49 protein-coding genes (2 of these 49 running past the window's edge) are annotated in these 57,520 nt (G+C 65.1%); 22 read left to right on the top strand and 27 right to left on the bottom strand.

Annotated elements, in window-relative coordinates; all coding sequences use genetic code 11:
- The 11 genes from RAD10_RS21620 to RAD10_RS21570 all read left to right on the top strand — a co-directional run.
- Positions 1-1,373: the 3' portion of a hypothetical protein gene (locus tag RAD10_RS21620; RefSeq protein WP_461619172.1), read on the top strand. It extends 28 nt beyond the left edge of the window; the window shows 1,373 of its 1,401 coding nt (coding positions 29-1,401); the start codon falls outside the window, past its left edge; it ends in the stop codon at positions 1,371-1,373.
- A gap of 100 nt (positions 1,374-1,473) precedes the next feature.
- Positions 1,474-1,743, top strand: coding sequence for a hypothetical protein (locus tag RAD10_RS21615; protein ID WP_461619193.1), 270 nt, complete (start codon positions 1,474-1,476; stop codon positions 1,741-1,743).
- Positions 1,744-1,874: 131 nt separating this feature from the next.
- Positions 1,875-2,984 carry a c-type cytochrome biogenesis protein CcmI gene (ccmI, locus tag RAD10_RS21610; protein WP_461619171.1) on the top strand — a complete coding sequence of 370 codons (1,110 nt, stop codon included), beginning with the start codon at positions 1,875-1,877 and terminating at the stop codon, positions 2,982-2,984.
- A 37-nt stretch (positions 2,985-3,021) separates the two neighbouring features.
- Positions 3,022-3,549 (top strand): cytochrome c maturation protein CcmE, encoded by a 528-nt coding sequence (gene ccmE, locus RAD10_RS21605; protein WP_461619170.1) that lies wholly within the window; start codon positions 3,022-3,024, stop codon positions 3,547-3,549.
- Positions 3,546-5,528, top strand: coding sequence for a heme lyase CcmF/NrfE family subunit (locus RAD10_RS21600; RefSeq protein WP_461619169.1), 1,983 nt, complete (start codon positions 3,546-3,548; stop codon positions 5,526-5,528). Before ccmE ends, RAD10_RS21600 begins: the two co-directional genes overlap by 4 nt.
- A 4-nt stretch (positions 5,529-5,532) precedes the next feature.
- Positions 5,533-6,015 carry a cytochrome c-type biogenesis protein gene (locus tag RAD10_RS21595; RefSeq protein ID WP_461619168.1) on the top strand — a complete coding sequence of 161 codons (483 nt, stop codon included), beginning with the start codon at positions 5,533-5,535 and terminating at the stop codon, positions 6,013-6,015.
- 105 nt (positions 6,016-6,120) lie between these two features.
- The gene (locus RAD10_RS21590) at positions 6,121-7,464 is read left to right on the top strand and encodes a methyl-accepting chemotaxis protein (RefSeq protein ID WP_461619167.1); all 1,344 of its coding nucleotides are present in this window, start codon (positions 6,121-6,123) and stop codon (positions 7,462-7,464) included.
- Between the two features lie 222 nt (positions 7,465-7,686).
- Positions 7,687-9,264: a Do family serine endopeptidase gene (locus RAD10_RS21585; RefSeq protein WP_038970595.1), complete on the top strand. Its 1,578-nt coding sequence runs from the start codon at positions 7,687-7,689 to the stop codon at positions 9,262-9,264.
- Positions 9,265-9,538: 274 nt separating this feature from the next.
- On the top strand, positions 9,539-10,219 hold the full coding sequence (locus tag RAD10_RS21580; RefSeq protein ID WP_461619166.1) for a response regulator transcription factor: 681 nt from the start codon (positions 9,539-9,541) through the stop codon (positions 10,217-10,219).
- Positions 10,203-11,663 carry a sensor histidine kinase gene (locus RAD10_RS21575; protein WP_091953079.1) on the top strand — a complete coding sequence of 487 codons (1,461 nt, stop codon included), beginning with the start codon at positions 10,203-10,205 and terminating at the stop codon, positions 11,661-11,663. The genes RAD10_RS21580 and RAD10_RS21575 overlap by 17 nt, the downstream gene beginning before the upstream one ends.
- Positions 11,660-14,629, top strand: coding sequence for a bifunctional [glutamine synthetase] adenylyltransferase/[glutamine synthetase]-adenylyl-L-tyrosine phosphorylase (locus RAD10_RS21570; RefSeq protein WP_461619165.1), 2,970 nt, complete (start codon positions 11,660-11,662; stop codon positions 14,627-14,629). Before RAD10_RS21575 ends, RAD10_RS21570 begins: the two co-directional genes overlap by 4 nt.
- Here RAD10_RS21570 and RAD10_RS21565 read toward each other — a convergent pair.
- From RAD10_RS21565 to RAD10_RS21545, 5 genes are read right to left on the bottom strand one after another with little or no spacing between them, the layout of a single operon-like run.
- Positions 14,604-14,837, bottom strand: coding sequence for a formate dehydrogenase subunit delta (locus RAD10_RS21565; RefSeq protein ID WP_458182230.1), 234 nt, complete (start codon positions 14,835-14,837; stop codon positions 14,604-14,606). The two genes, RAD10_RS21570 and RAD10_RS21565, sit on opposite strands and share 26 nt — an antisense overlap.
- Positions 14,827-15,654 carry a formate dehydrogenase accessory sulfurtransferase FdhD gene (fdhD, locus tag RAD10_RS21560; RefSeq protein ID WP_461619164.1) on the bottom strand — a complete coding sequence of 276 codons (828 nt, stop codon included), beginning with the start codon at positions 15,652-15,654 and terminating at the stop codon, positions 14,827-14,829. The genes RAD10_RS21565 and fdhD overlap by 11 nt, the downstream gene beginning before the upstream one ends.
- Positions 15,655-15,658: 4 nt before the next feature.
- Complete coding sequence (fdhF, locus tag RAD10_RS21555) at positions 15,659-18,532, bottom strand: formate dehydrogenase subunit alpha (RefSeq protein ID WP_461619163.1); 2,874 nt, start codon at positions 18,530-18,532, stop codon at positions 15,659-15,661.
- Between the two features lie 10 nt (positions 18,533-18,542).
- Positions 18,543-20,099: a formate dehydrogenase beta subunit gene (locus RAD10_RS21550; protein ID WP_461619162.1), complete on the bottom strand. Its 1,557-nt coding sequence runs from the start codon at positions 20,097-20,099 to the stop codon at positions 18,543-18,545.
- Positions 20,096-20,572: a formate dehydrogenase subunit gamma gene (locus RAD10_RS21545; RefSeq protein WP_461619161.1), complete on the bottom strand. Its 477-nt coding sequence runs from the start codon at positions 20,570-20,572 to the stop codon at positions 20,096-20,098. The genes RAD10_RS21550 and RAD10_RS21545 overlap by 4 nt, the downstream gene beginning before the upstream one ends.
- Positions 20,573-20,796: 224 nt before the next feature.
- On the opposite strand from RAD10_RS21545, the gene RAD10_RS21540 reads away from it, so the two are divergent.
- On the top strand, positions 20,797-21,690 hold the full coding sequence (locus tag RAD10_RS21540; protein WP_028143020.1) for a LysR family transcriptional regulator: 894 nt from the start codon (positions 20,797-20,799) through the stop codon (positions 21,688-21,690).
- Positions 21,691-21,693: 3 nt separating this feature from the next.
- Here RAD10_RS21540 and RAD10_RS21535 read toward each other — a convergent pair whose 3' ends face one another.
- The 16 genes from RAD10_RS21535 to RAD10_RS21460 form a co-directional block, all read right to left on the bottom strand.
- Entirely contained in the window at positions 21,694-24,024 is a 2,331-nt protein-coding gene (locus RAD10_RS21535) for a PAS domain-containing sensor histidine kinase (protein ID WP_461619160.1), read from the bottom strand.
- A gap of 226 nt (positions 24,025-24,250) precedes the next feature.
- Positions 24,251-25,624 carry a cation diffusion facilitator family transporter gene (locus RAD10_RS21530; RefSeq protein WP_461619159.1) on the bottom strand — a complete coding sequence of 458 codons (1,374 nt, stop codon included), beginning with the start codon at positions 25,622-25,624 and terminating at the stop codon, positions 24,251-24,253.
- A gap of 208 nt (positions 25,625-25,832) precedes the next feature.
- Complete coding sequence (locus RAD10_RS21525; protein WP_461619158.1) at positions 25,833-26,804, bottom strand: quinone oxidoreductase family protein; 972 nt, start codon at positions 26,802-26,804, stop codon at positions 25,833-25,835.
- A 126-nt stretch (positions 26,805-26,930) separates the two neighbouring features.
- Positions 26,931-27,926: an NAD(P)H-dependent flavin oxidoreductase gene (locus RAD10_RS21520; RefSeq protein WP_461619157.1), complete on the bottom strand. Its 996-nt coding sequence runs from the start codon at positions 27,924-27,926 to the stop codon at positions 26,931-26,933.
- 1,162 nt (positions 27,927-29,088) lie between these two features.
- The gene (locus tag RAD10_RS21515) at positions 29,089-29,739 is read right to left on the bottom strand and encodes a hypothetical protein (protein ID WP_461619156.1); all 651 of its coding nucleotides are present in this window, start codon (positions 29,737-29,739) and stop codon (positions 29,089-29,091) included.
- A gap of 47 nt (positions 29,740-29,786) precedes the next feature.
- Entirely contained in the window at positions 29,787-29,990 is a 204-nt protein-coding gene (locus RAD10_RS21510; RefSeq protein WP_166819520.1) for a hypothetical protein, read from the bottom strand.
- Between the two features lie 186 nt (positions 29,991-30,176).
- Positions 30,177-31,583, bottom strand: a complete 1,407-nt coding sequence (locus RAD10_RS21505; protein WP_461619155.1) for a hypothetical protein — start codon at positions 31,581-31,583, stop codon at positions 30,177-30,179.
- Between the two features lie 561 nt (positions 31,584-32,144).
- Entirely contained in the window at positions 32,145-32,918 is a 774-nt protein-coding gene (locus tag RAD10_RS21500; RefSeq protein ID WP_461619154.1) for a fumarylacetoacetate hydrolase family protein, read from the bottom strand.
- Positions 32,919-32,929: 11 nt separating this feature from the next.
- Complete coding sequence (locus RAD10_RS21495) at positions 32,930-33,949, bottom strand: 2-dehydropantoate 2-reductase (RefSeq protein ID WP_461619153.1); 1,020 nt, start codon at positions 33,947-33,949, stop codon at positions 32,930-32,932.
- Between the two features lie 98 nt (positions 33,950-34,047).
- Positions 34,048-34,476: a CBS domain-containing protein gene (locus tag RAD10_RS21490; RefSeq protein WP_028143029.1), complete on the bottom strand. Its 429-nt coding sequence runs from the start codon at positions 34,474-34,476 to the stop codon at positions 34,048-34,050.
- A gap of 175 nt (positions 34,477-34,651) precedes the next feature.
- Positions 34,652-35,986 carry an oxalate/formate MFS antiporter gene (gene oxlT / locus RAD10_RS21485; protein ID WP_461619152.1) on the bottom strand — a complete coding sequence of 445 codons (1,335 nt, stop codon included), beginning with the start codon at positions 35,984-35,986 and terminating at the stop codon, positions 34,652-34,654.
- 260 nt (positions 35,987-36,246) lie between these two features.
- Positions 36,247-37,536 (bottom strand): oxalate/formate MFS antiporter, encoded by a 1,290-nt coding sequence (gene oxlT, locus RAD10_RS21480; protein ID WP_461619151.1) that lies wholly within the window; start codon positions 37,534-37,536, stop codon positions 36,247-36,249.
- A gap of 399 nt (positions 37,537-37,935) precedes the next feature.
- Positions 37,936-39,435, bottom strand: coding sequence for a tripartite tricarboxylate transporter permease (locus RAD10_RS21475; RefSeq protein WP_028143032.1), 1,500 nt, complete (start codon positions 39,433-39,435; stop codon positions 37,936-37,938).
- A gap of 42 nt (positions 39,436-39,477) precedes the next feature.
- Positions 39,478-39,969 (bottom strand): tripartite tricarboxylate transporter TctB family protein, encoded by a 492-nt coding sequence (locus RAD10_RS21470; protein WP_461619150.1) that lies wholly within the window; start codon positions 39,967-39,969, stop codon positions 39,478-39,480.
- Between the two features lie 92 nt (positions 39,970-40,061).
- Positions 40,062-41,069, bottom strand: a complete 1,008-nt coding sequence (locus RAD10_RS21465; protein ID WP_461619149.1) for a Bug family tripartite tricarboxylate transporter substrate binding protein — start codon at positions 41,067-41,069, stop codon at positions 40,062-40,064.
- 459 nt (positions 41,070-41,528) lie between these two features.
- Positions 41,529-41,666, bottom strand: coding sequence for a hypothetical protein (locus tag RAD10_RS21460; RefSeq protein ID WP_162832240.1), 138 nt, complete (start codon positions 41,664-41,666; stop codon positions 41,529-41,531).
- 396 nt (positions 41,667-42,062) lie between these two features.
- Here RAD10_RS21460 and RAD10_RS21455 point away from each other — a divergent pair, with 396 nt between their 5' ends.
- The gene (locus tag RAD10_RS21455; protein ID WP_461619148.1) at positions 42,063-43,394 is read left to right on the top strand and encodes an Hsp70 family protein; all 1,332 of its coding nucleotides are present in this window, start codon (positions 42,063-42,065) and stop codon (positions 43,392-43,394) included.
- A gap of 231 nt (positions 43,395-43,625) precedes the next feature.
- Here the strand turns inward: RAD10_RS21455 and RAD10_RS21450 are convergent, their stop codons facing one another.
- Positions 43,626-44,069, bottom strand: a complete 444-nt coding sequence (locus RAD10_RS21450) for an SRPBCC family protein (RefSeq protein WP_461619147.1) — start codon at positions 44,067-44,069, stop codon at positions 43,626-43,628.
- Between the two features lie 133 nt (positions 44,070-44,202).
- Positions 44,203-44,892, bottom strand: coding sequence for a hypothetical protein (locus tag RAD10_RS21445; protein ID WP_461619146.1), 690 nt, complete (start codon positions 44,890-44,892; stop codon positions 44,203-44,205).
- Positions 44,893-45,238: 346 nt separating this feature from the next.
- On the opposite strand from RAD10_RS21445, the gene RAD10_RS21440 reads away from it, so the two are divergent.
- The 3 genes from RAD10_RS21440 to RAD10_RS21430 all read left to right on the top strand — a co-directional run bounded on the left by RAD10_RS21440 (position 45,239) and on the right by RAD10_RS21430 (position 46,070).
- On the top strand, positions 45,239-45,448 hold the full coding sequence (locus tag RAD10_RS21440) for a cold-shock protein (protein ID WP_026201564.1): 210 nt from the start codon (positions 45,239-45,241) through the stop codon (positions 45,446-45,448).
- A 98-nt stretch (positions 45,449-45,546) separates the two neighbouring features.
- Positions 45,547-45,789, top strand: coding sequence for a transcriptional regulator (locus RAD10_RS21435; RefSeq protein WP_461619145.1), 243 nt, complete (start codon positions 45,547-45,549; stop codon positions 45,787-45,789).
- Positions 45,790-45,845: 56 nt separating this feature from the next.
- The gene (locus RAD10_RS21430; protein ID WP_018315861.1) at positions 45,846-46,070 is read left to right on the top strand and encodes a hypothetical protein; all 225 of its coding nucleotides are present in this window, start codon (positions 45,846-45,848) and stop codon (positions 46,068-46,070) included.
- A 72-nt stretch (positions 46,071-46,142) separates the two neighbouring features.
- Here the strand turns inward: RAD10_RS21430 and RAD10_RS21425 are convergent, their stop codons facing one another.
- The 4 genes from RAD10_RS21425 to RAD10_RS21410 all read right to left on the bottom strand — a co-directional run bounded on the left by RAD10_RS21425 (position 46,143) and on the right by RAD10_RS21410 (position 50,458).
- Positions 46,143-46,340 (bottom strand): hypothetical protein, encoded by a 198-nt coding sequence (locus RAD10_RS21425; RefSeq protein WP_104463936.1) that lies wholly within the window; start codon positions 46,338-46,340, stop codon positions 46,143-46,145.
- Between the two features lie 279 nt (positions 46,341-46,619).
- Positions 46,620-47,897 carry a formyl-CoA transferase gene (gene frc, locus RAD10_RS21420; RefSeq protein ID WP_461619144.1) on the bottom strand — a complete coding sequence of 426 codons (1,278 nt, stop codon included), beginning with the start codon at positions 47,895-47,897 and terminating at the stop codon, positions 46,620-46,622.
- Positions 47,898-47,962: 65 nt separating this feature from the next.
- Positions 47,963-49,696 (bottom strand): oxalyl-CoA decarboxylase, encoded by a 1,734-nt coding sequence (gene oxc, locus RAD10_RS21415; RefSeq protein WP_461619143.1) that lies wholly within the window; start codon positions 49,694-49,696, stop codon positions 47,963-47,965.
- Between the two features lie 66 nt (positions 49,697-49,762).
- Positions 49,763-50,458 (bottom strand): GntR family transcriptional regulator, encoded by a 696-nt coding sequence (locus tag RAD10_RS21410; RefSeq protein ID WP_161966556.1) that lies wholly within the window; start codon positions 50,456-50,458, stop codon positions 49,763-49,765.
- Positions 50,459-50,809: 351 nt separating this feature from the next.
- Between RAD10_RS21410 and RAD10_RS21405 the strand changes: the two genes are divergently transcribed.
- The 6 genes from RAD10_RS21405 to RAD10_RS21380 all read left to right on the top strand — a co-directional run.
- Positions 50,810-52,939, top strand: coding sequence for an acetate--CoA ligase family protein (locus RAD10_RS21405; protein WP_461619142.1), 2,130 nt, complete (start codon positions 50,810-50,812; stop codon positions 52,937-52,939).
- Between the two features lie 167 nt (positions 52,940-53,106).
- Positions 53,107-53,949 (top strand): IclR family transcriptional regulator, encoded by an 843-nt coding sequence (locus RAD10_RS21400; protein ID WP_165637147.1) that lies wholly within the window; start codon positions 53,107-53,109, stop codon positions 53,947-53,949.
- Between the two features lie 106 nt (positions 53,950-54,055).
- Complete coding sequence (locus tag RAD10_RS21395; RefSeq protein WP_461619141.1) at positions 54,056-55,024, top strand: Bug family tripartite tricarboxylate transporter substrate binding protein; 969 nt, start codon at positions 54,056-54,058, stop codon at positions 55,022-55,024.
- Positions 55,021-55,506, top strand: a complete 486-nt coding sequence (locus RAD10_RS21390; RefSeq protein ID WP_461619140.1) for a tripartite tricarboxylate transporter TctB family protein — start codon at positions 55,021-55,023, stop codon at positions 55,504-55,506. The genes RAD10_RS21395 and RAD10_RS21390 overlap by 4 nt, the downstream gene beginning before the upstream one ends.
- On the top strand, positions 55,506-57,005 hold the full coding sequence (locus RAD10_RS21385; RefSeq protein ID WP_183238291.1) for a tripartite tricarboxylate transporter permease: 1,500 nt from the start codon (positions 55,506-55,508) through the stop codon (positions 57,003-57,005). The genes RAD10_RS21390 and RAD10_RS21385 overlap by 1 nt, the downstream gene beginning before the upstream one ends.
- A gap of 51 nt (positions 57,006-57,056) precedes the next feature.
- Positions 57,057-57,520 carry the 5' portion of an NYN domain-containing protein gene (locus RAD10_RS21380; RefSeq protein WP_018315871.1) on the top strand. 334 nt of this gene lie beyond the right edge of the window, so 464 of the gene's 798 nt are visible here — the first part of the coding sequence; its start codon is at positions 57,057-57,059; the stop codon falls past the right edge of the window.

Here is a 57,520-nt window from a genome sequence, read left to right as displayed (position 1 = left end):
GGGAATATCTCGCGCAGCTCCCGCCGCAGGCGCAGGCGCTGCTGATGCGGGAGTTCGAGCGCGCGCTCGAGCGCGGCCAGGACACGGCTGTCGCGACCCTCGTGCTCGAGCAGTTGCGCAAGATCGTCCGCAAGTCCGAAGCCGACGAAGCCCCGCCGCCGCGCACGGACGATCTGTCGCGACTGTTGTTCCAGGCGCTGGAACCGTTCCTGATCGAGGCCGGCGTCCCGCTGCGGGTCGGCCAGATCCGCCGCACCTCGCTCCAGCCGATCTGGCAATGGCTAGGCCGCGACGGCGCACCGGACAAGGTGAACGAGTTCGAGGCCGCGCTGGCGCGGATGCCCCCCGATAGCGCGGGGCAGGTCGAAGCCCTCGCGCAGAAGCTCCAGGGGGTGGCTGCGGATGCCATTTTCGAGCTGACCGGTCCCGGCGGCGGCGACAAATCGCGCGCGCTGGCCCGGGTCGGCGCGCCCAACGTGATCGAGGACCTCTATTCGATCGGAGCGGTGCTTCAGGTCCGGGAGGCCATAGCCGGCTTGAACGAGAAGCTGCCGCGCACTCTGCGCGCTTTCGGCGATCCCCAGATCGCCTCGGTGACGTCGGCGCTCAACATTCCGGTCCTTCAGACCCCGCAAATGCTGCCCTTCGCGCTGTCGATCGTGGTGCAGCGGATGACCGCGCCGTGGCAGATCATCCGCCTCGCCATCAAGATTGCCGCGTCCGACGACGAGATCCGCGTCGCGGCGACGCCTTACGGTGTTGCCGTCACGATCGCGCTGCACGATCTGTCCTGCGTTGCCGCCACCCTGCGCATGGACATCAAGCGCGGCCATTTCGACAACGTTGCCGGCAACCTCAAGGCGCTGCACGACGGCGTACGCGGCCTGCGCACCGAGCTCGACCTGCGCAACGATTCCGCTTGGGGCAAGCAACTGACCTCGATCCGGGCCGACATCTCCAATGCGCTGCAATCCGAGATCGACAGCGTTCCCGGCCGCGTTCGCCGCATCCTGCGCCAGCGCCCCGAGAAAGACATTCCGCCGGGTGCGCGGATCGACAGCACCGAGGTGGAGGAAACGGCGGCGCTGATCGATTTCGTCGCGACCTGCCGCAATTATGCGAGCGAGCTTGCGATCAACGAGGTGACGCTGCGCACCTATTCCGACCTCCAGCAATATGTCGAACGCTCGACCGAGCAATTGGTGCAGTCGCTGCGCGCCGCCGATCACAAGGTGCGCATCTATCGGCAGCAGCAGGTGCAGGCCGCGATTCGCTTCTGCCAGGTGCTGTTTGGCGATGATTACGCCTCGTTGATGAGCCGGGCCGCGGAGAACGCAGCGACCGGCGAGCGCAAATCGTCGCGCGCAAGCTAACCTAAGCGCATATTTTCGTGATCACAATTTGTGGTTGACGGTGCCAGTGGTGCGCCGTACGGTCCCCGTGCAAGTCCGGGGAACTTCTATTTGTGGGCGCATGAAACCCGTTATCAGCTCCATCGAAATTGAGAACCGCATCATTGTTGCCAAGTATCAAAGACTGATGGTCGGCGCCAAAGTGGTGCTGGTCGAGAAGGCAAGCGGTCGGCAACTGTCGGAGACGATCACGAGGGTTGCATCCCCGGTTCCGGTCGGCGCGCTGCGCATCAGATTGCCGGACGCAGTCAGGCCGGGAACATACTTCCTGAGGGCCTTCAACGGCCACGGTGAGGACGCCGCGCAAAGCACGGACTTCGAGATCGGCTAAGCCGTTGGATTTTCACCGTTTCGAGACCGTGCGCGGTCGCGCCAAATTGACAATTGTCAATTGCCGCATCGTCCGGCCGTGGTGTAAAGCCACCTATGGGCGCGGTTCGTGCGCTGCCGGAAGCTTGCCAGATGACGCTATGGTTCGTGTTCGCGCTGATGACGGTCGCGGCGATTTTCGCCGTGCTCTGGCCGCTTGGCCGCAATGGACGCGCGCAAGACCAGGGCAGCGAGGTCGCGGTTTACAAGGACCAGCTGGCCGAGATCGAGCGTGATCTCGCTGCAGGCTTGATCCCCGCGCCGGACGCCGAGGCTGCGCGCGTCGAGATCAGCCGCAGGCTGCTCGCTGCGGCCGCCAGCGAGCCCGCCATGGCGCCGAAGTCGAATCTCAAATGGCGCCGCGCGGCGGCCGTGCTGGCGCTCGCCGGCCTGCCGCTCGTTGCGATTGGCATTTACATGCCACTCGGCTCGCCCCGGCTTCAGGACTTTCCCCTGGCGCAGCGCGAGCGGGGATCCGGGTCCGGCGTCGCGCAGTCGCTCGAGAATCTCGTCGTGCAGGTCCAGCAGCATCTGGAGAAGAATCCGACCGACGGGCGCGGCTGGAACGTGCTCGCGCCGGTGTTGGAGCGGCTTGGCCGTTTCGACGATGCGGTGCGCGCCTATCGCAACTCGCTCACCTATAATGGCGAGAGCGCGGAGCGCCGGTCCGATCTCGGCGAAGCGATCTCGGCTGCGGCCGGCGGTGTGGTGACCGTCGAGGCCAAGGCGGAGTTCGAGCGTGCGCAGGCCCTGAACGCGGACGATCCCAAGGCGAACTACTTCCTGGGCCTTGCCGCCGAGCAGGACGGCCGCAAGGACGATGCAGCCACGATCTGGCGCGCGCTGCTTGCGAAAGCGCCCGCGGATGCGCCGTGGCGTGCCCTGGTGCAGTCCTCGCTGGTGCGGGTCGGTGGCGGAACGATGCCGGCGCTGTCCGACGAGACGATTGCTGCGTCCAAGGATATGGCCGAAGGCGATCGCAACGCGATGGTGCGCGGCATGGTCGATCGTCTGGCCACCCGGTTGAAGCAGAACGGCGACGACGTCGACGGTTGGCTGCGCCTGGTGCGCGCCTATCTCGTGATGGGCGAGCGGGACAAGGCCATGGGGGCATCGGCCGATGCCCGGCAGGCGGTTGCCAGCGACGCCGAGAGGCTGCGCCAGCTCAACGAAGGCCTCAGGACTCTCGGGTTCGGCGGATGACGATGTCGGAACGAGACGAGCGGAGAACAGATACGCCATGACGCGCAAGCAGCGACGTATGACCATCATCGGCGGCTCGCTCGCCGTGCTCGCGCTCGCGGCCGCGCTGGTGCTTAACGCACTTCGCGACTCCATCGTGTTCTTCTCGACGCCGACCATGGTCGCCGAGAAGCACGTCGAGCCAGGCAAGCGGTTTCGCCTCGGCGGGCTAGTGCAGCCCGGCTCGCTCCAGCGCGGCGACAATCTCGCGGTGACCTTCGAGGTTGCCGACGGCAATGCCAAGCTGCCGGTGGCCTACAAGGGCATCCTGCCCGACCTGTTCCGCGAGGGGCAGGGCGTCGTCGCCGAAGGTGCGCTCGACGCCCATGGCGTGTTCAAGGCCGACACGGTGCTTGCCAAGCACGACGAGACCTATATGCCCAAGGACGTCGCCGATGCCCTGAAGAAGCAGGGGCACTGGAAGGACGATTACGGCGGCAAGCCGTCTGACAGCGGCAAGACGTCCGATGCGGGCAAGCCCGCGGCGACGGCCGCGCAGGGCAATCCGCAGGGAGCAATGCAGTGATCGCAGAATCCGGACATTACGCGCTGGTGCTGGCGCTTGGGCTCGCACTGATCCAGTCAATTGTGCCCCTGATCGGCGCACGCCTGAACGATGTCGCGCTGATGAATGTGGCGCGCTCCACGGCGCTGGCGCAGCTGCTGTTCGTCGGTGCTTCGTTCGTCGCTCTCGTGATGCTGCACGTGAACTCGGACTTCTCGGTCGCCAACGTTTACGAGAACTCCCACTCGATGAAGCCGCTGCTCTACAAGATCACCGGCGTGTGGGGGAACCATGAAGGCTCGATGCTGTTGTGGGTGTCGATCCTCGCGTTGTTCGGCGGGCTCGTTGCAGCGTTCGGCAACAATCTGCCGCTGTCGCTGCGCGCGCACGTGCTTGCCGTGCAGGCCTGGGTCGCCAGCGCCTTCTATCTGTTCATCCTCGTGACGTCGAACCCGTTCCTGCGCATCGCGAGCCCGCCGATCGAAGGACGCGATCTCAATCCGGTGCTCCAGGACATCGGCCTCGCCGTGCATCCGCCGATGCTCTATCTTGGCTATGTCGGCTTCTCGATCTCGTTCTCCTTCGCGATCGCGGCGCTGATGGAGGGCCGGATCGATGCAGCCTGGGCGCGCTGGGTGCGGCCGTGGACGCTGGTCGCCTGGATCTTCCTGACGCTCGGCATCGCTATGGGCTCGTACTGGGCCTATTACGAGCTCGGCTGGGGCGGCTGGTGGTTCTGGGATCCGGTCGAGAACGCCTCGCTGATGCCGTGGCTCTCCGGCACCGCGCTGCTCCATTCCGCCCTGGTGATGGAGAAGCGCAACGCGCTGAAGGTCTGGACCATCCTGTTGTCGATCCTGACCTTCTCGCTGTCGCTGCTCGGCACTTTCCTGGTGCGCTCGGGCGTCATCACCTCGGTGCACGCCTTCGCCACCGATCCCACCCGCGGCGTGTTCATTCTGCTGATCCTCTGCCTGTTCATCGGCGGTAGCCTGTCCCTGTTCGCGGGCCGCGCCACCTCGTTGAAGCAGGGCGGCCTGTTCGCGCCGATCTCGCGCGAGGGGGCGCTGGTGCTGAACAACCTGCTGCTCACGGTTGCTTGCGCGGTCGTGCTGTTCGGCACGCTCTATCCGCTCGCGATGGAAATGCTCGCCGACTTCAAGATGTCGGTCGGTGCGCCCTTCTACAACCTCACCTTCGCGCCGCTATTTACCCTGTTGCTGCTTGCCGTGCCGTTCGGGCCGATGCTGGCGTGGAAGCGCGGCGATCTGCTCGGCGTGACGCAGCGCCTGCTCGCGGCGGGCGTCGCCGGGCTCGTCGCCGTCGCCATCGCCTGGGGCTGGGCGAGCGGGGGCAGCACGCTGGCGCCGCTCGCGATCGGGCTTGGCATCTTCGTCATCGGCGGCGCGGTCACCGACATCGTCGAGCGGACCGGCCTCGTGCGGCTGCCGTTCGCAACGGTGCTGCACCGGGCGCGCGGCATGCCGCGCTCGGCCTGGGGCACGGCGTTCGCGCATGCCGGCCTCGGCGTCGCGCTGATCGGGATCGTCTGCGAAACCACCTGGAACAGCGAATATATCGCGACTATGAAGCAGAACGACGTCGCCCACATCGCCGGCTTCGACGTGAAGCTCGACGGATTGCTGCAGCATCAGGGCCCGAACTACCGCGAGATGATCGCCGAGTTCAACGTCAGCCTCGATGGCAAGCCGCTCAGCGTCATGACGCCCTCCAAGCGCAGCTTCACCACCCGCGGCTCCTCGACCACCGAGGCCGCGCTGCTGACGCGCGGCGCGAGCCAGCTCTATATTTCGCTCGGCGAGGCCAATGCCGAGGGCGCCATCGCCGTGCGTATCTATTACAAGCCGATGGTGCTCATGATCTGGTGGGGGCCGGTGCTGATGGCGTTCGGCGGCGTGCTGTCGCTGTCCGACCGGCGTCTGCGGGTCGGCGCGCCGAAGCCGGCGCGGGCCAAGCAGCGCCTCCAGCCGGCGGAGTGATCCGATGCGCCGGATGATGGCCGCGTTCGCCCTGCTGATGCTGCTCGCCTTGCCTGCGGCCCACGCCGTGCAGCCCGACGAGATCATGCCGGATCCCGCCAAGGAAGCTCGCGCGCGCGAGCTGTCGCGGGAGCTGCGCTGCATGGTCTGTCAGAACCAGTCGATCGATGATTCCGATGCGCCGCTGGCGCGCGACCTGCGGCTTCTGGTGCGCGAGCGCATCGGCGCCGGCGACAGCAACTCGCAGGTGCTCGACTTCCTGGTCGCGCGCTACGGCGAGTTCGTGCTGTTGAAACCACGTTTCGAACGTCAGACCCTGCTGCTGTGGCTGCTCGGGCCGCTGCTTCTGATCGGCGGTGGCCTGGCGCTGTGGCTGCAAATCCGGCGTCGCTCGCGGAGTGGTGCAGACGTACCTGCTCCGCCGCTCACTGCGGACGAACAGGCGCGGCTCGCCGCGTTGATGTCCGATGATGCGAAGTCGTCCTAGCCTACGTAATGATACTTAGGCCGCTTGGCGCAGCTTGTTTCATGCTCTGTTGACCTTTGTCTGGAAGCTTGTCGCAAGATTCGATTCCAGCCTTTGAGTCCCCCGATGTTCGCGAACAGCAATCTGACGATCCGCTTCCTGGTCGGCGCCGTCGTCGCTGCATTATTGTTTCTGCTGGGCATCGGCGGCGGCACCGGCTTCATCGCGGTGCTCTATCTCAACAACGAGATCACCAGCCTGTCGGCGGACTTCGCCGCGCTGAGCGGCCCCGCGCGCGACCATGCCATGCAGATCTACCAGCAGGCGCAGACCGCGTTCTCCTATTTCCTGATGGCCTGCGGCGTGATCGCCGTCGTCGCCGTCGCAATCTGCCTCACCACCTGGTTCGCCGTGCGCAACGGCATCCTCAGTCCGCTGGCCGCGATCGTGCATGCCATGCGCGAGGTCGCCGACCAGAAATTCCAGACATCGGTTCCGGGGCTCGGCCGCACCAACGAGATCGGCCTGCTCGCCGGTGCGCTGGAGGTCTTCAAGACCAACGGGCTCGAGCGGCGCCACCTCACCGAGCAGCAGCTGCGCGAAGCCCAGCACCAGGCCGAGCGATCGAAATTCCTGGACGACCGGATCAAGCGCTTCAACGAACTCGTCGCCAGCGTCGTCGACAGCGTGGCCTCATCGGCCGTGCACCTGAAGAGCAACGCCGAGACGCTGTCGCGGACCGCCAACGACACCAGCACCAAGGCCAATGCGGTCGCGAGCGCGGCGAGCCAGGCCAGCGCCAGCGTGCAGACGGTCGCAGGTTCTGCCGAGGAGATGACGAACTCGATCGGCACGATCAGCCGCCGCGTCACCGACGCGACCCAGCGCGCCGAGGGCGCAGCGTCCCAGGCGGAGAAGAGCCGCGACACCATCCACACGCTATCGGATGCCGCCGACAAGATCGGCGAGGTCGTGCAGCTCGTGCAGGCGATCGCATCGCAGACCAATCTGCTGGCGCTGAACGCCACCATCGAGGCGGCGCGGGCAGGGGAGGCCGGCAAGGGGTTTGCGGTGGTTGCCTCCGAGGTGAAGAATCTGGCGCATCAGACCAGCAAGGCGACGGAGGAGATCACCTCTCATGTCGCCAGCATTCAGGGCATCACCGCGGAGACGCGCGGCGCGATCGACGGCATTTCCAAGACGCTGTCGGAGATCTCGTCCATCATGTCCGGCATCGAGGTCGATACCGCCCAGCAGCGTAACGCCACGCAGGAGATCACGCGCAGCGCCCAGAACGCCGCGCACGGAACCCTCGACGTCTCCAACCATATCGTCCAGATCACCTCGACCTCCGCGCAGACCGGCCGCATGGCCGCCGAGGCGCGGGATTCCGCGGTCGACCTGTCGCAGCAGGCCGCGACCCTGAAGCGCGAGGTCGACGAGTTCATCGTCAGCGTCAGGGCAAGCTGAGCGCGCCAGAACGCGCTTGCGACGCCGGTCACGGGAACTCGGTTAAGTTCCTGTGAGGCCACAATTTTCGGTGTGCGCTAAACTGCCGCATCGGACCCGCCCCTTCATTACAAAAGTTTAACCCCGCCGCCAGCGCACGGTAAGGCGGGAGCCCCCATCTTCAGGACCGTAAGGTGCCGCCATCGGGCACCAAATGGATTTCAAGGCCCTGGAGATCTCCGCATGACCGACCGTCCCGACCTCTCGAACCTTCCGTCCTACCGGCAGCCGCGCCGGTCGGTGTTTTCCGCGCGCAAGTTCGCGCTGATGGCCTCGGTCGTCGCCGGTCTCGGCGCGGCCGTCTATGGCTTCAGCCCCTCGACTTCGCCGGCCGACCTGTTCTCGAGCCCGGCGCATGCGCAAGTCAACAACGAGGTCCGCAAGGTCGAACGCCCGGTCGGTTTCGCCGACATCGTCGAGCGTGTGAAGCCGTCGGTGATCTCGGTGAAGGTCAACATCAAGGAGAAGACCGCGAGCAACGACGACGGCGATGATTCCTCCTCGCCATTCCAGCCGGGCTCGCCGATGGAGCGCTTCTTCCGCCGCTTCGGCGGTCCGGATGGTTTCCCGGGCCTGAAGGGCGGGCGTGGCCGCGTCGTGCAGGGCCAGGGCTCCGGCTTCTTCATCTCGGCCGACGGCTTTGCCGTGACCAACAACCACGTGGTCGACGGCGCCGACAAGGTCGAGGTCACCACCGACGACGGCAAGACCTACACCGCCAAGGTGATCGGCACCGACCAGCGCACCGACCTCGCTTTGATCAAGGTCGAGGGCAGCTCGAACTTCCCGTTCGCCAAGCTCGCTGACGCCAAGCCGCGGATCGGCGACTGGGTGCTCGCGGTCGGCAATCCCTTCGGCCTCGGCGGCACCGTGACCGCCGGCATCGTCTCGGCGAGCGGCCGCGACATCGGCAACGGTCCGTATGACGATTTCATCCAGATCGACGCGCCCGTGAACAAGGGCAATTCCGGCGGTCCCGCTTTCGACACCAACGGCGAGGTGATGGGCGTCAACACCGCGATCTACTCGCCCTCCGGCGGCAGCGTCGGCATCGCGTTCTCGATTCCGGCGAGCACCGTCAAGAGCGTGGTCGCCCAGCTCAAGGACAAGGGCTCGGTCAGCCGCGGCTGGATCGGCGTGCAGATTCAGCCGGTCACCTCCGACATCGCCGACAGCCTCGGTATGAAGAAGGCCGAAGGCGCGCTGGTGGCGGAACCGCAAGCGAACGGTCCGGCTGCGAAGGCTGGCATCGAGTCCGGTGACGTGATCACCGCGGTCAACGGCGAGTCCGTCAAGGACGCCCGCGAGCTTGCCCGCACCATCGGTGGCATGGCGCCCGGCGCGACCGTGAAGCTCAACGTGCTGCACAAGGGGCAGGACAAGGTCGTGAACATGACGCTTGGCCAGCTGCCGAATACGGTCGAGGCCAAGGCCGACAACGACAATGACAGCGGCAAGGGTGCGAGCAAGGGCACCGACGTGCCCAAGCTCGGCATGACCGTTGCCCCCGCCAATTCGGTGGCCGGCGCCGGCAAGGAAGGCGTCGTGGTCACCGAGGTCGATCCGAAGAGCGCCGCGGCCGAGCGCGGCTTCAAGGAAGGCGACGTGATTCTCGAAGTCGGCGGCAAGAGCGTGGCCACCGCCGGCGAAGTCCGCGACGCCATCAACATGGCGCGGACCGACAACAAGAACAGCGTCCTGATGCGCGTGAAGAGCGGCGGCCAGTCGCGCTTCGTCGCGGTGCCCCTCGCCAAGGGTTAAGACTTCAGGAGGCCTACGAGATGAAGGGTGTCGCCGGCATCAGTCGCCCCCGCCGACGGCGCCCTTCGGGGAAGCAGCGCAACGTTCGCTTCCCCTCTCTACCTTCCGGTGGAATTACGCCCCCCTCCGTCGGAAGGCCTAGGGCGGTGAGGTCCCCCCAGCTTCACCGCCCGCCTTTTTCTCGATGCCAGAGTCTCCCACTCGGCTTGCATGCGATTGCCGCTCGCGCCATGTTTAGAGAAGGTTGACCTCCTTGACCGCCGCCGAACGCACGATGCGCCTCCTCATCATTGAAGACGACCGCGAATCCGCCGACTATCTCGTGAAGGCGTTTCGCGAAGTCGGACACATTGCCGACCACGCCGCCGACGGCGAGGAAGGCCTCGCCATGGCCGAGAACGGCGATTACGACGTGCTGGTGGTCGACCGCATGCTGCCCAAGCGCGACGGCCTGTCGCTGATCGGTGCACTGCGCGACCAGGACAACACCACGCCGGTGCTGATTCTGTCCGCGCTCGGACAGGTCGACGACCGCATCAAGGGCCTGCGCGCCGGCGGCGACGACTATCTGCCAAAGCCCTATTCCTTCGCCGAGCTGCTGGCCCGGGTCGAGGTGCTGTCGCGCCGCCGCGGGGGACCTGCCGAGGACACGCTCTACCGCGTCGGCGATCTCGAGCTCGACCGGCTCTCCCATCGCGTCGTCCGCGGCAAGGACGAGTTGACGCTGCAGCCGCGCGAATTCCGCCTGCTCGAATATCTGATGAAGCATGCCGGCCAGGTGGTGACGCGCACCATGCTGCTCGAGAACGTCTGGGACTATCATTTCGATCCGCAGACCAACGTGATCGACGTGCACATTTCGCGGCTGCGCTCCAAGATCGACAAGGGCTTTGAGCGGCCGCTGCTGCACACGATCCGCGGCGCCGGGTACATGATCCGTGACGGCATTCGGTAAACTCGTCCGCACCACGGCGTTCCGGCTGACGCTGGTCTATCTGCTGCTGTTCGCGATGTTCGCGGCCTCGCTGCTGGCCTATTTCGCCTGGAATACGCGGCGGCTGATCACCGAGGAAATCACGCAGACGGTCAATGCCGAGACCTCGGAGATCTCCGAAATCTACGGCCGTCGCGGCCTGCGCGGCCTGGTGCTTGCGATCGAATATCGGGCGCTGCGCCCGGGCGCCAACCTCTATCTCGTGACGACGCCGACAGGGCAGGCAATCGCCGGCAATGTCGGCTCGCTGGCGCCGGGCGTGATGGCGACACGCGGCTGGTCGGAGACCGCCTACCGGCGCATCGAGGACGCCGATGACCGCGACCATCGTGCGCTCGTGCGCGTCACCGAACTGGAAAATGGCTTCCGGCTTCTGATCGGCCGCGACCTCGCCGAGCGGCGTCGCCTGTTCGGCATCGTCGCCAAGGCGGCGCAATGGTCGATCCTGATCGTCGTCGTGCTCGGTCTCGGCGGCGGCATCTTCGTCGCGCGCCGCGTGCTGAGGCGCATCGACGCGATGACCGGGACCGCGCAGCGCATCATGACCGGCGATCTCAGCGGGCGTCTACCGGTGGGGCGTAGCGGCGACGAGCTCGACCGCCTCGCGGAAAATCTCAATGCCATGCTGGAGCGGATCGAGGCGCTGATGGCTGGCTTGAAGGAAGTCTCCGACAACATCGCCCACGACCTCAAGACGCCGCTGACGCGCTTGCGCAACCGCGCCGAGGAGGCGCTGGCGAAATCGGGCTGCGAAGCCGATTACCGTGCGGCGCTGGAGCGGACCATCGAGGAATCCGACGGTCTGATTCGCACCTTCAACGCGCTGCTGATGATCGCGCGCGCGGAGTCCGGACAGGCGCGCGGCAACATGGATGATTTCGATGCGGCCGATGTCGCAAACGGCATCCACGAGCTCTACGAGCCACTGGCCGAGGACGACGGCATGACCTTGAAGGTCAAGGCCGAGCCGACACCGGTTCACGCCAATCGCGAGTTGATCAGCCAGGCGCTCGCCAATCTGGTCGAGAATGCGATCAAATACGGCAAGCCGGTCGCGCAGACCGGCGGAACCGTGGTCAGCATGGACGCGAGGCCGATCACGATCGAGGCCAGACGCGACGGCGACAAGGTGCTGCTCAGCGTCACCGATCGCGGTCCCGGCATCCCCGAGGCCGACCGCGCGCATGCTGTCGAACGATTCGTGCGCCTGGAAGCGAGCCGCACGCTGCCGGGCTCCGGCCTCGGTCTCAGCCTCGCTTCTGCGGTTGCGACATTGCACGGCGGTGAGTTGAAATTGGGCGATGCCCAGCCCGGTCTCGTCGCCACGCTGGTGCTGCCCGCGCGCGCCGGGGCCGGCGACAGGGTTGCTCCGCCAATACCGGATGTGCCACAGAAGGTGGCATGAACCACTCCGCGCCGGGAAACGCGGACAAGCATGGTGAGAGGCTGGCCGCGCGCTTTGCGGAGGCTCCCCATATTGCCGCTTCCACAACCGACGAACGACGTCTTGAAAGCTGGCTGTCCGAGCTTGAGCCGGCCCAATCGGCGCGTCTCGACACGCTGCTGGCGCAGCCCTTCGCCCGGAACATCCTGGCCGGGATCGCGGAATTCTCGCCCTATCTGTTCGATCTGGTGCGCGCCGATGCCTTGCGCCTGATCCGGCTCCTCGAATGCGATCCGGATGCGCACCTATCGGCACTCATCGCGGAGGCGAGAGGCGCGGTGCTCGCAGCCCCTGACGAGGCCGAGGTGATGCGACTGCTCCGCCGCATGAAGGCTGAGGCCGCACTCCTGACCGCCTTGTGCGACATTGGCGGGGTCTGGCCGGTCATGCGGGTGACGGCGGCGCTGACCGATGTCGCGGTGTCCTCGGTGCAGGCGGCGCTCCAGTACCTGCTGCGGCAGGAAGCCGCACGTGGCAAGATCTCGCCGCCCAATCCCGAGGCGCCCGAGGAAGGCTGCGGGCTGATCGTGCTCGCCATGGGCAAGATGGGTGCGGGCGAGCTGAACTATTCCAGCGATATCGATCTCATCGTGTTCTTCGATCCCGACGCGACGACGCTGGCAGCGGACATCGAGCCGCAGCCGTTCTTCGTCCGGGTCACGCAGGGGATGGCGCGCATCCTCCAGCAGCGCACCTATGACGGCTACGTCTTCCGCGTCGATCTGCGCCTGAGGCCCGATCCGTCCTCGACGCAGGTCGCGATCTCCAGGGACGCCGCGCTGAATTACTACGAGCGGGAAGGGCGCACCTGGGAGCGCGCGGCGATGATCAAGGCGCGTGCCTGCGCCGGCGATTCCAGCGCGGGCGAGGCATTGCTCGCCGAGATCGCGCCCTTCGTCTGGCGCAAGCATCTCGATTTCGCCGCGCTCGCCGACGTCCACGACATGAAGCGGCAGATGCAGACCTATCGCGGCCAGAGCGAGGTCGCGGTGGAAGGGCACAATGTCAAAGTCGGTCGCGGCGGCATCCGCGAGATCGAGTTCTTCGCGCAGACCCAGCAATTGATTGCCGGCGGCCGTCATCCGGAATTGCGGGTGCGGCCGACGCTGAGAGCGCTCGACATTCTCGCGTCCAGCAACTGGATCACCCCAGCAGCGCGCGACGAGCTGACCGTTGCGTATGAATTCCTGCGCCGGGTCGAGCATCGCCTCCAGATGATCGCCGACGAGCAGACCCACGCGCTGCCCGAGGACAAGGACGCGGTCGAGCGTTTTGCGCGCTTCTTCGGCTATGCGGATCGCGAGGCCTTCGCGGGCGAGCTGCTGCGGCAGCTCAAGATCGTGCAGGGACACTACGAAAAACTGTTCGAGGGCGACGATCCGACCGGCTCGGCCAAGCTGCCCGCGCTCGACTACAGCGCAGGCCCCGACGATCCGCGCCTGCTCCAGCACCTGGCGGCGCTCGGGTTCAAGAAGCCGGCCGCCGTCGCGCAGACGGTGCGCGACTGGATCACCGGCGACTATCGCGTGTTCCGCAATGAGGCGACGCGCAGCGCCTTCGTCGAGTTCGTGCCCGCCCTGATCGACGGTCTCGCCCATGCCGAGGAGCCGGATCGCGCCGTGGTGGCGTTCGATCAATTCCTTGGGGCGCTGCAGCGCGGCGGCCGGCTGATCACGCTGCTCGGCCAGAACCGCGAGCTCGTCGCGCTGGTGGCGCTGGTGCTCGGCGCTGCGCCCCGGCTCGGCGAGATGCTGGCGCGGCAGCCGCAGCTCATGGACGGCCTGATCGATCCGCGCTTCTTCGGCGCCATGCCGGACAGGCAGGAATTGTCGGGACGGCTCGCGACCACGGTGCATGACGCCGGCTCGTACGAAGAGTTCCTCGACCGGCTGCGCCTGTTCGGGCAGGAGAGCCTGTTCCTGATCGGCACGCGCATCCTGTCCGGCACCGTCTCGGCGCAGCATGCCGGCACGGCCTTTGCCGACGTCGCCGAGGGCATCGTCCATACCGTGCACGGTCTCGTCGCCGATCGCTTCGCCGCCCAGCACGGCCGGATCAAGGCGCAGGAGACCGCGATCATCGCGATGGGTCGGCTCGGCAGCCGCGAGATGACGGCGTCGTCCGATCTCGACCTGATCCTGCTCTACGATTTCGACAGCGACAGTCCGGACTCGGACGGAGCGAAGTCGCTTCAGGGGGCGCACTATTTCGCCCGCTTCACCCAGCGCCTGATCAGCGCGTTCACGACGCGCACCAATTACGGCGTGCTCTACGAGATCGACATGCGGCTGCGTCCGTCGGGGCGCGCCGGCCCCGTGGCCTCGAGCCTCGTCTCGTTCGCGGACTACCAGGCCAACGAGGCATGGACCTGGGAGCACATGGCGCTGACGCGCGCGCGTGTGGTGTCGGCTTCGCCCCAATTCCGGGAACGGATCGAGCGCGTCATCCGCGATGTCCTGACCCGCCGCCGGGATCGCGTGATCATCGCCAACGACGTCGCCGACATGCGGCGGGCGATCGCGCAGGAGAAGGGCGAGACCGACTACTGGGATCTCAAATATGCCGCCGGCGGCATGATCGACATCGACTTCATCGCGCAGTATCTCCAGCTCGTGCACGCTCACCACAAGCCCGAGATCCTCGACGTCAGTACGATGCAGGTGCTGGAAAATGCTTGCAGGCTCGGCGTGCTCGCGCAATCCGAGACCGAGATATTACGTGCCGCGGCGCGGCTGTATCACGATCTGACGCAGATCCTGCGGCTTTGCGTCAGCGACCGCTTCAAGCCGGAAACCGCCGGCACGGATCTGCAGCGCGTCATGGCGCGCGCCGGCGATGCGCCGGACTTCTCGTCGCTGGAGGCACGCGTGAAGGAGACGCAGGGCGAGGTACGGCGCGTGTTCAGGGCGCTGCTGGAAGGGGCGTAGCCTGCTTCAGCGAGGTGAGGGCCTCGCGGACGTTCGGCTCCAGGCCCGCGCCGCCGGCATCGAGATGAGCGAAGATCGCGCGCTTCATCCGGGGATCCCAGAACTTCTTGATATGCTCGGCGATCCCCGGCACGGCCTTGTCGTGGCCCTGGCTCTGGAAGAACTTGCCGATCTGGTTGGCCATGTAGATCAGGCGGTCAGGCGACATCGGCAACCTCCGTGGCATGGTGGGCGACGATCCGGCCACCATGCGAAAACACTTCGAACCCGTCCTGGCGGGCAATGGCGATCAGCGTGATGCCGGCGGCTTCCGCGGTGCGGACCGCAAGCGCGGTCGGCGCGGAAACCGCGACCATCACCGGCGCGCCGATCGCGGCGGTCTTCTGCACCATCTCGACCGAGACGCGGCTCGTCAGCAGCACCATGCCGCCGTTTGCATCCGTGCGGCTGCGCGCCAGCGCGCCCGCGAGCTTATCCAGCGCGTTGTGGCGTCCGACATCCTCGCGCAGCGCGACGATGTGGCCGGCAGGGGACCAGAACGCGGCGGCGTGAACGGCACGGGTCTGCAGATTGATCGATTGCAGCGGCGCGATGGCCTGCATCGCCGTCATGATTTCTTCCGGCGTGAAGCTCTGCCCGTGCGGCACGACCGCTGCGGGGCGCACGGCCTCGGCGATGGACTCGATGCCGCAGATGCCGCAGCCGGTGGGGCCCGCGACGTGGCGACGGCGCTCGCTGATGAGTGCGGCATCTTCCGCTGTTAGCCACATCCTGAGCTCGATGCCGTCGTCGAGGCGAACCACGTCGAGTGACTTGATGTCGTCGACCGACTTGATGATGCCTTCGTCGAGACTGAAGCCGACGGCAAAATCTTCCAGGTTCTGCGGCGTGCCCATCATGACGGCATAGGTGCCGCCATTATAGGTCAGCGCCAGCGGCGTCTCCTCCGGGATGAACCGCGTTCCTTCGGACGCGACGCCGTTACGCCAGATTCCGCGATCGATCGCCTGGACAGCTACATGCATGCGGTTACTCCGCCGCCTCGGCCGGCGCGATGCGGCGCGAGTGCCGCGCCTGCTCGTCATAGCTCTTCTGCCAGTCGGATGGGCCGTTCGACGGCGAGATCTGCACCGCCGTGACCTTGTATTCGGGACAGTTGGTCGCCCAGTCCGAATAGTCGGTCGTGATCACGTTGGCCTGCGTGTCCGGGTGATGGAAGGTGGTGTAGACGACGCCGGGCGCGACGCGGTCGGTGATCTCCGCGCGCAGCGTGGTCTCGCCGGCGCGGCTCTGCAACCGCACCCAGTCGCCGTCGCGCACGCCGCGCAGCTCGGCGTCGTGCGGATGGATCTCGAGGCGATCCTCGGCGTGCCAGACCACGTTCTCGGTGCGCCTTGTCTGCGCGCCGACATTGTACTGGCTGAGGATGCGTCCCGTCGTGAGCAGCAGCGGGAAGCGCGGGCCGGTGCGTTCGTCGGTCGCGACATATTCGGTGACGACGAATTTGCCCTTGCCGCGGACGAAGCCGCCGATATGCATCACCGGCGTGCCCTCCGGCGCCTTCTCGTTGCACGGCCACTGCACCGATCCGAGCTCGTCGAGCCTGGCGTAGGAGACGCCGGCGAAGGTCGGCGTCAGCGCCGCGATCTCGTCCATGATCTCGGACGGATGGCTGTAGTTCATCTCGAGGCCCATGGCCTTGGCGAGGGCGATGGTGACCTCCCAGTCCGCCATGCCGTTCTTCGGCGTCATCACCTTGCGCACGCGCTGAATGCGGCGTTCGGCGTTGGTGAAGGTGCCGTCCTTCTCGAGGAAGCTCGAGCCGGGCAGGAAGACGTGGGCGTAGTTCGCGGTCTCGTTGAGGAAGAGGTCGTGGACGATGACGCATTCCATCGCCGACAGAGCCGCCACCACGTGCTTGGTGTTGGGATCGGACTGGAGGATGTCCTCGCCCTGGACGTAGATGCCCATGAACGTGCCTTCGATCGCGGCATCGAACATGTTGGGAATGCGCAGGCCCGGCTCCGGGTTGAGCTTGACGTTCCACAGCGCCTCGAACTGGTCGCGCACGGCGTCGCCCGAGATGTGGCGATAGCCCGGCAGCTCGTGCGGGAACGAGCCCATGTCGCAGGAGCCCTGAACGTTGTTCTGGCCGCGCAGCGGGTTCACGCCGACGCCGGGACGGCCGATATTGCCGGTTGCCATCGCAAGGTTGGCGATCGCGATCACCGTGGTCGAACCCTGGCTGTGCTCGGTGACGCCGAGGCCGTAGTAGATCGCGCCATTGCCGCCGGTGGCGTAGATGCGGGCCGCTTCACGCAGGACCATCGGGTCGACGCCGGTGAGGATCGCGGTCGATTCCGGGCTGTGCTTCGGTTGCGCGACGAAGGCGGCCCATTCCTCGAACTCGGCCCAGTCGCAGCGCTCGCGTACGAAGGCCTCGTTGACGAGACCCTCGGTGACGATGACATGCGCCAGCGCCGTCACGACGGCGACGTTGGTGCCGGGCATCAACGGCAGATGCAGCGCCTTCACGTGCGGCGATTCCACCATCTCGGTGCGGCGCGGATCGATCACGATCAGCTTGGCACCCTGGCGCAGCCGCTTCTTCAGGCGAGAGGCGAAGACGGGATGAGCCGAGGCCGGATTGGCGCCGATGATCAAGGCGACATCGGTATTTTCGACCGAATCGAAGTCCTGTGTGCCGGCCGAGGTACCGAAGGTGACCGAAAGACCATAACCGGTCGGGGAATGGCAGACGCGTGCGCAGGTGTCGACGTTGTTGTTGCCGAACCCGGCACGGATCAGCTTCTGCACCAGATAGGTTTCTTCATTGGTGCAGCGGGACGAGGTGATGCCGCCGATGGAGTCGCGGCCGTACTTCTGCTGGATGCCGCGCATCCTGGCTGCGGCGAACGAGAACGCCTCGTCCCAGGAGACTTCACGCCAGGGGTCCTCGATCCGCTCGCGGATCATGGGGTTGAGAATGCGTTCCTTGTGGTTGGTGTAGCCCCAGGCGAAGCGGCCCTTGACGCAGGAATGGCCGCGATTGGCCTTGCCGTCCTTGTAGGGCACCATGCGCACGACTTCCTCGCCGCGCATCTCGGCCTTGAAGGTGCAGCCGACGCCGCAATAGGCGCAGGTGGTGACGACGGAGTGCTCGGGCTGGCCGATCTCGATCACCGACTTTTCGGTCAGCGTTGCAGTTGGGCAGGCCTGCACACAGGCGCCGCAGGAGACGCATTCCGAGCCGAGGAAGCTCTCGCTCATGCCCGGCGAGACGCGGCTGTCGAAGCCACGGCCGGAGATGGTCAGCGCGAAGGTGCCTTGCACCTCCTCGCAGGCGCGGACGCAGCGCGAGCAGACGATGCATTTGGAAGGGTCGTAGGTGAAATAGGGATTGGACTCGTCCTTCGGCATCCAATTGTCGTTGGAGCAACCGTCCGATTTGGCGAAGACGTGGTTCTCGCCTTCATAGCCGTAGCGCACGTCGCGCAGGCCGACCGCGCCCGCCATGTCCTGCAACTCGCAATCGCCGTTGGCGCCGCAGGTGAGGCAGTCGAGCGGATGATCGGAGATGTAGAGCTCCATCACGCCCTTGCGCAGCTTCTTCAGCCGCTCGCTCTGGGTGTGAACGACGAGGCCGGGCATCACCGGCGTGGTGCAGGACGCCGGTGTGCCGGCGCGGCCCTCGATCTCGACGAGGCAGAGACGGCAGGAGCCGAACGCGTCGATCATGTCGGTGGCGCAGAGCTTTGGGATCTGGTGGCCCGCGTCCATCGCGGCCCGCATGATCGAGGTGCCCTCGGGCACCGTGATCTCATTGCCGTCGATGGTCAGCGTCACCATCGTTTCCGATTTGGAAGCCGGCGTGCCGAAGTCGATTTCTTCGATCAGAGACATTGTCGTTCTCCTATTCCGCGGCCTGAAGCGTGGTCGGCACGGGGGCGAAATCTTCCCGGAAGTGCTTCAATGCGCTGAGCACGGGGTAGGGCGTGAAGCCGCCGAGCGCGCAGAGCGAGCCGAATTTCATGGTGTTGCAGAGGTCTTCGACCAGCGCGAGGTTTTCGCTGACGCGCTCGCCGTTGATGATCTTCTCGATGGTCTCGACGCCGCGAGTCGAGCCGATCCGGCAGGGCGTGCACTTGCCGCAGGATTCGACGGCGCAGAACTCCATCGCGAAGCGCGCTTGCTTGCGCATGTCGACGCTGTCGTCGAACACGACGATGCCGCCGTGGCCGATCAGGCCGTCGCGCGCGGCGAAGGCCTCGTAGTCGAATGGCGTGTCGAACAGGGCACGAGGGAAATAGGCGCCGAGCGGACCGCCGACCTGCACGGCGCGGACCGGCCGGCCCGTGAACGTGCCGCCGCCGATGTCGTCGACGAGCTCGCCGAGCGTCACGCCGAAGGCGGTCTCGAACAGCCCGCCCTGGCGGATGTTGCCGGCAAGCTGGATCGGCATCGTGCCGCGCGAACGGCCCATGCCGTAGTCCGCGTAGGCCTTGGCGCCTTCGGCGAGGATGAAGGGGACGGCGGCGAACGACAGCACGTTGTTGATGACGGTCGGCTTGCCGAACAGGCCGTGATGCGCCGGCAGCGGAGGTTTTGCACGCACGATACCGCGGCGGCCTTCGAGGCTCTCCAGCAGCGAAGTTTCCTCGCCGCAGACGTAAGCACCGGCGCCGACCCGGACTTCGAGGTCGAAGCTGTGGATGGATCCGCCGATCTTGTCGCCGAGATAACCGCCGCGCTTCGCAGCCTGGATCGCAGCGTTCATCGCTTCCACCGCATGCGGATATTCGCTGCGGATGTAGATGTAGCCCTTGGTCGCGCCGACGGTGATGCCGGCGATGGTCATGCCCTCGATCACCAGGAAGGGATCGCCTTCCATGATCATGCGGTCGGCGAAGGTGCCGCTGTCGCCTTCGTCGGCGTTGCAGACGATGAACTTGCGGTCGGCTTTGGCCTGCGTGACCGTCTTCCATTTGATGCCGGTCGGAAAGCCGGCGCCGCCGCGGCCGCGCAAGCCCGAGGCCGTGACTTCGTTGAGGATGGCGTCGGAGCCAAGCGACAGGGCGCGCTCCAGTCCCTTGTAGCCGGCGTGCGCGCGGTAGTCGTCGAGCGAGCGCGGATCGATCACGCCGCAGCGGGCGAAGGTGAGGCGGGTCTGACGCTTGAGCCAGGGGAGCTCGTCGGTCGCCCCCAGCCGCAGCAGATGCGGCGTGTTGCTCGCGAGCGCGTCGAGCAGGGAGGGCACATCGGCTTCAGTAACCGGACCGAAGGCGATCCGGCCCTGTGGCGTCGCCACCTCGACCAGGGGCTCCAGCCAGTACATGCCGCGCGAACCGGTCCTGACGATCTCGACTGTGATGCCGCGCCCGGCTGCTGTCTGCTCCAGCGCCAGAGCGACTTCGTCGGCGCCGACGGCGATCGCACCGGCGTCACGTGAGACGAACAGACGCAAGCTCATCGCTGTGCCTCCACAATCAACGCATCGAGGCGCTTCTGATCGAGCCTGCCGATGAGGCGGCCGTCGAGCATCGCGGACGGTGCGGTCGCGCACAGGCCGAGGCAGTAGATCGGCTCCAGCGTGACGCGATCGTCGGCCGTGGTGCTGCCGAGCGACACGCCGAGCTTTGCTTCGGCGCGCGCCGCCAATGCATCGCCGCCGGCGGCCTGACAGGCCTCCGCGCGGCAAAGCTTCAGCACATGGCGGCCAGCCGGCTTGTGGCGGAAATCATGATAGAACGTGAATACGCCGTGGACTTCGGCGCGCGACAGGTTGAGCGCTTGCGCCACCATGGGAATGGCCGCCTCCGGCACGTAGCCGAACGCCTCCTGAAGCGCATGCAGGATGACCAGCGTCGCGCCCTCCTGGTTGGCGTGTTCGGCGATGATTTCGGCGCCGCGCGACTCGTTCCAAGGCTCAAAAACCGCTGTCATTCTTCGTTCTCAACCAGAGCGTTTCCTTGGTGCAAACTAGTTGGAATCGTTCGAAGATCAATAAAGCTGTCCCGTGCTGCGATTGCGAATTCGGATCGATTTGCAACCGCAATCGATCGATACGAAATGATAATGAAAGTTGGACCGGCTGCCGGTTTTTGCGTGTTGCTGCAGGCCCGGCATGCTAGCTTGCACGCCACGATGGAATTCGAGGGGACGCTCGGTTGATCGACAAGCTTGAACTATTGCTCGCGCTGGCGAAGGAGCGGCATTTCGGGCGCGCGGCGGAGGTCTGCGGCGTGACGCAACCGACGATGTCGACCGGGCTCAAGCAGCTCGAGGAGATCCTCGGCGTGATGCTGGTGCAGCGCGGGTCCCGATTCCAGGGGTTCACTCCCGAAGGCGAGCGGGCGCTCGACTGGGCGCGGCGGATCGTCGGCGATGCCCGCGCGATGCGTGACGAGATCAACGGGCTGAAGCATCAGCTCTCCGGCGAAATCCGCATCGCGGCGATCCCGACCGTGCTCGGCATGGTCGCAGCGCTGACGACGCCGTTTCGCGCCCGGCATCCCGAGGTGCGCTTTCGCATCCAGTCCACCACCTCGTCCGAGGTGCTGGGGCTGCTGGAAAATCTCGAGGTCGATGCGGGGCTGACCTATATCGAGAACGAGCCGATCGGCAAGGTGCGTACCATTCCGCTCTACAATGAGAGCTACCGTCTTCTGACCGCGCCGGACGGCATGTTCGGCGACCGCGAGACGGTGACCTGGACCGAAGTCGGGCAGGTGCCGCTGTGCCTGCTGACGCCCGACATGCAGAACCGCCGCATCATCGACCGCGCGCTGCGTTCCGTCGGCGCTGAGGCGACGCCGACGCTGACCTCGAACTCCCTGCTGGTGCTGTTCACGCATGTGAAGACGGGGCGCTGGGCGAGCGTGATGCCGGCCAAGCTTGCCGAGACGCTCGGGCTGTCCGACACGGTGCGCTCGATCCCGATCACCGATCCCGACGTCAATTACAGCATCGGCATGGTGATCCCGCAGCGCGATCCGATGACGCCGCTGATCGCAGCGCTCGTCAATGTCGCGCGGGAAGTCGCGCCGTCGCTGCAGCTGTAGGGATCACGCCGCAGCCGATATCCCGGACGCCGCCTTGATCGCGTCGCGCGGCAGGGTCACGCGCACGACGGTGCCGACCTCGAGCCTGGAGCGCAGCCGCATCGAGCCGCCGTGGAGCTGCGCCAGCGAGCGGGCGATCGCGAGGCCGAGGCCCGAGCCGTGATAGGTCTTGGTGAGCTGGCTCTCCACCTGCTCGAATGGGCGGCCGAGCCGCGCCAGCGAATGCGGCGCGATGCCGATGCCGGTGTCGGCGATCATCAGCACGATCCGGTCGTCGAGCTGCCGGCTGCGCACCACGACGCGTCCGCCGTCCGGCGTGAATTTCACCGCGTTGGAGAGCAGGTTGACGATGATCTGCTTGGTGGCGCGGCGGTCGGCGACGACGGAGATGGATTTTGCGATGTCGGCATCGAGCGTGATGTGCTTGTCCTGGGCACGGCCTGTGACGACCCGCAGGGATTCCGCCAGCGTTCGCGACAGGTCGAGCTGTTCCATGTCGAGCTTCATGCGGCCAGCCTCGATCTTGGACATGTCGAGGATGTCGTTGATGACCTCGAGCAGATAGTGGCCGCTGGTCAGGATGTCCTGGCAGTATTCCTGGTACTTTTCGCTGCCGAGCTCGCCGAACATGCCCGAGCCCATGATCTCGGAGAAGCCGATGATGGCGTTCAGCGGCGTGCGCAGCTCGTGGCTCATATTGGCGAGGAATTTCGACTTGGTCTGGTTGGCTTCCTCGGCGCGGGTCTTCTCGCGCTGGTACTTCTCGGCGAGGTCGGCGAGCTCGACCGCCTGGCGCTCCAGCGCCGCCTGCGAGCGCTTCAGGTCGATGACGGTGGCGCGCAGGCGCAGATCGTTGTCGACCAGCTTCTGCTCGTGCTCCTTGATGCGGGTGATGTCGGTGCCGACCGAGACGTAGCCGCCGTCCTTGGTGCGGCGCTCGCTGATGTGCAGCCAGCTGCCGTCGTCGAGCTGCGCCTCGAAGGTCCGCGCGCCGGGGCCTTGGGCAGCGGTCTCGTTGTGGCGGGTGCGCACCTCCGGCATGCGGCCGACCTCGAGCACGGTCTCGTAGGAGGTGCCGGGGATCACGGCGGTGTCGGGCAGCTTGTGCAGGCGCTGGAAGTGCGAGTTGCAGAGCACGAGGCGGTCGCTGGCGTCCCACAGCACGAAGGCTTCCGGAATGGTCTCGATCGCGTCGCGCAGGCGGAGGTCGGCTTCCACCGTCCTCTCGGCGAGGCTCTTCTGCTCGGTGATGTCGACGGCGATCCCGATCAGGTGCACGCTGGAATCGGTCGCCCCGCGCGTCTTCTCGCAGCGGACGCGGAGCCAGATCCAATGGCCGTCGACATGCTGCATCCGGAAGGTCTGGTCGATGTGATCGATCTTCTCGGAGATGAGCTGGTCGGCGATCGCGAACAGGTCGATGTCGTCGGACTTCACCAGCGCGTTGACCTCGCCGAAGGTGAGGAGCTCGTTGCGGCCGTCGAGGCCCAGCATCGAGAACATCGATTGCGACCAGAATATCCGGCCGCGCGACAAGTCCCAGTCCCACAGGCCGCAACGGCCGCGGTTGAGGGCGGTGTCGATCCGGCCGCGCACGGCGTCGTTGATGAGATCGCCTTCGCGGGCGCGGGTGGACTGCCAGTGGAAGGCGAAGCCCAGGATCAGGACGACGAAGCCTGTTGTCGCCGACAACGTCACCGAGAGCGCGGCGTCCGAGCCCCAGATCGGCTCGTTGCGCTCCTGGATCACGGTGACGAAGCCGGGCAGCGACTTGATCTGCCGCGAGGTCGCCATCGCGGCGTTGCCGCTTGGCAGCGTCATGTCGGAGACGTTGCCGTCACGCGTCGGCGCCGCGAGCAATTGTGCGGTCGTGATGGCATCGAGCAGGCGGTCGTTGCCGGAAGGGTCGCTGTCGACCGGGACGCGGGCGAGGAGACGGCGATCGACGCCGGCCGAGGTGACGATGACGTGGCGGCCCGAGGCCGTGCCCCAGGACGGGATCATATCCGGCAAAAGCGCCGGCAGGCTCTCGATGTTCTTGAGCCGCTCCTGTCGCGCGGAGGTGAGGCGGTCGATGCGTTCGGCGAGCAGGTCTGCCAGCGCCGAGATGTCGTGCCGGATCACCAGCCGCTTCTGACGCGTCTGATCGACCACCTGCACGAACGCGCCGAGGCAGATCGTGATCAGGAACGCGATGATGAGCGTCGGCACGGCGCGACGAAGCGCCGGCTCTGCAATCAAGAGCCGATGATAGGCAGGTTTCGCGATCGATTGCGCCAATCCCTTGATCGAATCGGATTGGACGCACGCGTTCGCGGCGTCTGCACGCGACATGCCTTCGGCCCCCTAAAAACCTGCTTGCAACTGAAGTTCGGAGGCAGCCCCACATCGCTTCCGAATCACAGCGATTTGAATCCAGTTTTCGCGGGGTGTCGAGAGTCAATGAATCGTTAACGCGTAATTATTCTTATCCCACGCGCAGTTTGCGCAGCGCGCGTCCGCAAACTCACGGGCGCGAGGAGTCCGAAACGAGAACGTGCGACTCCTCGCGCGCTCCCAGTCACGCACGCGGCGGTTCGGCGTGGCTGATCACGCGCTTCACGCTCGGGAACGCGCGCCGCAGCGCGCGCTCGATGGCGTCGACGTGCTCGTGCACCTTGATCACGCTCATCGACGGCGCGGCGCGGCAGTGGAAATTGACGATCTCGCCGGCGTCGGTGTTGCGGACGCGCACATTATGGATGTCGTGGATCTCGCCGCCGGCGGCATATTCGGTCAGCGCGGCGGCGATGGCCTGGACGCGTTCCGGCGCGGCATCGACCCCGAACGGCAGTTCCGGTTCCAGCGGCTCGATATGGACGTCGACCTCGACGTCCGCGCCGAACTCCTCCTGGATGTTGCGCTCCAGCGTGTTGGCGACGTCATGGGCTGCGTCGAGTTGCATCCGGGCGTCGACCTCGAGGTCGATGCTGACGATCAGCTTGGCGCCGAGATCGTGCACCGTGACGTGGTGGACGGCGAGCCCCGAATTGCGCGCGATCACCATGATGCGGTCGCGCACGGTCTCGTTGTCGCGTGCGACGGGAACGGCGGTGAAGGAGAGGTCGGTGTCGCCGAACGCCTTGGTGACCGCGGCTTGCGCGTTGTGCTTGATGTCCTCGACGCGGTCGATCGGATAGGTCCGCGGCACCTTGACGATGGTGTCGATGAACGTGGTCGCCCCGACCATGCGCACCCGCAGCCGCTCCACGTCGATCACGCCCGGGACGCTCCGGATCGCGGCCGTGGCCTTCTCCTGCGCGCCCTCGGGGGCGCGGTCGACCAGCGTCTGCACGGTCGAGCCGGCCATGCGAAGGCCGAGAGCTGCGATCATCACGGCGACCGCGGCGGCCGCCGCGGCATCACCCCACCAGAAGCCGAGGGCAGCGAGGATCAGGCCGATGATCACGGCGAACGAGCCCATCACGTCGGAGGCGAAATGCAGCGCGTCGGCGGCGAGCGCCTGGCTCCTGGTCTCGCGCGCGGCGCGATGCAGGGCGCGGGCGCGCCACAGATTGACGACGATGTCGATCACCAGCACGACGAACGGCACGGCCGAAATGGTCGGCGGCGGGGTTCCCTCGCTGAGCCGGCTGTAGGCCTCGACCAGGATGCCGCCGGCGAGCACGTAGAGCAGGGCGGTAACACCGAGCGCCGAGACGCTCTCCAGCTTGCCGTGGCCGTAATGGTGCTCCTCGTCGGCCGGCTTGTCGGACACCCGCACCACTGCCCAGGTGATGATGGTCGCGACCAGGTCGATCGAGGAGTGCAGGGCCTCGGAGATCAGCGCGAGCGAGCCGATCGCGATGCCGACCGCAAACTTGGCCGCCGCCATGCCGCCGCTGGCGAAGATCGAGATCGCGGCGACCGAGGTTTTGTTGTGCTGGGAGGTCATGGCGGGGATTTAGCAGCCCGGGGATGAACATCAAGCGGCGATCCACAGCTGTTGTCGCTAGTGATTTGCAGGAGCGATCCGCGTCTTGCTCAATCTCGTAGGGTGGGCAAAGGCGCAAAGCGCCGTGCCCACCATCGTCCGTGATGGATACAGATCGTGGGCACGCTCCGCTTTGCCCACCCTACGGGACCGAGGCCGGGAATGACGTTTACGGCAGCGTCACCACGATCTTCCCCAAGTGCTTGTTCGCCTCCATGTGCTCGAACGCCTTGTCGATGTCGTCGAATGCGAACACCTTGTCGATCGGCAGCTGCAGTTTTCGCGATTCGACCGCGCCCCAGATGTCCTTCCTGACCTCCTCGAAGATCTCGCGGACCTCTTCGATGGTGCGGGTGCGGAAGGTGACGCCGACATAGTCGATGCGGCGCGCGGCATGCAGGTCGAAGTTGAAATCGGCATGGGTGCCGCCGAGCCGGCCGACATTGACGATGCGGCCCTTGATCTTCGTCGCCGCGAGGTTCTGGCTCGCGACCTTGCCCGAGACCTGGTCGACGATGAGGTCGACGCCTTCGCCGTTCGTCGCCTTCAACACCTCCTCGACCCATTTGGGATCGGAGCTGTCGACGGAGAGGTCGGCGCCGTACTCCTTCAACCGGCCGCGGCGCGTGGCGTCGGTCGACGAGCCGATCACGAGCTGTGCGCCCTTGAGTTTTGCAATCTGCATCGCCATCAGGCCGACACCGGAGCTGGCGCCCTGGATCAGCACGCTCTGACCCGCCTGCACGCCGCCGACGGTGACGACGGCGTTGTGCATGGTCGCGAGCGCGACGGGCAGGGTGGCGGCCTCCTCGAAGTTCATGTTCGAGGGCGCGCGGAACAGCCGGCCGTGATCGGCGAGTGTGTACTCGGCAAACGCAGCGCCGCCCGAGCCCATGATGCGGTCGCCGATCTTCACGCCCTTGGCATCCGGTCCGAGCTCGGCGACCTCGCCGGCCCATTCCATGCCGAGCACGGTACCGGCGCCGCCGGCCGCGCCGTGGGCGTGCCCCTTGCGCATGCCGGTGTCGGCGCGGTTGAGCCCGCAGGCGCGGACGCGCACCAGCACCTGCGTGCCCTTCGGTTTTGGTTGAGCGACGTCGGAAATCCTAGCGCCCTCAGGGCCGTAGACGTAAGCCTTCATGAATTGCTCTATGATTCTTGAGAACTTTGTTGAACCGGAAGCGGGACTCTTTGCCTCTCCCCGCAAGCGGGGCGAGGGAGCGCACTTTCGGCGCGGCGAGCTCCGTGTTCAAATCACTTCACCGAATTATTCCGCGGCTTCGCGTTGCGGCTGAACGATCATGCCTTCGAGCCGGCTGCGGATGATCGCCTCCGCTTCGCGCACGATGCGGGAGATGAGCTCGGCGCAGGTCGGGATGTCCTGGATCAGGCCCTGCACCTGGCCGGCGGACCAGATGCCTTCGTCGGAATTCCCGGTCGCATAGACCATCTTGCCGCGGGCGCCCGCGACCAGCTCGCGGATATCCTCGAACTGCGCGCCTTCCTTCTCCATTGCGACCACCTTGGTCGAGATCTCGTTCTTGGCGACGCGCGAGGTGTTGCGCATGGTGCGGAAGATCAGCTCGGTCTCGCGTTCGTCATTGGCGACGATCTTCTCCTTGATGAGTTGGTGGATCGGGCTTTCCCTGGTCGCCATGAAGCGCGTGCCCATGTTGATGCCGTCGGCGCCCAGCGCCAGTGCGGCGACGAGGCCGCGGGCGTCGGCAAAGCCGCCCGAGGCGATCATCGGGATCTTGATCTTGTTGGCGGCGGCGGGGATCAGGATCAGACCGGGCGTGTCGTCCTCGCCGGGATGGCCGGCGCATTCGAAGCCGTCGATCGAGATGGCGTCGACGCCCATGCGTTCGGCCGAGAGGGCGTGGCGGACGCTGGTGCATTTGTGCACGACCTTGACGCCGTGCTTCCTGAACTCGTCGACATGCTCCTGCGGCTTGTTGCCGGCGGTCTCGACCACCTTGATCCCGGCGTCGATAATGGCGGCGCGGTATTCGGCATAAGGCGGCGGCTTGATCGCGGGCAGGATGGTGAGGTTGACGCCGAACGGCTTGTCGGTGAGGTCGCGGCAGCGCGCGATCTCCTTGGTCAGGTCCTCCGGCGTCGGCTGGGTCAGCGCCGTGACGAAGCCGAGCGCGCCGGCGTTGGCAACGGCGGCGACGAGCTCGGCGCGGCCGACCCATTGCATGCCGCCCTGGACGATCGGGTGCTCGACGCCGACGAGTTTCGTGAACCGTGTCTGTAGCATGATGTGTTTCCCCCTGGTATGGCCCGCAGGCTCTGTTGTCGGTTGATGGAGCAAGGATGCCGCCCGGGTCGGGAAATGTCTATTGCGCGGGCGTGCGGTGGGGGCGGGGCGATCATGCGGGCGCCGGGGGTGATTCCGCGGGGCGGATAATTGGAGCGAGTGCGGGTGACGGAGCTGCTCGATCTCGTGTCCCGGACGCGCTGCAACGTTCTTCACGTTGCGGCGCTGAGCCGGGACCCATACAGCCGTGCATACCCGAGCGATGGGCCCCGGCTCTGCAGCGCACCGTCGAAGGGACGCTGCGCTGCGTCCGGGGCACGGCCAACGATCCGCGGTAATCTCCAAATCGCAGACACGCCTTCCCGCTCTCGCGGCTTGTCTCGCCCGAGTTTTGCTTCGTTGCATCGCCCTTATCGGGACAAGGGCGCAGGGAAGGCCGGGCGCCGGCTGGCACCCGTAAGTCCGTGCGCTGGAAGATGCACACGGGGTGGACCACAGGTGAGCCGAACGCCCGGCCTTCCCTGCGCGATGGTTTACGGCGTACTTCGTGCTCTCCCCGGGGAGCGATGCACTATTGCCCCCGTCGCCTTGCGGATGACTGATGCGCGCACCGGTTGGCCGCCACATCGCCGCAGGACTTGACGCACAGACCCCGGGCGTCAGGACCACACGACTTGACCGTCCGCGCACGTCTTCGCTGGGAATCCGAGGGGTGGCGTGTGCTCGCCCCCGAAGCCATGCGAAGACGCTGTCGGCGCCGGGTCGTATGCGCGAAGCGCTGTTTGCTCACGGTTTCCCGCCCTGCAATTGCTGCTCGCGCCCGACGCCGTCGCGTCCATCGCACCCCGGCCCGCGGTTCGTGACGATCGCGATCCGCCCCTTGTCTCGGGCCAGGGTGTTTGTCTGTACGACAAATCCGAATTTCGGTAAAGTGGAATATTTTTGTGGGTGGGGATTGACAGGCGGAGTGGAGAAATTGACGGGTGTTTTGCCCGACGGGTGAGGGTGCTTCTCATACTCGGCCGTCGTACCCCGCGAAGGCGGGGTATCCAGTACGTCGCGGCTTCTCGGTTCTAGCCTCGCTGCCTCTGGAATACTGGATTGCCCGCTCCAGTGCGCAAGCGCGCACAAGGCGGGCAATGACACCGAGTATGACGGACAGCTACTCCGCCGACAGCCGCACCATCTGGCGGCCGCCGTTCATGTCCTTGAGGCTGTTGACGAAGTTTTCCGGGCGCTGCCAGCGATACGGCACCTTCAGGCCCATGAACTCGGCGATGTCGCCGATGAAGCCGGTGCAGTTGGTGGTCTCGGCGTTCCAGACTGGCGAGCTCGCCTGCAATTTCTTGATGTAGGCGAATACGCGCTTGGCGTCGGCTTCGTTCAGGTACACGCGATAGCTCGCGGTCAGATATTCCGGATCGAGATCGCCGTAGCTCGCACCGGTCTCCGACGGCACGAACGTGATGTGGCCGAGCACGTATGCCAGCGTGTCGCCGGCGGGCGTGAGCCCTGCGACCTCGACCGCCTTCTCGCTGGTCTTGCCGTACCAAACGAAGGCATGGCCCCAGCTCGCGGCCGTGCGGGCGCGGAAGTCGACGTAGTAAGGACCTTTCTCCACGCGCGCGACGGAGCGCCGCGCCGCTTGCGGCTGAGGTCGTGACGTGGTGTCGGTCGTGGCAAGCGCGTTGGCGTCGGCAACGCGCTTGTTCGCTTCGTGGGCCGAGGCCGAGGGCGTCGTACACGCGATCATGGCCGCGAGGGCAAACCCCGCAAGGATGCAGGGTCCCGATCGATCAGGTCTGTTCGTCACGCTGTCCCCTCGACTGTCGGCCGCTTACGCTAGTTTTGCGCTGCGTCTCAGTAACGCGCAGCGACCGGGCCGGGCGCTTTGCCGATCGGGGCCTTTCCAACCGGGCTCTTGCCAATCGGCATCTTGCCGATCGGCGCCTGCTCGGCCGGATAGGCGGGCACGGGCTGGCGGCGCGGCAGATCCGCAGCGTTCGCGGCCGTCACGAGAGCAAGCGTGGCACCCAGAGCAATTACAATCTTCTTCACAGTCATACCCCTAGAAGGTTTGGTCCAAACACGGCAGTGCCGTGCCCCCAGACACGCCTCACAGAAGGGCGGCCGAATGCGACCAAGTTGCGGCGCGCGCGGGACATGTTGGCGGCATATGTCTGACGCGCGCAGATGTGATGTGTCTGGATGTTTCCGGGGCGCTTCGCTCTACCCATCCTACGCGGCAACTCACCCGATCCGGTTGAGGCTGCTCCTGATCGTCGAGAAGATGCCGCCGATGTCCTTGCGCAAGGCATCGAGCGCGTTGAAATTGTCGAAGATGCGGGCGAGGCGGTCTTCGACCTCGCGCTTGCTCTTGGTGAGCGCGTCGACGCGCGAGGCGAGGGTGACGTCGCCATTGGCCTCGATCTCGCCCACGGTTTTGGCGAGGAGGTCGCGGGTGGTGCCGACCTCCGCGATCAGGGCCTCGATGCCGAACACCGGCGCCTTCAGCGGGACGAGGTCGGCTTGCGACTTCGACAGCTCCGCCTTGAAGGCGTTCAGTGTCGCCAGCGTCTCCTGCAGGGCGCCGAGGCGCTGTCGCGACTGCAGGACGAAATCGTTCAGCGCGTTCTGACGGTCGGCAAGGGTCTTGCCCTCGGCGTCCGTCTCGACATCGGCGAGCGAGCGCTCGAGCAGCGCCTGGCGCTGGCCGAGCTCTTCGAAGTCGAGCCGGATGCTTTTGAGAATGATGAAGCTGTCGTCGATGCGGGCGAGGCGCTGCTCGATCTCGATCTTGTTCTTCGACAGCGTCTCGACGCGCGTGGAAAGCGGCGCCTCGCCGCCGGTATCGAGCTCGTCGATGGTCTTGCCAAGGCGCTCGTGGCTGAGGCTGAGCTCGCCGATCAAGGCGTTGATGCCGGCGTCCGAGGCACGCAGCGGCACCAGCTCGGCGTGGGATTTCGCCAGATCCTCCTTGTACTGGTTGAGGGTCGCAAATGTCTCCTGGACGCTGTTCACCCGCCCTAGAAGCGCCGCCACGTCGCGCGCGATGTCCCTCTGCCGATCGGCGAGGTTGTTCTTGCGGTCGTCGGTCTCGAGATCGTGCAGGGAGCGTTCGAGCTGATTCTGGCGGTCGCGGATCTCGGTGAAGACCGGCTCGACCGCGCGGCGCTGCTCGGCGATCTTGCCGACCATGTCGCGCAGGTGCTGCTGGCGGCTGCGGATTTCGGCGAGCTGGTCGTGCATGTCGGTGGATTGGTTGCGGCCCTGCTGGAGCAGCGCGCGCTGCTCGGTCTCGCCCAGCTTGTCGTGCAGCGCAGAGACCGCCTCCCTCGGGTCGCTCTCGATCAGGTGCTGGACGGTGGCGTCGAGATGATTTTGCAGGGCGTGGGCGACGACGACGTCCTCGCGGGTTTTCTTGAGCCGGTCACGCAGTGTCTTCAGGCTGCGGTCCTGGCGTGACAGCCGCCAGGCTGAAGCGCCGATCAGGGCCAATGCGAGGGCGGGGAAGACGCCAGTCGCGACGCGTTGCGGCACCGGCAGGCCCGCGAACCAGGCGGGCAGGTGACTGATGTCGTGACCGAACGCCTGCTGGGCGACGACCGCGACGATGGCCAACAGGCCGAACCAGGCAACCAGGAAAAACAGCCACATCGTGAATTCCACACGCCGGCGCACATTTTCGCCATGATTGCCAAGAGCGGAACCGAGCGCAAGGGGCGGGGAGGCTTGTGGGCTGTTTCGGGCGGCGTGATCCACGACTGGTTGCGTTGGGACTATGGGTGGAGGCGGCGCGGGGGGAGTGCCGGGTTTTCCCGGACAGACGTTCCCACTCACGCGTCATGCCCAGGCTGGCCGGGACAAGCCCGGCCGTGATGGATCGAGCAGCGTTAGTAGCCCGCATGAGCGGAGCGACATGCGGGACCATGCGAAGAGTCGTCCCGGATCATCCGGGCTGCGGCGCCGTGCGCTATTTTCCGAGGAAGTTCGAGCGCATCTTGTCGGCGAACCAGATCGCGAAGATCGCACCGAACGCGAGAGCAAAGTACAGAGCCGTCCACAGAAGTGCATTACCTGCATTCGTCATGGCGTCCTCCCTGGCGTCAGAAATTGACTGCCGGGAAGGATAAGGCGGCCGAGCCGGCGCGATTTGCGCCGGATCAATTTTGCCGCGCTGCGGCGAGAATAAATCGGGCTACGGGACCGTGTTTGCAGCTACAGCCGAAACTCGTTGGTGAGCTCGCCGATGCCGTCGATCGCGACAGTGACCGTGTTCACCGGCTCCTTCATCACGCCGACGCCGACCGAGGTGCCGACGGCGATGAGGTCGCCGGGGAGCAGGGTCATGTCGTGGGAGATCTTGCTGACCAGCTGCTGCGCCGAGAAGATCATGTCGGAGATCGGGTAGTTCTGCCGCTCCGCGCCGTTGAGGATGGTGCGGACGGTCAGCTTGGCCGGATCGAGGCCGGTTGCGATGACCGGGCCGAACGGGCCGTAATCGTCGATGCCCTTGGCGCGGGCCCATTGCGGGAAGGTGGGGTCGCTGGTCAGGATGTCGTTGGCCGTGATGTCGTTGACGCAGGTGTAGCCGAAGATGCAGCTGTTGGCTTCGCTGGGGGAGACACGCGCGCAGGTCTTGCCGATGACGATGCCGAGCTCGCCTTCATATGTGGTCTTGCCGTCGTAATAAGAGGGGCGGCGGATCACGGCGCCCGGCGTCGTGATGGTGGTGGTGGCCTTCAGCAGATAAAGCGGCTCCGGCGGCTCGGGCTGGTTGAGCTTGGCGGCGAGCGCGTGGAAATTATTCCAGAGCGCGACGATCTTGCTGGGCGCGCAAGGCGCCAGCAGCTCGACCTCCGACAGCGCCAGAATCTTGCCGGTCGCGGTGTTGCGGCCGAACATCTCGCCCTCGTGCACGCTGATGCCCGATGAGGTCAGCGTGCCGAAACCGGTGGCGCCATTATTCCGGAAGCGCAGCCACTGCTTCATCTCGCCCGCCATCACGCCACCGCCAGTGCACGGGGATCAGTCGCGGTCGAAACGCCATCATAGAGCCCGGCGATGCGGGCGCGCTGGGTCACCATCGCCAGCACCGAATCGAGCGCGGGCGTTGCGATGCCGGTGAGGCGGCCCATCTCCTGCACCACGGTGACGAGCGGGTCGATCTCCATCGGGCGGCCGCGCTCGAGATCCTGCAGCATTGAGGTCTTGTGCGCGCCCACCTTGCGGGCGCCCTCGATGCGGCGCTCGACGTCGACGCGGAATTTGACCCCAAACGTCTCGGCGATCGCTTGCGTCTCCACCATGATCGCGCGCGACAGCGCACGGGTAGAGGGATCGGTGCAGATCACGTCGAGCGTTGCATGGGTCAGCGCGCTGATCGGGTTGAAGCAGACATTGCCCCACAGCTTGAGCCAGATCTCATCGCGGATGCGGTCAAGCACCGGCGCCTTCAGCCCGGCCGCGACGAACAGATCGGCAAGGCGCTGCACGTCGCTGGTGATCTCGCCGGAGGGCTCGCCGAGCGGGAAGTTGTTGCCGTAGACGTGGCGGATCACGCCGGGCGCCTCGATCTCGGTGGCGGGATAGACGATGCAGCCGATGGCGCGCTCGGCGCCGATTTCGCGCCACTGCCGCCCGCCGGGATCGATGCTCTCCAGCGTCGAATTCTCGTACTGGCCGCCATGCTTGTAGAAGTACCAATAGGGAATGCCGTTGACGGCGGTGACGATGCGGGTGTGGGGGCCGAGCAGCGGCTGCATCTTCTCGATCACGCCGGTGATCGAATGCGCCTTCAGCGTGATGATGATGTAGTCCTGCACGCCGAGCTCGGCGGGATCGTCGGTGCAGCGCGGATGCACGGTGTGCCTCTCCTCGCCCGCGAGCAGCGTCAGGCCGCGCTCGCGCATTGCGGCAAGGTGCGCGCCGCGCGCGATGAGGCTGACATCGGCGCCTGCGCGTGCAAGCTGAACCCCGAGATATCCGCCGATCGCGCCGGCGCCGTAGATGCAGATCTTCATGAAATCCTCGCGGGAGACCGGAATTTTGGGACGAAAGATCCGGTCCGGCTCGAACGTGTCCGAGCCGGCCGGTAGTCACAGGGGAAGTGTGCGTCGCTTTAGGCGGCCGCTTGCGGCGTGCCGTTGATGGCCTCGTCCATGGCAGCTGCGATGTCGCGCATGCTGATGACGGAGACGAGGCTGTAGTCGTCGATGACGGGCAAATGGCGGATGTGATGCCGGTTCATCAAATGCCGGACCTGCTCGATCGTATCGCTCGAGGTGCAGGACACCAGCTGCTGCACCGAGACGAGTTGCGAGACCTTGACGTTGACGGCATTCGCGCCGTGCTCGGCGACGGCGCGCACCACGTCGCGCTCGGTGAACATGCCGACGGCGGTATTACCCTCGGAGCGGACCACGTCCTTGACCACGAGAGCGCTGATGTTGTTGGCGCGCATCAGCTTGGCGGCGATACCCACCGTTTCGTTCATTCGCACCGTGACAACGCGCGGCGTCTTCTTGCGCAGAATGTCTCCGACCAGCATTGCAACCTCCCTGGGTGAATGTTGCTGGAAGTGTGGTATACATAATGCCAATCGTCAAGCGCTGGTTTGGCCGATCCGAAAAATCTTGCGACAGCAAGACTGACGTTTGCCTTGTGCGAAAAAGAAAGGGGCGCATCGCTGCGCCCCTTGTTGATCCCTGCAATGTCAGCGGCGGCTACGCCGTCTCGGTCTTTGCAGTGGTCTCGGCGCTGCCGGTTGCGGTGTTCGCGCTCTCGGCTTCCTTGCCGAGGATGAAGGAGCGGCGCATCGGCTTGATCACGAACAGCGCCGTCAGCGCCGCCGTCGCGTTCAAGGCGACCGCGACCACGAACACGGCCTTCCAGCCGTACGTCGCCGAGATCACGCTGGCGAGCGGGACGAGCAGGGAGGCGGTGCCTTTCGCGGTGTAGAGCATGCCGTTGTTGGTGGTCGCGAATTTTGAGCCGAAGGTGTCGCCGCAGGTCGCCGGGAACAGCGAGTAGATCTCGCCGAACACGCCAAAATACACCGCGGTCGCGAGCACGAACACGACCGGGACATGACCGTAAGCCGACAGCGTCAGCAGCATCAGCGCCGCCGTGCCGAAGGCGATGAACATGGTGTGCTCGCGGCCGATCGTGTCGGAGACCCAGCCGAAGAAGGGGCGTCCGAAACCGTCGAGGATGCGGTCGAGCGAGATCGCGAAGGTCAGTGCCGCCATCTGGAAGCCGGCCAGCGTGACCGGGGTGTCGGCGATCTTGAAGTCGTGCGCGATCGGGCCGATCTGCGCCGCGGTCATCAGGCCGCCGGATGCGACCATGACGAAGACGAGATACATCACCCAGAAAATAGGGCTGCGCAGCACCTGCGGCGGGGTGAAGTCGATCTTGGTCTGCGGCAGGTTGAGCTGCTTTTTCTTCGGCGGGATCGAGAGCCGCGGCGGCTGGATGAAGAAGGCGAGCACGAACACGATCACGCCCTGGCCGATGCCGAAGGTGAAGAAGGCGTGCTGATAGCCGCTCGATGCGATCATGGTCGCGATCGGCACGATGGTGAGCGCGGCGCCCGCGCCGAAGCCCGCGGCGGTCGCGCCGGCGGCAAGGCCCCGGCGGTCGGGAAACCATTTCAGCGCATTGCCGACGCAGGTGCCGTACACCGCGCCCGCACCCATGCCGCCGATGATCGCGGCCGCGTAGAGCAAGGTGAGGCTGTCGGCATAGGAGTTGAGAATCCAGGACAGTGCGATCATCACGCCGCCGAACATGATGACGATGCGCGGGCCGTATTTGTCGACGAACCAGGCCTCGATCGGCACCAGCCAGGTCTCGGTGACGACGAAGACGGTGAAGGCAAGCTGGATCGCGGCGCGTCCCCAGTGATGGGCCGCATCGATCGGATCGACGAACAACGTCCAGCCATATTGCAGGTTGGCGATCATCGCCATGCAGACGATGCCCATGACGAGCTGGAGCCAACGGAAACCGGTGCGAAGAGGCGCGGCCGTGACGGCGCCGTCCGTGCTGGAAATCATCAATAACCTCCCAACGCGCCTGATTGATCACGACTTGGGATGGCAAGATGACCCAGTGTCGCAAATATTGTGGCTTATCGTCGCAAGCGCTGCGCGGAGCTTGGTATACCATATTCCAGAATGCAAGCCCTATCTGCGGCGGATTGTCACAAATCTGCGGTTCCATTGGAGCGGGAACGTCGCTGCAAGACGTCGCCAAAACGAAAACGCCCGGCCGTGAGGCCGGGCGTCTGCTCGATGAAGAGCTGCGATGGAGCGTGTCAGACGGTCGATTTGGCGACCACGACCTTGCGCCAGGGCTTGAGCACCGCGATCGCCAGCAGCGAAGCCAGGATGTTGGCGCCGGCCGCGATGATGAACACGCTGTCCCACGTGCCGGACGACTGCTGCATGTAGTTGCCGATCGGGACCAGCAGTGCGGCGGTGCCCTTCGCAGTGTAGAGCAGGCCGGCATTGGTGGTCGCGAACTTGGCGCCGAACGTGTCGGTGCAGGTCGATGGGAACAGCGAGTAGATCTCACCCCAGGCGAAGAACACGAAGCCAGAGAGCAGCACGAACCAGATCGGATCGTGGCCCCAGAGGTAGAGCATCCAGATGCCGAAACCTTCCATGCCGAAGGCGATGAACATCGTGTTCTCGCGGCCGATCATGTCGGAGATCCAGCCGAAGAACGGACGCGTCAGGCCGTTGAGCACGCGGTCGATCGTGGCCGCGAAGGTCACCGCCGTCATCGTCACCGCCATCAGCGTGACCGGCACGTTGTCGACCTTCCAGTCGGCAGCGATGGGCTTCAGGTTGGCCGTCACCATCAAGCCGCCGGCGCCGACGATCACGAACATGAAGTACATCAGCCAGAAGATCGGCTGACGCAGCACCTCGGTCGGCTGGTAGTTGCGACGGGTCTGCAGCAGATTGGCATTGGCCACCACGTTCGGCACCTGGCCTGCTTTCGGCGCGAGCAGGAAGAAGGCGAGGATGCAGATGATGATGCCCTGTCCGAGGCCGAAATAGAGGAAGGTGGTCTGGAATCCACTGTCCTTGATCATGGCCTGGATCGGCGCGACGGTGAGCGCGGAGCCCGCACCGAAGCCCGCGGCCGTGATGCCCGCGGCAAGACCGCGCTTGTCCGGAAACCACTTCAGCGCGTTGCCGACGCAGGTGCCGTAGACGCCGCCGGCGCCGATGCCTGCGATGATCATGCCGAGATAGTAGCCGTTGAGCGTGGTGGCCTGGGCGTTGATCGCCCAGCCGATGGCGCAGAGCACGCCGCCGACCAGCACGACGATGCGCGGACCGTACTTGTCGACGAACCATCCCTCGATCGGGACCAGCCAGGTCTCGAACAGGACGAAGAGCGTAAAGGCCCATTGGATCGACGCGCGATCCCAGCCGAACTTCTTCTGGATGTCAGGGACGAAGAACGTCCAGCCGTATTGATAGTTGGCGATCATCACCATCGCGGCGACGCCAACCGCCAACTGCGTCCAGCGATAGGCATCGCTGACGCGCGCGACGCTTGGGGCCGCTGTTGACTGCACCATGTCTGTCATAAAAAACCCTCCCGAAGGCGCCGATCATTTTTATGCGTGCGCTGGTTCGCATCCTGGTATTCATTATGCCAAGATTCAAGCGAAGGACTGGAGGGTGCGGCGAAATATCGCGGATTCTTCACATGCACCATGGCTGCTCGATTGTAAAGCTCAATCGGCTTCCGGCCTGCGATCAACCCATTGATTTCGTGAGAAGTCTTGCTTGTCGTGGCGAAGCCGCAAGCAGGCGCGGGAATCCGTGCCTCCGCGATTTTCAGCTTCCGGTCGGTGGTGGGCGCTGCCCCCGGGCACATCGGTGCGCGGCCGTGCCGTGACCGGTCAATCCTGGAATTCTATATCCCAGTCGCTCGGCCGCCCGGCGGATTTGACGGCCGCCGACGCCGAATGCGCCGGCGCGCCTCACGCCATCGACATGCGCAGCCTGCTGTAGCCTTCCTGGATCGCGGACCAGAACAGGGCGACCAGACCGAGCGCCATGATGGTGCTGACGAGGCCGTTGGAGAAGAACACCCCGAGCGAGCCTTGCGATCCCAGCAGCGATTGGCGGAAGGCTTCCTCCGCCTTGTCGCCGAGCACGATGGCGAGCACGAGAGGTGCGAGCGGATAGTTGCACTTCTTCAGGAGATAGCCGAGCACGCCGAACACCAGCATCAGCATGACGTCGAAGGTGCTGTTGTGCACCGAATAGGCGCCGATCGCGCACAGCACCAGGATGAGCGGGGCGATGATTCCGAACGGCACGCGCAGGATCGCGGCGAAGAGCGGCACGCAGGTGAGCACGACGATGAGGCCGGCGAGATTGCCGAGATACATCGAGGCGATCAGGCCCCAGACGAATTCCTTCTGCTCGACGAACAGCATCGGACCCGGCTGCAGGCCCCAGATCAGGAGGCCGCCGAGCAGCACGGCGGCCGTCGGCGAGCCGGGCACGCCGAGCGACAGCATCGGCAGCAGCGCCGAGGTGCCCGCCGCATGCGCGGCCGTCTCCGGCGCGATCACGCCTTCGATCTCGCCCTTGCCGAAATTGTTGCCGCGCCGCGCCAGCCGCTTGGCGATGCCGTAGCTCATGAAGGATGCCGGCGTCGCTCCGGCGGGCGTGACGCCCATCCAGCAGCCGATCAGGCAGGAGCGCAGCGACGTCATCCAGTAGGTGGGCAGCTCGCGCCAGGTTTGAAGCACGACCCGAAGGTTGATGCTGGCATTGCCGCCGCGGAAGGCGAGCCCTTCCTCCATGGTCAGCAGGATCTCGCCGATCCCGAACAAGCCGATCACGGCGATCAGGAAGTCGAATCCGTTGAGCAGCTCGGTGACGCCGAAGGTGAGCCGCAACTGACCCGTGATCGAATCGAGGCCGACCGCCGCGAGCGCGAAGCCCATCATCATCGCCGCGATGGTCTTGAACGGCGGCTCCTTGCTGAGGCCGACGAAGCTGCAGAAGGCGAGGAAGTACACCGCGAACTTCTCCGCCGGACCAAATCGCAGCGCAAAGCCCGCGACCAGCGGTGCGACCAGCGTGATCATGATGACGGCAAACAGCGCGCCCACGAAGGAGGAGGTGAAGGCGGCCGTCAGGGCTTCACCGGGCTTGCCCTGCTGCGCCATGGGATAGCCGTCGAAGGTGGTCGCCACCGACCATGGCTCGCCGGGGATGTTGAACAGGATCGAGGTGATGGCGCCGCCGAACAATGCGCCCCAATAGATGCATGACAGCATGATGATCGCCGATGTCGGCGGCATGCTGAAGGTCAGGGGAAGCAGGATCGCCACGCCGTTGGCGCCCCCGAGCCCCGGCAGCACGCCGATGATGACCCCGAGCGTGATGCCGATGATCATCAGCATGATGTTGTAGGGCTGCAGGGCGACCGCGAAGCCGTGAAATAGATTGGCCAACTCTTCCATATCGATACGTCCTGCAGCAGCAATTGAATGAATGCGTGGCTCTTACAGACCGAGCCATTCCTCGAATGGCCCCTTGGGAAGCGGGACCAGGAACCAGCGCTCGAAAACGAGATAGGTCACCACCGGCATGCCGATTGCCACCGCGATGACCGTCAGCCAGCGATATCCGCCGAGCCAGCGCATGAACCAGGCGATGAAGACCATCGAGGCGACGTAGAGGCCGATGAACGGCATCGAGCCGACATAGATCGCGGTGGGCACGACGACGCTCATGACCTGGCGAAGCTGTCCCCATTCCGCGAACAGGCGGCCGTCGTCGTCGCGCTGCGCGTGCCACAGGTTGATGGCACTCGCGCCGACGATGACGGCGCCGACATAGAAGGGGAAGAACCCGGCTCGCGGACCTTCCGCGCCCCAGTTGATGCCGGCCTTCAGGCTGCCGAAGATCACGACGAGACCAAAGGCGCCGATCAACAGCGCCATGCCGATCTCCAGCGTCTTGTGGGCCGGGCCGGATTCGGATTGTTCAGTCATGGGAACTCCAGGCGGAATCGCAGTGTTTCGCGGCAGACGGGAGGACGACCGGCGTCCTCATCCGTCATCGGTGTCGCGGGGCAATCCGGGGATCAATTGCCCGGCGCGAGGAAACCGGCATCCTTCATCAGGCCTTCGTGGCGCTTCTCCTCCGCCTCGATCCATTTGGCGTAGTCGGCTCCAGCCAGGAAGGTCGTGTTGAAGGCGCCGCTCTTCATGAAATCCTGCCATTCCGGCGTGGCGCGGACCTTCTTGAACAGCTCGACGTAATATTCGACCTGATCCTTGGTGGTCTTGGGCGACATGAAGATGCCGCGCAGCATGAGATATTCCATCGCGAGGCCCTGTGATTTGCAGGTCGGAATATCCTTCCAGGCCTTGCCCTCGGCGATCGGCTCGTCATAGGCCATCGGCTGGGCGTCGAAGACGCAGAGCGGACGGAGCTTGCCGCCGCGCCATTGCGCGACCGCCTCGATCGGATTGTTGACGGTGGAATCGACGTGATTGCCGACGAGTTGAACCGCGACCTCGCCGCCGCCCTTGTAGGGGATGTAGGTGAACTTCGCGTCGATCGCCTTCTCGATGCCGACCGTAATGATCTGGTCTTCCTGCTTGGAGCCGGTGCCGCCCATCTTGAATGAGCCGCTTGGTGCCTTCTTCGCGGCGTCGACGTAATCCTTGACGCTGGTGTACGGCTTTTCGGCATTCACCCACAGCACGAATTCATCCAGCGCCAGCATCGCGACCGGAGTCAAATCCTTCCAGTTGAACGGAATCCCCGTTGCCAGCGGCGTCGTGAACAAGTTCGAGAGCGTGATGATGATCTTGTGCGGATTGCCCGACGACGTCTTCACGTCGAGAAAGCCTTCGCCGCCTGCACCGCCGGCCTTGTTGATGACGACCAGCGGCTGCTTCATGAGATTATGCTTGGTGACGATGCCCTGGATGGTTCGTGCCATCTGATCGGCGCCGCCACCGGTGCCCGCGGGCACGATGAACTCGACCGGACGAACCGGCTCCCAGGCCGCAAAACTTGCAGTGCTGCCGGCGCACGACATCGCCATTGCCGCCAAAGCGACATTCAGAATGAATGACTTCATCTCGTTTCTCTCCCTGTCGAAACGCGGCCGTTCTTTGCCGGCTCGCGTCAGCCCATCCGGATTCACACGCTTGGGGTCACCTTTGCGGTCGATCTCCCATTGCAGCCTCACCAACCAGAAGTTTATGAGCGGGGACAAGGCGCGACATCCGCTCCTTTGGGCTAAGGCTCCGCCATGATTGGCAAACGTGCCATGTCCTTGGCCGTTCCTGTCCCGCGCTCTGCATCCCCATCTAGCACCTTGGTCGTGCAATCGTTTTTGGTTGTCGAATGGTATGCGAGATGCCAGCTGGCTCACAATTGGACGGCCGGCCAGATCGGCGGACCAATCGTCGCAGTCGTGTTCGTAGGCCGAAGCGAGGACCAAAAGAAAATGGCCCCGACGAGGGGGGCCATTGATCAAACGTAGTTTCTGCGGTTGCCGGCCGCGCGCCGTTTCGGCTGCGTGGGGAAGGCCTTCTTACAGGCCGAAACGCGGCAGGTCGCCGTTGTGGTTCGAGATCTCGGCGCTCGCCATCAGGAAACGGTCGACCGCAGCCATAAAGCGGCTGAACAGCGAAGAAGAGGGGGCGAAAGCGACGGAAGCGGTCTTGGACATTGGAATTCCCTTTCTTGAGACGATCAGTCTTGGCGTCTCGTCTGGGGATGAAACTATGTATACCAGATGCCACTGTCCACGCGTTTGTTTGCATAGCAGCATAGAAAGTCTCGCATCGCAGCATAATGCCGGGTTAATGGGCCCGGTTCGGGCTCAGATGGCCCACCGAAAAACGGCTTTTCCGTCTTAGACGCCGTCCTCGGACGCTGAAGATAGCGATCAGGGGCCTATTCATTCGATTGAAGTGGAAACCGGGGCCCACCGGCGTGCGCCTGAAGCGAGCCTCAATGGCCGAGGGCTTTGCAGGGCAAGGCTTTCTTGGCAGGGCCAGGCTTGGCAGGGCAAGTCAAAGCCGCTAGTGGTCTGCCCCCTTCCAATCATCTGTCAGAGTGGTTCATGTCGAGCGCCTCGCCCGCCGTCTCGATCGGCATCGATTTTGGGACCAGCAACACGGTCGTCGCCCTCGCGGCGGACGACCGCCGGGTCGAGGCCATCCGCTTCGACCACGGCGGACAGCGCCATAGCGTCTACGTGTCGGCTTTGTGCTTCTGGGAGGACCGGCCGGGCGCCGGCGCCCAGGCCGAGGGCGGCCCCTGGGCGATCGAGCAATTCCTCGAAGGACGCCACGTCTACCGCTTCCTGCAGTCGTTCAAGACGTTTGCGGCGAGCAGCAGCTTCAACACCACGCAAGTGTTCCGGCAGCGCTTCAAGTTCGAGGATATTCTGGCGGCGTTCCTGCGGACGCTGGCGCGCCATGGCGGCGACAGGTTCGGCTTCGAGACCTCGACCATCACGGTCGGCCGCCCGGTGCGCTTCGCCGGCGGCAATCCCGACGAGGCGCTGGCGATGCAGCGCTACCGCGCCGCCTTCGAGCGCCTGGGCGCCGGCCATGCGCGCTATGTCTACGAGCCCGTGGGCGCGGCGTTCTCCTTTGCCCGAAGGCTGGAGCGCGATGCCACCGTGCTGGTTGCGGATTTCGGCGGCGGCACCAGCGATTTCTCCGTGATGCGTTTCTCGCGCGCGGGCGGCAGCCTTCGCGCCGAGCCACTCGGCCACGCCGGCATCGGCATCGCCGGCGACACGTTCGACTACCGCATCGTCGACCACGTCGTCTCGCCGCGGCTCGGCAAGGGCTCCAGCTTCCGCTCCTTCGACAAGGTGCTGCCGATCCCCAGCGGCCATTACACCAACCTCGCGCGCTGGCATCAACTGGCGATGATGAAGAGCAACGGCGATCTGCGCGAGCTGAGGGAGCTTGCGCGCACCGCGCTGAAGCCGAAGCTGCTGGAGGATTTCATCACCATCGTCGATCTCGACCTCGGCTTTTCGCTGTACCGTGCAGTGTCAAATGCCAAGGTTGCGCTGTCGGCGCAGGACGAGGTGGATTTCCGCTTCAAGGGCGGCGGCGTCGACATCGGCGCGGCCATCACGCGGAAGAATTTCGAATCCTGGATTGCCGACGACATCGCCCGGCTCGGGGCCACCGTCGACAAGGTGCTGGCCGAAGCCGGTATCACCGCGCGCGAGATCGAGAAGGTGTTCTTGACCGGCGGCACGTCCTTCGTACCGGCGGTGCGAAAACTGTTCGCCGAGCGGTTCGGCAACGAACGGCTGATGTCAGGCGACCAGTTCGAGTCGATCGCCTACGGCCTCGCGCTGATCGGGCACAGCCCCAACCCGGACCGCTGGACTGCCGGCGGCGGGCTCGAGGCGACGGCGCAGGCTTAACGATTCTCCGTCATTGCGAGCGTAGCGAAGCAATCCAGAATCCCTCCGCGGAAACACTCTGGATTGCTTCGCTACGCTCGCAATGACGGCGTGGGTAGAACGGCGCATCGGATCGAACAGTGCCGTAGGGTGGGCAAAGCGAAGCGTGCCCACGTGCCTGTCGCCGTATCGGGAAGATCGTGGGCACGGCGCAAGTGCGCCTTTGCCCACCCTACGGCACCAACGCCTTCGCTACTGATTGATCTCGGGCTCGACCAGCTTCGCCAGATTGCGCAGGGATTCCTGCCAGCCGAGATAGCAGGCCTCCGGCGGGATGACGTCGGGGATGCCGGCCTGCGTGATGTCCACTTCGGTGCCGACCGAGACCTTCTTCAGGATCACGGTAACCTCAATCTCTCCGGGCAGGTTGGGATCGTCGAACCTGTCGGTGTAGCGAAGGCGTTCACCGGGCACGAGCTCGAGATATTCACCGCCGAACGAATGGCTGTTGCCCGTCGTGAAATTCCGGAACGACATCTTGAACGTGCCGCCGACCTTGGGCTCGAAATGATGCACGGTGCAGGTGAAGCCGTTCGGCGGCAGCCATTTCGCCATCGCATCGGCCTCCAGGAAAGCGCGATAGACTTTTTGCGGGCTGGTCGCGAGAACGCGGTGCAGGCGGATCGTGCTGGGCATGGTTGTTATCCTCAGTGATTGATGGGCCCGAGATTGGCGTCTATGGCCCATTCATGTCACGAGGACGACCGGGAAGCCGCCGATCCGACATGGCATCTCGTTTTTTTTGTCGGCGGTCCTTCTGGCCGGGTTGCTAGATCGCTGCGACATCCTGTGGCGTCATCGTGAATGCCAGCCCGTAGCGGTCGATCATGATATCCTCGCGAGCGCCCGCTGCGTGAAGCGACGACGGCGAGAATTGGCCGGCGATCCCGGCGTCAACCACATTGGCATCGTAACCCGACAGCAGGACGATCCAGTCGGCAGCGCCGTCCCTGCCACGGATCTGCTGCTCGGTGGTGGGCGCGCTCGTGCGAGGCGTGTCGGTGAAGAGGAGGTGGGCGCCTGTCAGCCCCGGCCGCAGCGCCAATGCGCTGAGCGTTTCCGAGAGGCGCGTCTGCAATTGCGCATCCCGTCCGGCTTCCGGCGACAGCCTGATGGTGGCAAGCGAGGTCGCCACACCTCCGCCAAAGCTCGCGACGATCCGGCATTGGCTGCGGACCATGCCGAGATGATGCGGCATCATCCTGGTCGACCACGGCGTTGGCGCGTTGAGCCGGTCAAGATATCCCTTCGACGTGAGGGCCTCGTACTGCTCGAGCTCGTAGAGCACGAAAAAACCTTCGGCGTCCGTCGTGCTCGTCCATCGCGACCCGCGCCGGAAGCCGGGAATGCTCATCCGCTCCGGGAAGTGTTCATGCGAATGCCAGTCGCCGAACTCGGTGCGCTGCTCGGGGCGAACGCTCCACCACATCGCGACGGCGGCCTTGCCCAGTAGTGACATGGTGACCTCCCATTCCGAGCAGCAAGATCAGCCCGAATGTCTACGCCTCGTCAACGGAAGCCACAATTCCGCAGCCGTTCCTCGTTCGACTCCTAATCCGTTTCGCCAGAGGGGGGCCCCGCGTAGTCGCCTCAAACCTGGGACTGTTCCGCCGAGGTCCCTGGTGCAATTAAGCTTGGCCAAGCCTTGCAAGTGGGGATGGTGGGGTATACCCTGAATTCGTTCGTTCAGCCGCTGTGCCTTGTTGAATGCGCCCGCGGGCTCCTTTTCCATAGACATCGACGAATTGAATTGGTTCTGCGTGAGCGTCACGCGGAATGTGCGCTTGCGCGCTTTGGAGAAGAAAATGACGACAGGTACCGTGAAGTGGTTCAACGGCCAGAAGGGCTTTGGATTCATTCAGCCCGACGACGGCGGCAACGATGTGTTCGTTCACATCAGCGCGGTCGAGCGGGCTGGTCTTGCGGGTCTCGCTGAAGGCCAAAAGGTCAACTTCGAGGCCAAGACCGACAAGATGCGGGGCAAAGTCAGCGCTGAGAATCTCTCGCTGGCTTGAGCTCTCTAGTGCCGTTTCACGGATGTACTGAAACGGTAACGCTGCCCGCTCGATCGTAAGGATTGAGCGGGTTTTGTCTATTCGGAGCAGGGTGAAGGATGAGCGCCAGGAAATCGGCAGAACCGTCACCCGAAGGTATCGCGCGTTCCAACCGTCAGCGCCTGGCGGCTGAAGAAGGAGCGCGCGCGATGGCGGATGCCGAAAAGCAGGCGGTCGACGTTCGCAAGAACATGGCGCGGCTTCGGGAGCTGCGCGAAGCCAAGGAAGCGGCCGACGCAGCCCTTCGCGCATCAATGCCGGCACCAACCTCGACGAGGCGCAAGAAGAAGCCGCCGCAATAATCGACTTCAGCAGCGCCGTCGACGAAATCTGGAGAGGACCGGTCACATGCCAAAGAGTGCGGGTCGTGCCTAGAGCCAAGTCGGACGGTGGTGGCACAATCACTTTTTTTCTCGCGCTTGGCGCAGGCCGACAGATGTGCCGGCTCGCGACCACGTTCCAAACGCAGAAACAGGCTTTCAGCTATCTTCAGAAACACCGCACCGAGTTCGAGCGCATCGCGCGGACCCGGCTGGCGTCCGGGGAGCTCGAAGATGGCATCGTCGTTCTCTCGATGCTCTAGCTCAAGATCAGGTGCCAATTCGGCGGCCTTCACCGGCCGGATGTCAGATCGTAACCAGCGACAGGGCGCTTCCTATTCGGGCAAGCCTTTTTCAAGCAGCTCCTTCGACTTTGCCTCGCGGGCTAATCGCTCCGCCTTGAGCCGCTCCCGATTCTCGTTGAGGGAGTGCTGGTCCTTCGCATAGTCAGTCATGGGCTTCTGCGTCTTGACAGGCTTGAACGCCTTGTTGGCTTCGCGTTTGGCCCGATCAGAGGATTGATCTCTCAACATTTCGACCTCGCTTCGATCAGTGGGCGTGACCCGCAAGTGCCGGACGCGACGCCTCCCGCTTGCAAGCCGATTAGTCACCCTCTGAACGGGAGGGTGGACAATCCTTCAGTGTTGGGCGGGTCTGGCGCGAGGCTTGGTCACTCGCCGTGGAGGCGGCACGCTCGCACTGCTGAGAGCATGCCGGTCGAAGCAATAACGGCCGGCCTGCGGTCCGGTTCCTTCGGCGCGAACAAAAAGGCCGCCGAAACCGGCGGCCTTTCGCGCATGCAGCGAGCTTGCTTACTCCGCGGCCTGCTTCTGCGGCGGGTCGAGCGCGCCGGACTTGTGGATGTCGGCGACTTGGTGGTCGCTGAAGCCGAGCACGGAGCGCAGGATCTCGTCGGTGTGCTCGCCGAGCAGCGGGGACCGCTCGACGTCACTCGGAGAATCCGACAGCTTAATCGGGTTGCCGACCGAAATGTACTTGCCGCGGGTGGGGTGGTCGACTTCGACCAAGGTACCAGTGGCGCGCAGCGACTGGTCCTCGATGATCTCCTTCATCGACAGGATCGGGCCGCAGGGGATGTCGTCCTTGTTGAGGATTTCCATCGCCTCGAACTTGGTCTTCGTCATCGTCCACTTCTCGATGCGGGCGAAAATCTCGTTCAGGCGCGACAGCCGGGCCGGCGGCTTGGCGTAGTCGGGATGAGTCTTCCAGCCGGGTTCGCCGATCACGTCGCAGATCTTCTCCCAGACCGGCGCCTGGGTGATGAAGTAGAGGTAGGCGTTGGGATCGGTCTCCCAGCCTTTGCACTTGACGATGCGGCCGGGCTGGCCGCCGCCGGAATCATTGCCGGCGCGCGGCACGGCGTCGCCGAACGGAATGCCTTCGCCGTACTGGCTGTATTCCTTCAGCGGGCCATGGGCGAGGCGCTGCTGGTCGCGCAGTTTTACGCGCGCGAGGTTGAGTACGCCGTCCTGCATCGCAGCCGTAACCTTCTGGCCCTTGCCGGTGACGGTGCGCTGGTAGAGCGCGGTGACGATGCCGAGCGCGAGGTGGAGGCCGGTGCCGCTGTCGCCGATCTGCGCGCCGGTGACGAGCGGAAGACCGTCGCGGAAGCCGGTGGTGGAGGCGGCGCCGCCGGTGCACTGCGCGACGTTCTCATAGACCTTGCAGTCTTCGTACGGTCCGGGGCCGAAGCCCTTGATCGAGGCGACGATCATCTTCGGGTTGATCGCCTGGATCTTCTCCCAGGGGAAGCCCATGCGGTCGAGCACGCCGGGGCCGAAGTTTTCGACCAGCACGTCGCACTTCTTGATCAGCTCCGTGAGGACTTCCTTGCCCTTGGGGTTCTTGGTGTCGAGCGTGATCGAGCGCTTGTTGTGGTTGAGCATGGTGAAATACAGGCTGTCCACGTTCGGGATGTCCTGCAGCTGGCCGCGGGTGATGTCACCCACGCCCGGACGTTCCACCTTGATCACGTCGGCGCCGAACCAGGCCAGCAGCTGCGTGCAGGTCGGTCCTGACTGAACGTGGGTGAAGTCGAGAATGCGAACGCCCGTGAGCGCTTTGGTCATCGTGTTGCTCCGTACTCTGTGTCTGCCCCCGCCAACCGCAGGGAATCAAGGGTTGAGGGGTGGACTTACTTCTTCTTCTGCAGAACGCTCTGCGGATTGAGGTTGCCGATGCGGCCGCTCTCCGAGCCGGCGGCCGGATCGATCACCGCGTTGATGAGCGTCGGCTTGCCGGACTTCATGGCTTCGTTGACGGCGCGCTTGAGCTCGTCCGGCGAGGTCGCGTTGACGCCGACGCCGCCGAAGGCTTCCATCATCTTGTCGTAGCGCGCGCCCTTGACGAACACCGTCGTTGCGGGATCGGCGTTGGCGCCGTTGACGTCGGTGCCGCGATAGATGCCGTCATTGTTGAAGATGACGACGCAGATCGGCAGGTTGTAGCGGCAGATGGTCTCGACTTCCATGCCGGAGAAGCCGAAGGCCGAGTCGCCTTCCACTGCGAGCACGGGGTGGCCGGTCTCGAGCGCAGCCGCGATCGCCTGGCCCATGCCGATGCCCATCACGCCCCAGGTGCCGACGTCGAGACGCTTGCGCGGCCGGTACATGTCGATGACGCCGCGGGCGAGGTCGAGCGTGTTGGCGCCTTCGTTGACGAGGATCGCCTCGGGATAGTCCTTGATGACGTTCTTCAGCACGCCGAGCGCGCCGTGATAGTCCATCGGCGACTTGTTGTTCATGAGCTTCGGCGCCATCTTGGCGACGTTCTCTTCGCGCTTGGACGAGATCGCCTTGGTCCATTCGGCAGGCGGAGCGGTCCAGCCCGATGCCATCGCCTGGTTGAAGGCGGAGACGACCGAGCCGATGTCGCCGACCACGGGCGCGACGATCTCGACGTTGGAGTCCATCTCGCGCGGCTCGATATCGACCTGGATGAACTTCTTGGGCGCTTCGCCCCAGCTCTTGCCCTTGCCGTGCGAGAGCAGCCAGTTCAGCCGCGCGCCGATCAGCATGACGACGTCGGATTCCTTCAGCACGGTCGAGCGGGCCGCACCAGCGCATTGCGGATGGGTGTCGGGCAGGAGGCCCTTGGCCATGCTCATCGGCAGGAACGGCACGCCGCTCTTCTCGACGAAGGATTTGATCTCTTCGTCGGCCTGCGCGTAGGCCGCGCCCTTGCCGAGGATGATGAGCGGACGCTTGGCACCCTTGAGCACGTCGAGCGCACGCTTGACCGAAGCGGGCGAGGGGATCTGCGCGGGCGCAGCGTCGATCACCTTGACCAGCGACTTCTGGCCGGCATCGGCACTCATCACCTGCCCGAACAGCTTGGCCGGCAGGTCGAGATAGACGCCGCCCGGACGGCCCGAGACCGCAGCGCGGATGGCGCGGGCCAGACCGATGCCGATGTCCTGCGCGTGCAGCACGCGATAGGCCGCCTTGCACAGCGGCTTCGCAATCGCGAGCTGGTCCATTTCCTCGTAGTCGCCCTGCTGCAGGTCGACGATCTCGCGCTCGGAGGAGCCCGAGACCAGGATCATCGGGTAGCAGTTGGTGGTGGCGTGCGCGAGCGCGGTGAGACCATTGAGGAAGCCGGGCGCGGAGACCGTGAGGCAGACGCCGGGCTTCTTGGTGAGATAGCCGGCGATGCCTGCGGCGTAACCGGCGTTCTGCTCGTGGCGGAAGGAGATCACGCGGATGCCCTCGGCCTGCGCCATGCGGCCCAAATCCGTGATCGGGATGCCCGGCACATTATAGATGGTGTTGATGCCGTTCAGCTTGAGCGCGTCGATGACGAGATGGAAGCCATCCGTCAGCTCCTGCTCGGTGCCCGGTGCCTCGGACTTGGTCGCGGTATTCAGCATGGGCCTTGTCTCCCTGGTCTCAGATAGTGGGGCGAATTGTTCGCCCTTCTGGTGAACGTTGCTTGGTTAAGTAAACAGTTCCTGGCCGTGCGCTTCGACGTAAGCGGCAAGGCCGAGAGTGTGGTCGCGGGCGCGCTTTTCGGCGAGCTCGGTGTCGCGTGCCTCCAGCGCTTCGATCATGCCGAGATGCTCGGGCAGCGAGGTCGCGGTGCGGTCCTTGCGTCCGATGGTCAGCTGGCGATAGCCGCGCACGTGCAGGAGGAGATCGTTGGTGAGATCGACCAGCACCGGCGATTCCGACAGTGAGATCAGTGCCTGATGGAAGGCGATATTGGCGCGCGAATATTCCTCGACGTGATCCTCGGGCAGACGGTCCTTGCCGAAGTCCTTGAAGTAGTCGCGTAGCGCCGTGATGTCCTTTTTGCGCGCGGTGGTCGTGATGAGGCGCGCGGCCATGCTCTCCAGCGCCGCCCAGGCGCGGATCATGTCGACGATCTCGCTCTTGGTCCTGCGCACCACCATGATGCCGCGGCGCGGCACCGTCTTCACGAAGCCGTCCTGCTCGAGCATCGCGATCGCTTCGCGGATCGGGGTGCGGCTGACACCCAGGCGCTCGGACAGCGCGCGCTCGTCGAGCATCACCGGCTCGGGCGTCGAATAGATGTCCATCCTGAGGATGGCTTCCTTCAAGGCGTCATACGCCTTGTTCTTGAAGCTGCTCTCCGGGGCAATACGAACGATTGCGATATCTGCCTCGGCCATGTTCGGCAACGCCTTGGTTGGTTTCCGCAGTGACACGACGAATCTCCTCCAGTGGGAGTCGTCTTTTACAGGATTATTAACGGGAAAGTTTTTGGCATACCACATGCCAGAATGTCAAGCTGGCTATTTTTTGCGGCGTTCTAAGCGATGCCGCAGCTTGACAAGTTGGCTTCTGGCATACCAAATGCCATCGCCAGCCATTTTTGATCCACGGCGGCGGAGTAATCTGGCGCTTATGCCGCTCCGTTCCGCGGAATGGAGCAGAGCGCGGCGAATGGCAAGCATCACGGGCAGCCGCAAAACCACGCGCGCGCTTTGAAAAGAACGAACTGAGGTCAAGGGAGAAGCCACATGTCCAATTCCAAAGAAGCCGTCCGCAAGGTGCTTGACCAGGTCAAGGCGGACAACCGCACCAGCCTGACGGCCCCGGAAGGCAAGCTGGTCTGCGACGCCTATGGCATTCCGGTGCCGAAGGAGGGCGTGGCGAAGTCGGCGGGCGAGGCCGGCAAGATGGCCTCGTCGATGGGCTTCCCGGTCGTGATGAAGATCGTCTCGCCGGACATTCTCCACAAGACCGAAGCCGGCGGCGTCATCGTCGGCCTCAAGACCGCCGAAGATGCCGAAAAGGCTTACGAGACCATTCTCGGCAACGCCAGGAAGTACAAGGCCGATGCCAAGATCGACGGCGTCCAGGTGCAGCAGATGCTGGCCGGCGGCACCGAGGTCATCGTCGGCTCGATCACCGACGGTTCGTTCGGCAAGCTGGTCGCCTTCGGCCTCGGCGGCGTGCTGGTCGAAGTCCTCAAGGACATCACCTTCCGCCTCGCGCCCGCGACCAAGGAAGACGCGCTCTCGATGCTCGACGGCATCCAGGCGCATGAGATCCTGAAGGGCGTGCGCGGCGGCGAGCCGGTGAACCGCAGCGCCCTCGCCGATGTCATCGTCAAGGTCTCGCAGCTCGTCACCGATTTCCCTGAAATCGTCGAGCTCGACCTCAACCCGGTATTCGCGACGGCGAAGGGCGCGACCGCCGCCGACGTGCGCATCGTCGTCGACTTCGCCTATGTGCCGAAGCCGAAGCCGCGCCCGACCGAAGAGATCGTTGCCGCCATGAGCCGCATCATGCAGCCGAAGGCGGTCGCCGTGGTCGGTGCCTCCGCCGAAGACGGCAAGATCGGCAACTCCGTGATGAAGAACCTCATCAACGGCGGCTACAAGGGCGACATCTATCCGATCCATCCCAAGGCCACCGAGATCCTCGGCTACAAGGCCTATAAGAGCGTCAAGGACGTGCCGGGTGTGATCGACACGGCGGTGTTCGCGATCCCCGCGAAGTTCGTCGCTGCCGCGCTCACCGAATGCGGCGAGAAGAAAATCCCGGGCGCGGTGCTGATTCCGTCGGGCTTTGCGGAGGCCGGCGCGCCGGAGCTGCAGGCCGAGATCGTCGAGGTCGGCAAGAAGTACGACATCCGCCTGATGGGGCCGAACATCTACGGCTTCTATTATACGCCGGCCAATCTCTGCGCGACCTTCTGCACGGCTTACGACGTCAAGGGCCACGCGGCGCTGTCGTCGCAGTCGGGCGGCATCGGCATGGCCATCATCGGCTTCTCGCGCTCGGCCAAGATGGGCGTCTCGGCCATCGTCGGCCTCGGCAACAAATCCGACATCGACGAGGACGATCTGCTCGCCTTCTTCGAGCAGGACCCGAACACCAATTTGATCGCGCAGCACTGCGAAGACCTCAAGGACGGCCGCGCCTTTGCGGAAGCCGCCAAGCGCGTCTCCAAGAAGAAGCCGGTCGTCGTGCTCAAGGCCGGCCGCACCTCGGCCGGCGCCAAGGCGGCCTCGTCGCACACCGGCGCGCTCGCCGGTAACGACAAGATCTACGAGGACGTCCTGGCGCAGTCCGGCGTGATCCGCGCTCGTTCGCTGCGGCAACTGCTCGAATTCGCCCGCGGCGTGCCGGTGCTGCCGACGCCGAAGGGCGAGAACGTGCTGATCATCACTGGTGCGGGTGGCTCCGGCGTGCTGCTGTCGGACTCCTGCGTCGACAACGGCCTGTCGCTGATGTCGATGCCGGCGGATCTGGACGCGGCCTTCCGCAAGTTCATCCCGCCGTTCGGGGCTGCTGGAAATCCTGTGGATATCACCGGCGGCGAGCCTCCGATCACCTACGTCAACACGGTGAAGCTCGGCCTGTCCGACGAGCGCATCCACTCGCTGATCCTCGGCTACTGGCACACCATCGTCACGCCGCCGATGGTGTTCGCCCGCAACATGGTCGAGGTGAAGAAGGAGATGGAGGCGAAAGGCTTCGTGAAGCCGATCGTCGCCTCGCTCGCCGGCGACGTCGAGGTCGAGGAAGCCGCCGAATATCTCTACCAGAACGGCATTCCGGCCTACGCCTACTCGACCGAACTTCCGGTCGAGGTCCTCGGTGCCAAGTATAAGTGGGCGCGCGGGGCAGGGCTGCTCTGAGCGTTATCTCTCCTGTCATCCCGGGGCGATGCGACGGGACCGCGCAAGCGCGGCCCGGAGCGTCGAACCCGGGATCTCGAGATTCCGGGTCTGGTACGCCAGGCCCGCGCTGCGCGCAGTCCCGGCGCACCATCCCGGAATGACGGATGCATAAGCGGCAGGTCGCGATGAGCAAGAACGTGATCCGGCGCAAATCGCTCGAGCCTCGATCGGCATCGGAGGCCGATAACGACACGCGCGACGGCGGCGTGCAGTCCGTCGATCGCGCGCTGTCGATCCTGGAAACGCTGGCCGAGGACGACGAAGGCTATCGCCTCAGCGATCTCGCGGTGCGCACCGGCCTGTCGGCCTCCACCGTGCATCGCCTGCTCGCGACGCTGGAAAGCCGCCGCTTCGTGCAGTTCGACCGCACGCAATCAAAATGGCATGTCGGCTCGCGCGCCTTCACGGTGGGCGCGAGCTTTGCGCGGCGTCGCAATTTCTCCACACAGGCAATTCCCTACTTGCGCAAGCTGCGCGATCTCACCCGCGAGACCGCCAATCTCGCCGTGGTCGACGACGAGTTCATCATCGTGCTGACCCGCATGGAAAGCCGCGAGATCATGCGTTCGCTGACCCAGGTCGGCGGCCGCGTTCCCATGGTGACGTCGGGCGTCGGCAAGGCCGTGCTCGCAACCTATTCCGATGAGGACGTAGGCGCCGTCATCCGCCATCACGGCATGCCCCGGTTGACCGAGAAATCCATCGTGCGGCCGAGCGACCTGTTCAAGGAGCTCGAAAAAATCCGCAAGCAGGGTTTTGCGCTCGACGATGAAGAGGCCTGCATGGGGCTGCGCTGTATTGCCGCAGTGGTCTACAACGACTGTGCCGAGCCGCTCGCGGCGATTTCCGTCTCGGGCATGACCAGCCGCCTGACCGACGACAGGCTGCCGGAAATCGGCCAAATCGTGCGCGACGTCGCCGGCGAGCTGACGGTCGCGCTCGGCGGGGTGATGCCGGCGCCGCGCTAACTGGGGAACCCGGGCACTGTCGCTGGACAGCATCGGCCGTTTTGGCTGATATGCGACCAAACGACACAATGCGGCAAACGTCCGCATGAGCCTGGAGAGCGTCCTCATGTTTCAATTTTCCGCGCGCCTTGCCGGCGCAGCCGTCGCGCTGACCCTTGCGGCAGCGGCGCCGTCCTTTGCCCAGCAGCTCGAGCTCAAGCTGATGGCGCCGGCGGCCCCGGGCGGGGGCTGGGACCAGACCGCGCGCTCCATGCAGCAGGCGCTGGTGGCCGCGGGCGTCGCGCGTAGCGTGCAGGTCACCAACGTTCCCGGCGCCGGCGGCAGCGTCGGCATCGCGCAATTCGTCAACGGCGCCAAGGGTGACGGCAACCAGTTGATGGTCAACGGCTTCGTCATGGTGGGCGCGCTCGCCATGAACAAGTCGCCGGTCACGCTCGAGCAGGTGACGCCGATCGCGCGCCTCACCGAGGAAATCCAGGTGATCGTGGTTCCCGCGAATTCGCCGATCAAGACCGCGCAGGATCTGGCCGCTGCGGTGAAGGCCGATATCGCCAAGGTGACTTTCGCCGGCGGCTCGGCCGGCGGCGTCGACCATGTGATGGCGGCGTTGTTCGCCGGCGCGGTCGGTGCCGACGCCAAGAAGATCAACTACATCCCGTTCTCCGGCGGCGGCGAGTCGCTCGCTGCGATCCTCGGCGGCAAGGTCACCGCGGGCATCTCGGGCCTCAGCGAATATGAAGGGCAGATCAAGTCCGGCAAGCTGCGCGCGCTCGGCGTGACCTCGGAGAAGCGCATCCCGGGCAGCGACATCCCGACCTTCAAGGAGCAGGGCGTCGACCTCGTGATCGCCAACTGGCGGTCGGTGGTGGCGCCTCCCGGCATTACGCCGGAGCAGCGCAAGACCTTGAGCGATGCGGTCGAGAAGATGGTGAAGTCGGACGCCTGGAAGGAGATCCTCAAGCAGAAGGGCTGGGAAGACGCCTATCTCGGCGGTGACGCCTTCGCCGACTTCCTGAAGAAGGAAACCGTGCGGGTCACCGACGTGCTGAAATCGGTCGGCCTGGTCAAGTCATGACCTCGGGCGATCCGGCCCAGCCGCCGCGGCGCGTCGATCGCGCCGGCATCGTCATCGCTGCACTGCTCGCAGGCCTCGCCGCGGTGCTGGTCTTCGACGCGCGCGGCCTGTCATCCACCGCGATGTACGGCATAGGGCCGGAGGCGATGCCGGTCGTGGTCGCCAGCGGTCTTGCGCTGCTCGCGATCGGCAATTTCGTCGATGCGCTGCGCGGCAATTTGCCGGCGCGCGAGAGCGCCGATCCCGTGCCCGTGGTTCTGATCCTCATCGGACTTGCGCTGCTGATCGCCATCATCGGCTTTGGCGGCGGCTTTATCCTGGCGACGTCGGCGCTGTTCGTGACGACATCGGCCGCCTTCGGCCGCCGTGCCATCCTAGTGGATTCCATCATCGCCCTCGTGATGTCGACCCTCATCTATCTCGCGTTCGACCGGCTGCTCACGCTCAGCCTTCCGACCGGCCCGCTGGAGCGACTGCTGTGATGGACACCTTTGCCGCGTTGGCCCACGGCATGGCGGTCGCCGTCCAGCCGATGAATCTGCTTTACGCGCTGATCGGCGTGTTCCTCGGCACCGCCGTGGGCGTGCTGCCCGGCATCGGCCCGGCGTTGACGGTCGCGCTGCTGCTGCCCGTCACCTACAAGCTCGACCCCGGCGGTTCGCTGATCATGTTCGCCGGCATCTATTATGGCGGCATGTATGGCGGCTCCACCACCGCGATCCTGATCAACACGCCCGGCGAGAGCGCCTCGATGGCCACCGCGCTCGAAGGCAACAAGATGGCCAAGGCCGGCCGCGGCGGGCCGGCGCTTGCGACATCCGCGATCGGCTCCTTTGTCGCCGGAACCATCGCCACCATCGGCTTGGCTTTCCTCGCGCCCTGGCTGGTCGATTTCGCTGTGCGCTTTGGCCCGGAGGACTATTTCGCGCTGATGTGCGTCGCCTTCGTCACGGTGTCGGCGACCTTCGGGGATTCTCCGGTCCGCGGCCTGACCAGCCTGTTCATCGGCCTGACGCTGGGCCTCGTCGGCATCGACAAGCTGACCGGTCAGGCGCGGCTTGCGTTCGGCGTTCCTGAACTGCTCGACGGCGTCGAGGTGACGACGCTTGCGGTCGGCCTGTTCGCGGTGGGCGAGGCGCTCTATGTCGCGTCGCGCCGCCACCACAGCGAGGAAAAGCTCGAGCCAGTGCGCGGCTCGCTGTGGATGACCAGGGAAGACTGGAAGCGGTCGTGGAAGCCGTGGCTGCGCGGCACCATGTTCGGGTTTCCGATCGGTGCGCTGCCGGCGGGCGGCGCGGAGATCCCGACCTTCCTGTCCTATTCGACCGAGAAGCGGCTGACGAAACACCCCGAAGAGTTCGGCAAGGGAGCGATCGAAGGTGTCGCCGGACCGGAAGCCGCCAACAACGCCTCCGCCGCCGGCACGCTGGTGCCGCTGCTGACGCTGGGACTGCCGACCTCGGCGACGGCCGCGATGATGCTGGCGGGCTTCCAACAATACGGCCTCAACCCGGGACCGCTGCTGTTTGCCGAGCGGCCCGACCTCGTCTGGGGTCTGATCGCCAGCCTGTTCATCGCCAATTGCATGCTGCTGGTGCTGAACCTGCCGCTGGTCGGCCTCTGGGTGCGGCTGCTCGCGATCCCGCAGCCGTGGCTCTATGCCGGCATCCTCGTCTTCGCGACGATGGGCACCATCGCCGCAAAGCCGTCAGTGGTCGAGTTGTCCATGCTGGCCGGCTTCGGCGTGCTCGGCTTCCTGATGCGCCGGTTCGATTTTCCAATCGCGCCCGTCGTCGTCGGCCTGATCCTCGGCCCGATCGCCGAGAGCCAGTTGCGCCGCGCGCTCGCGATCAGCCTCGGCGATCCCATGACGCTGCTGCAGAGCCCGATCTCGGCGACGCTGCTGGCGCTGGCACTGATCGCGCTGCTGGCGCCCTTCGTGTTGAAGGGGCTGGGCCGGTTCAAAGCGACCGAAGATTAGTCATCCCGGCGCACGCGTCTTTTGATGCTGCGCCATCCGTAGGGACATGCCATGCCGTCAGAACTTCGCTCGCCCCGTCTCGCCGTCCTGATCGATGCGGACAATGCGTCGGCGAAAATCGCGGACGGATTGTTCGAGGAGATCGCCAAGATCGGCGAGGCCAGCGTTCGCCGCATCTACGGCGACTTCTCCAATGCGCGGTCCAAGGGGTGGGCCGACATTCTGTCCAAACACGCCATCATCCCGCAGCAGCAATTCGCCTACACGACCGGAAAGAATGCATCAGACATTACGCTAGTCATCGACGCCATGGACCTGCTTCACAGCGGCCGGTTCGACGGCTTCTGCCTGGTGTCATCCGACAGCGACTTTACCCGTCTGGCCGCCCGCATCCGGGAGCAGGGAATCGATGTCTTTGGCTTTGGCGAGCAGAAGACGCCCGAAAGCTTCCGGCAGGCCTGTCGCAGATTCGTCTACACGGAGAACCTGCTTGCCGGCACTGCGACCACCCAGGA

The sequence above is a fragment of the Bradyrhizobium sp. 23AC genome, from assembly GCF_054863025.1.
Note: the sequence above shows the minus strand (reverse complement) of the source record. Positions and strands in the feature narration are given on the sequence as shown.

Coding starts and splice junctions, on each gene's coding strand:
- ccmE (WP_461619170.1), top strand. CDS start 3,022: ATGACGCGCAAGCAGCGACGTATGACCATCATCGGCGGCTCGCTCGCC.
- RAD10_RS21465 (WP_461619149.1), bottom strand. CDS start 41,069: ATGAAGTCATTCATTCTGAATGTCGCTTTGGCGGCAATGGCGATGTCG.
- RAD10_RS21490 (WP_028143029.1), bottom strand. CDS start 34,476: ATGCTGGTCGGAGACATTCTGCGCAAGAAGACGCCGCGCGTTGTCACG.
- RAD10_RS21505 (WP_461619155.1), bottom strand. CDS start 31,583: ATGTGGCTGTTTTTCCTGGTTGCCTGGTTCGGCCTGTTGGCCATCGTC.
- RAD10_RS21435 (WP_461619145.1), top strand. CDS start 45,547: ATGAGCGCCAGGAAATCGGCAGAACCGTCACCCGAAGGTATCGCGCGT.
- RAD10_RS21400 (WP_165637147.1), top strand. CDS start 53,107: ATGAGCAAGAACGTGATCCGGCGCAAATCGCTCGAGCCTCGATCGGCA.
- RAD10_RS21460 (WP_162832240.1), bottom strand. CDS start 41,666: ATGTCCAAGACCGCTTCCGTCGCTTTCGCCCCCTCTTCTTCGCTGTTC.
- fdhD (WP_461619164.1), bottom strand. CDS start 15,654: ATGCATGTAGCTGTCCAGGCGATCGATCGCGGAATCTGGCGTAACGGC.
- RAD10_RS21595 (WP_461619168.1), top strand. CDS start 5,533: ATGCGCCGGATGATGGCCGCGTTCGCCCTGCTGATGCTGCTCGCCTTG.
- RAD10_RS21445 (WP_461619146.1), bottom strand. CDS start 44,892: ATGTCACTACTGGGCAAGGCCGCCGTCGCGATGTGGTGGAGCGTTCGC.
- RAD10_RS21405 (WP_461619142.1), top strand. CDS start 50,810: ATGTCCAATTCCAAAGAAGCCGTCCGCAAGGTGCTTGACCAGGTCAAG.
- RAD10_RS21580 (WP_461619166.1), top strand. CDS start 9,539: ATGCGCCTCCTCATCATTGAAGACGACCGCGAATCCGCCGACTATCTC.
- RAD10_RS21615 (WP_461619193.1), top strand. CDS start 1,474: ATGAAACCCGTTATCAGCTCCATCGAAATTGAGAACCGCATCATTGTT.
- RAD10_RS21530 (WP_461619159.1), bottom strand. CDS start 25,624: ATGACCTCCCAGCACAACAAAACCTCGGTCGCCGCGATCTCGATCTTC.
- RAD10_RS21470 (WP_461619150.1), bottom strand. CDS start 39,969: ATGACTGAACAATCCGAATCCGGCCCGGCCCACAAGACGCTGGAGATC.
- RAD10_RS21550 (WP_461619162.1), bottom strand. CDS start 20,099: ATGAGCTTGCGTCTGTTCGTCTCACGTGACGCCGGTGCGATCGCCGTC.
- RAD10_RS21395 (WP_461619141.1), top strand. CDS start 54,056: ATGTTTCAATTTTCCGCGCGCCTTGCCGGCGCAGCCGTCGCGCTGACC.
- RAD10_RS21570 (WP_461619165.1), top strand. CDS start 11,660: ATGAACCACTCCGCGCCGGGAAACGCGGACAAGCATGGTGAGAGGCTG.
- RAD10_RS21535 (WP_461619160.1), bottom strand. CDS start 24,024: ATGTCGCGTGCAGACGCCGCGAACGCGTGCGTCCAATCCGATTCGATC.
- RAD10_RS21495 (WP_461619153.1), bottom strand. CDS start 33,949: ATGAAGATCTGCATCTACGGCGCCGGCGCGATCGGCGGATATCTCGGG.
- RAD10_RS21525 (WP_461619158.1), bottom strand. CDS start 26,804: ATGAAGGCTTACGTCTACGGCCCTGAGGGCGCTAGGATTTCCGACGTC.
- RAD10_RS21455 (WP_461619148.1), top strand. CDS start 42,063: ATGTCGAGCGCCTCGCCCGCCGTCTCGATCGGCATCGATTTTGGGACC.
- RAD10_RS21425 (WP_104463936.1), bottom strand. CDS start 46,340: ATGTTGAGAGATCAATCCTCTGATCGGGCCAAACGCGAAGCCAACAAG.
- fdhF (WP_461619163.1), bottom strand. CDS start 18,532: ATGTCTCTGATCGAAGAAATCGACTTCGGCACGCCGGCTTCCAAATCG.
- RAD10_RS21440 (WP_026201564.1), top strand. CDS start 45,239: ATGACGACAGGTACCGTGAAGTGGTTCAACGGCCAGAAGGGCTTTGGA.
- RAD10_RS21475 (WP_028143032.1), bottom strand. CDS start 39,435: ATGGAAGAGTTGGCCAATCTATTTCACGGCTTCGCGGTCGCCCTGCAG.
- oxc (WP_461619143.1), bottom strand. CDS start 49,696: ATGCTGAATACCGCGACCAAGTCCGAGGCACCGGGCACCGAGCAGGAG.
- RAD10_RS21590 (WP_461619167.1), top strand. CDS start 6,121: ATGTTCGCGAACAGCAATCTGACGATCCGCTTCCTGGTCGGCGCCGTC.
- ccmI (WP_461619171.1), top strand. CDS start 1,875: ATGACGCTATGGTTCGTGTTCGCGCTGATGACGGTCGCGGCGATTTTC.
- RAD10_RS21565 (WP_458182230.1), bottom strand. CDS start 14,837: ATGTCGCCTGACCGCCTGATCTACATGGCCAACCAGATCGGCAAGTTC.
- frc (WP_461619144.1), bottom strand. CDS start 47,897: ATGACCAAAGCGCTCACGGGCGTTCGCATTCTCGACTTCACCCACGTT.
- RAD10_RS21390 (WP_461619140.1), top strand. CDS start 55,021: ATGACCTCGGGCGATCCGGCCCAGCCGCCGCGGCGCGTCGATCGCGCC.
- RAD10_RS21410 (WP_161966556.1), bottom strand. CDS start 50,458: ATGGCCGAGGCAGATATCGCAATCGTTCGTATTGCCCCGGAGAGCAGC.
- RAD10_RS21385 (WP_183238291.1), top strand. CDS start 55,506: ATGGACACCTTTGCCGCGTTGGCCCACGGCATGGCGGTCGCCGTCCAG.
- RAD10_RS21450 (WP_461619147.1), bottom strand. CDS start 44,069: ATGCCCAGCACGATCCGCCTGCACCGCGTTCTCGCGACCAGCCCGCAA.
- oxlT (WP_461619152.1), bottom strand. CDS start 35,986: ATGATTTCCAGCACGGACGGCGCCGTCACGGCCGCGCCTCTTCGCACC.
- RAD10_RS21500 (WP_461619154.1), bottom strand. CDS start 32,918: ATGAAGCAGTGGCTGCGCTTCCGGAATAATGGCGCCACCGGTTTCGGC.
- RAD10_RS21520 (WP_461619157.1), bottom strand. CDS start 27,926: ATGCTACAGACACGGTTCACGAAACTCGTCGGCGTCGAGCACCCGATC.
- RAD10_RS21510 (WP_166819520.1), bottom strand. CDS start 29,990: ATGACTGTGAAGAAGATTGTAATTGCTCTGGGTGCCACGCTTGCTCTC.
- oxlT (WP_461619151.1), bottom strand. CDS start 37,536: ATGACAGACATGGTGCAGTCAACAGCGGCCCCAAGCGTCGCGCGCGTC.
- RAD10_RS21585 (WP_038970595.1), top strand. CDS start 7,687: ATGACCGACCGTCCCGACCTCTCGAACCTTCCGTCCTACCGGCAGCCG.
- RAD10_RS21545 (WP_461619161.1), bottom strand. CDS start 20,572: ATGACAGCGGTTTTTGAGCCTTGGAACGAGTCGCGCGGCGCCGAAATC.